Origin of the sequence: Streptomyces sp. NPDC101110 (genome assembly GCF_044759525.1) — a bacterium.
In the GTDB taxonomy this organism is placed as follows: Bacteria; Actinomycetota; Actinomycetes; order Streptomycetales; family Streptomycetaceae; genus Streptomyces.
The window spans coordinates 115,344-173,014 of sequence record NZ_JBIVZM010000006.1 but is presented as its reverse complement, the minus strand read 5'-3'; the positions used below and the strand labels follow the sequence as shown (position 1 = coordinate 173,014).

General features: G+C 71.6%; 43 protein-coding genes, 1 tRNA gene and 1 pseudogene (2 of these 45 cut by a window edge). 31 read left to right on the top strand and 14 right to left on the bottom strand.

The features are described from left to right. The 3 genes from ACIQU3_RS16010 to ACIQU3_RS16000 form a co-directional block, all read right to left on the bottom strand. Positions 1 to 550, bottom strand: the start of a protein-coding gene (locus tag ACIQU3_RS16010) for a DUF4185 domain-containing protein (protein WP_403733830.1). Its footprint begins 686 nt before the window's first position; the window shows 550 of its 1,236 coding nt (coding positions 1-550); it begins with the start codon at positions 548 to 550; its stop codon lies off the left edge, out of view. Positions 551 to 561: 11 nt separating this feature from the next. Continuing rightward, the gene (locus ACIQU3_RS16005) at positions 562 to 2,433 is read right to left on the bottom strand and encodes an exo-alpha-sialidase (RefSeq protein WP_403733833.1); all 1,872 of its coding nucleotides are present in this window, start codon (positions 2,431 to 2,433) and stop codon (positions 562 to 564) included. Positions 2,434 to 2,602: 169 nt separating this feature from the next. Continuing rightward, positions 2,603 to 3,520, bottom strand: a complete 918-nt coding sequence (locus ACIQU3_RS16000) for a zinc-binding alcohol dehydrogenase family protein (protein WP_403733837.1) — start codon at positions 3,518 to 3,520, stop codon at positions 2,603 to 2,605. Between ACIQU3_RS16000 and ACIQU3_RS15995 the strand changes: the two are divergent. Continuing rightward, a pseudogene (locus tag ACIQU3_RS15995) lies at positions 3,433 to 3,834 on the top strand (MarR family winged helix-turn-helix transcriptional regulator); the annotation flags it as partial. The gene ACIQU3_RS16000 and the pseudogene ACIQU3_RS15995 overlap by 88 nt on opposite strands. Before the next feature lie 220 nt (positions 3,835 to 4,054). On the opposite strand, the gene fdhD reads toward ACIQU3_RS15995, so the two are convergent. Genes fdhD through ACIQU3_RS15970 form a run of 5 tightly spaced genes read right to left on the bottom strand, consistent with a single transcriptional unit; the run spans position 4,055 to position 10,499 of the window. Next, positions 4,055 to 4,903: a formate dehydrogenase accessory sulfurtransferase FdhD gene (gene fdhD, locus ACIQU3_RS15990; protein ID WP_403733840.1), complete on the bottom strand. Its 849-nt coding sequence runs from the start codon at positions 4,901 to 4,903 to the stop codon at positions 4,055 to 4,057. A 7-nt stretch (positions 4,904 to 4,910) separates the two neighbouring features. Continuing rightward, positions 4,911 to 5,771, bottom strand: a complete 861-nt coding sequence (locus ACIQU3_RS15985) for a 2Fe-2S iron-sulfur cluster-binding protein (RefSeq protein WP_403925533.1) — start codon at positions 5,769 to 5,771, stop codon at positions 4,911 to 4,913. Then, positions 5,768 to 7,600 carry an NAD(P)H-dependent oxidoreductase subunit E gene (locus tag ACIQU3_RS15980; RefSeq protein WP_403925530.1) on the bottom strand — a complete coding sequence of 611 codons (1,833 nt, stop codon included), beginning with the start codon at positions 7,598 to 7,600 and terminating at the stop codon, positions 5,768 to 5,770. Before ACIQU3_RS15980 ends, ACIQU3_RS15985 begins: the two co-directional genes overlap by 4 nt. A gap of 5 nt (positions 7,601 to 7,605) precedes the next feature. Further along, positions 7,606 to 9,531, bottom strand: coding sequence for a molybdopterin oxidoreductase family protein (locus ACIQU3_RS15975; RefSeq protein WP_403925527.1), 1,926 nt, complete (start codon positions 9,529 to 9,531; stop codon positions 7,606 to 7,608). Further along, the gene (locus tag ACIQU3_RS15970) at positions 9,528 to 10,499 is read right to left on the bottom strand and encodes a 2-dehydropantoate 2-reductase (protein ID WP_403925524.1); all 972 of its coding nucleotides are present in this window, start codon (positions 10,497 to 10,499) and stop codon (positions 9,528 to 9,530) included. Before ACIQU3_RS15970 ends, ACIQU3_RS15975 begins: the two co-directional genes overlap by 4 nt. Before the next feature lie 218 nt (positions 10,500 to 10,717). On the opposite strand from ACIQU3_RS15970, the gene ACIQU3_RS15965 reads away from it, so the two are divergent. The 19 genes from ACIQU3_RS15965 (at position 10,718) to ACIQU3_RS15875 (ending at position 34,225) form a co-directional block, all read left to right on the top strand. Beyond that, complete coding sequence (locus ACIQU3_RS15965; RefSeq protein ID WP_403925521.1) at positions 10,718 to 12,052, top strand: OFA family MFS transporter; 1,335 nt, start codon at positions 10,718 to 10,720, stop codon at positions 12,050 to 12,052. Continuing rightward, positions 12,021 to 12,161 (top strand): hypothetical protein, encoded by a 141-nt coding sequence (locus ACIQU3_RS15960; protein WP_403733864.1) that lies wholly within the window; start codon positions 12,021 to 12,023, stop codon positions 12,159 to 12,161. Before ACIQU3_RS15965 ends, ACIQU3_RS15960 begins: the two co-directional genes overlap by 32 nt. Positions 12,162 to 12,363: 202 nt before the next feature. Continuing rightward, positions 12,364 to 13,302: a beta-ketoacyl-ACP synthase III gene (locus ACIQU3_RS15955; protein WP_403925519.1), complete on the top strand. Its 939-nt coding sequence runs from the start codon at positions 12,364 to 12,366 to the stop codon at positions 13,300 to 13,302. Between the two features lie 170 nt (positions 13,303 to 13,472). Beyond that, positions 13,473 to 14,150 (top strand): GntR family transcriptional regulator, encoded by a 678-nt coding sequence (locus ACIQU3_RS15950; protein ID WP_403733869.1) that lies wholly within the window; start codon positions 13,473 to 13,475, stop codon positions 14,148 to 14,150. 338 nt (positions 14,151 to 14,488) lie between these two features. After that, positions 14,489 to 15,670: an ROK family protein gene (locus ACIQU3_RS15945; protein ID WP_403733871.1), complete on the top strand. Its 1,182-nt coding sequence runs from the start codon at positions 14,489 to 14,491 to the stop codon at positions 15,668 to 15,670. Between the two features lie 88 nt (positions 15,671 to 15,758). After that, positions 15,759 to 17,276: a sugar ABC transporter ATP-binding protein gene (locus ACIQU3_RS15940; protein ID WP_403925516.1), complete on the top strand. Its 1,518-nt coding sequence runs from the start codon at positions 15,759 to 15,761 to the stop codon at positions 17,274 to 17,276. Beyond that, on the top strand, positions 17,273 to 18,289 hold the full coding sequence (locus tag ACIQU3_RS15935) for an ABC transporter permease (RefSeq protein WP_403733878.1): 1,017 nt from the start codon (positions 17,273 to 17,275) through the stop codon (positions 18,287 to 18,289). Before ACIQU3_RS15940 ends, ACIQU3_RS15935 begins: the two co-directional genes overlap by 4 nt. Before the next feature lie 17 nt (positions 18,290 to 18,306). Beyond that, complete coding sequence (locus ACIQU3_RS15930; protein ID WP_403733882.1) at positions 18,307 to 19,353, top strand: substrate-binding domain-containing protein; 1,047 nt, start codon at positions 18,307 to 18,309, stop codon at positions 19,351 to 19,353. Between the two features lie 55 nt (positions 19,354 to 19,408). Continuing rightward, entirely contained in the window at positions 19,409 to 20,620 is a 1,212-nt protein-coding gene (locus tag ACIQU3_RS15925) for a Gfo/Idh/MocA family protein (RefSeq protein ID WP_403733886.1), read from the top strand. 15 nt (positions 20,621 to 20,635) lie between these two features. Further along, the gene (locus ACIQU3_RS15920) at positions 20,636 to 21,634 is read left to right on the top strand and encodes a sugar phosphate isomerase/epimerase family protein (protein WP_403925513.1); all 999 of its coding nucleotides are present in this window, start codon (positions 20,636 to 20,638) and stop codon (positions 21,632 to 21,634) included. 140 nt (positions 21,635 to 21,774) lie between these two features. After that, entirely contained in the window at positions 21,775 to 25,497 is a 3,723-nt protein-coding gene (locus ACIQU3_RS15915; RefSeq protein ID WP_403925511.1) for a ThuA domain-containing protein, read from the top strand. A gap of 86 nt (positions 25,498 to 25,583) precedes the next feature. Continuing rightward, on the top strand, positions 25,584 to 26,768 hold the full coding sequence (locus ACIQU3_RS15910; protein ID WP_403925508.1) for an inositol-3-phosphate synthase: 1,185 nt from the start codon (positions 25,584 to 25,586) through the stop codon (positions 26,766 to 26,768). Then, positions 26,765 to 27,808: an SCO3242 family prenyltransferase gene (locus tag ACIQU3_RS15905; protein WP_403925505.1), complete on the top strand. Its 1,044-nt coding sequence runs from the start codon at positions 26,765 to 26,767 to the stop codon at positions 27,806 to 27,808. Before ACIQU3_RS15910 ends, ACIQU3_RS15905 begins: the two co-directional genes overlap by 4 nt. Further along, positions 27,805 to 28,785, top strand: coding sequence for a sugar phosphate isomerase/epimerase family protein (locus tag ACIQU3_RS15900; RefSeq protein ID WP_403925502.1), 981 nt, complete (start codon positions 27,805 to 27,807; stop codon positions 28,783 to 28,785). The genes ACIQU3_RS15905 and ACIQU3_RS15900 overlap by 4 nt, the downstream gene beginning before the upstream one ends. Continuing rightward, on the top strand, positions 28,782 to 29,528 hold the full coding sequence (locus tag ACIQU3_RS15895) for an EboA domain-containing protein (protein WP_403925499.1): 747 nt from the start codon (positions 28,782 to 28,784) through the stop codon (positions 29,526 to 29,528). The genes ACIQU3_RS15900 and ACIQU3_RS15895 overlap by 4 nt, the downstream gene beginning before the upstream one ends. Further along, positions 29,528 to 30,439: a TatD family hydrolase gene (locus tag ACIQU3_RS15890; RefSeq protein ID WP_403925497.1), complete on the top strand. Its 912-nt coding sequence runs from the start codon at positions 29,528 to 29,530 to the stop codon at positions 30,437 to 30,439. Before ACIQU3_RS15895 ends, ACIQU3_RS15890 begins: the two co-directional genes overlap by 1 nt. A 3-nt stretch (positions 30,440 to 30,442) precedes the next feature. Then, positions 30,443 to 31,612, top strand: a complete 1,170-nt coding sequence (gene eboE / locus ACIQU3_RS15885; RefSeq protein WP_403925494.1) for a metabolite traffic protein EboE — start codon at positions 30,443 to 30,445, stop codon at positions 31,610 to 31,612. Further along, a complete protein-coding gene (locus tag ACIQU3_RS15880) occupies positions 31,609 to 33,087 on the top strand; it encodes a nucleotide pyrophosphatase/phosphodiesterase family protein (protein ID WP_403925492.1) in 1,479 nt (492 codons plus the stop codon). Before eboE ends, ACIQU3_RS15880 begins: the two co-directional genes overlap by 4 nt. 82 nt (positions 33,088 to 33,169) lie before the next feature. After that, the gene (locus tag ACIQU3_RS15875; protein ID WP_403733918.1) at positions 33,170 to 34,225 is read left to right on the top strand and encodes a sugar phosphate isomerase/epimerase family protein; all 1,056 of its coding nucleotides are present in this window, start codon (positions 33,170 to 33,172) and stop codon (positions 34,223 to 34,225) included. Between the two features lie 214 nt (positions 34,226 to 34,439). On the opposite strand, the gene ACIQU3_RS15870 is transcribed toward ACIQU3_RS15875, so the two are convergent. The 4 genes from ACIQU3_RS15870 to ACIQU3_RS15855 form a co-directional block, all read right to left on the bottom strand. Continuing rightward, on the bottom strand, positions 34,440 to 35,828 hold the full coding sequence (locus ACIQU3_RS15870; protein WP_403925489.1) for an OFA family MFS transporter: 1,389 nt from the start codon (positions 35,826 to 35,828) through the stop codon (positions 34,440 to 34,442). Positions 35,829 to 35,950: 122 nt separating this feature from the next. Then, a complete protein-coding gene (locus ACIQU3_RS15865; RefSeq protein ID WP_403925486.1) occupies positions 35,951 to 38,095 on the bottom strand; it encodes an acetate--CoA ligase family protein in 2,145 nt (714 codons plus the stop codon). Between the two features lie 4 nt (positions 38,096 to 38,099). Then, entirely contained in the window at positions 38,100 to 39,341 is a 1,242-nt protein-coding gene (gene frc / locus ACIQU3_RS15860) for a formyl-CoA transferase (RefSeq protein WP_403733928.1), read from the bottom strand. 10 nt (positions 39,342 to 39,351) lie between these two features. Then, complete coding sequence (locus ACIQU3_RS15855; RefSeq protein ID WP_403925483.1) at positions 39,352 to 41,034, bottom strand: thiamine pyrophosphate-binding protein; 1,683 nt, start codon at positions 41,032 to 41,034, stop codon at positions 39,352 to 39,354. 177 nt (positions 41,035 to 41,211) lie between these two features. On the opposite strand from ACIQU3_RS15855, the gene sucC reads away from it, so the two are divergent. The 3 genes from sucC to ACIQU3_RS15840 all read left to right on the top strand — a co-directional run bounded on the left by sucC (position 41,212) and on the right by ACIQU3_RS15840 (position 44,992). Beyond that, positions 41,212 to 42,342, top strand: coding sequence for an ADP-forming succinate--CoA ligase subunit beta (sucC, locus tag ACIQU3_RS15850; protein ID WP_403925481.1), 1,131 nt, complete (start codon positions 41,212 to 41,214; stop codon positions 42,340 to 42,342). A 14-nt stretch (positions 42,343 to 42,356) separates the two neighbouring features. Next, positions 42,357 to 43,238, top strand: a complete 882-nt coding sequence (gene sucD / locus ACIQU3_RS15845) for a succinate--CoA ligase subunit alpha (protein ID WP_403925478.1) — start codon at positions 42,357 to 42,359, stop codon at positions 43,236 to 43,238. A gap of 212 nt (positions 43,239 to 43,450) precedes the next feature. Continuing rightward, entirely contained in the window at positions 43,451 to 44,992 is a 1,542-nt protein-coding gene (locus ACIQU3_RS15840; protein WP_403925475.1) for an aldehyde dehydrogenase family protein, read from the top strand. Between the two features lie 49 nt (positions 44,993 to 45,041). Here the strand turns inward: ACIQU3_RS15840 and ACIQU3_RS15835 are convergent, their stop codons facing one another. Beyond that, on the bottom strand, positions 45,042 to 46,373 hold the full coding sequence (locus ACIQU3_RS15835; protein ID WP_403925472.1) for a DUF2254 domain-containing protein: 1,332 nt from the start codon (positions 46,371 to 46,373) through the stop codon (positions 45,042 to 45,044). Positions 46,374 to 46,515: 142 nt separating this feature from the next. Here ACIQU3_RS15835 and ACIQU3_RS15830 point away from each other — a divergent pair. Continuing rightward, positions 46,516 to 46,600, top strand: a tRNA-Leu gene (locus ACIQU3_RS15830). Positions 46,601 to 46,709: 109 nt separating this feature from the next. Here the strand turns inward: ACIQU3_RS15830 and ACIQU3_RS15825 are convergent. Next, positions 46,710 to 48,437: a sigma-54-dependent Fis family transcriptional regulator gene (locus tag ACIQU3_RS15825; protein ID WP_403925469.1), complete on the bottom strand. Its 1,728-nt coding sequence runs from the start codon at positions 48,435 to 48,437 to the stop codon at positions 46,710 to 46,712. 287 nt (positions 48,438 to 48,724) lie between these two features. Between ACIQU3_RS15825 and ACIQU3_RS15820 the strand changes: the two genes are divergently transcribed. The 7 genes from ACIQU3_RS15820 to fusA all read left to right on the top strand — a co-directional run. Beyond that, the gene (locus ACIQU3_RS15820; RefSeq protein ID WP_403925466.1) at positions 48,725 to 50,473 is read left to right on the top strand and encodes an FAD-dependent oxidoreductase; all 1,749 of its coding nucleotides are present in this window, start codon (positions 48,725 to 48,727) and stop codon (positions 50,471 to 50,473) included. A gap of 56 nt (positions 50,474 to 50,529) precedes the next feature. After that, entirely contained in the window at positions 50,530 to 51,399 is an 870-nt protein-coding gene (locus ACIQU3_RS15815; protein ID WP_403733953.1) for an intradiol ring-cleavage dioxygenase, read from the top strand. Next, positions 51,396 to 52,514 (top strand): maleylacetate reductase, encoded by a 1,119-nt coding sequence (locus tag ACIQU3_RS15810; RefSeq protein ID WP_403733956.1) that lies wholly within the window; start codon positions 51,396 to 51,398, stop codon positions 52,512 to 52,514. The genes ACIQU3_RS15815 and ACIQU3_RS15810 overlap by 4 nt, the downstream gene beginning before the upstream one ends. A 9-nt stretch (positions 52,515 to 52,523) precedes the next feature. Continuing rightward, a complete protein-coding gene (locus tag ACIQU3_RS15805; protein WP_403733960.1) occupies positions 52,524 to 53,366 on the top strand; it encodes an NAD(P)H-binding protein in 843 nt (280 codons plus the stop codon). A 138-nt stretch (positions 53,367 to 53,504) separates the two neighbouring features. Further along, entirely contained in the window at positions 53,505 to 54,419 is a 915-nt protein-coding gene (locus ACIQU3_RS15800; RefSeq protein WP_403733965.1) for a YceI family protein, read from the top strand. Between the two features lie 117 nt (positions 54,420 to 54,536). After that, positions 54,537 to 55,340, top strand: a complete 804-nt coding sequence (locus ACIQU3_RS15795; RefSeq protein WP_403733968.1) for a hypothetical protein — start codon at positions 54,537 to 54,539, stop codon at positions 55,338 to 55,340. Between the two features lie 369 nt (positions 55,341 to 55,709). Further along, on the top strand, positions 55,710 to 57,671 hold the 5' portion of the coding sequence (fusA, locus tag ACIQU3_RS15790; RefSeq protein ID WP_403925463.1) for an elongation factor G. The gene runs 81 nt beyond the window's last position; the window shows 1,962 of its 2,043 coding nt (coding positions 1-1,962); the start codon lies at positions 55,710 to 55,712; the stop codon falls past the right edge of the window.

The window sequence follows — 57,671 nt, the reverse complement described above, 5'->3', positions numbered from 1 at the left end:
CTGCCGTGCGCACCCACAGCAGCACCCGCACGACCTGCTCCGGGGAGCCGGGGGAACGGGGTTCGACACGGGCGGCGACCGGCCAGCGCCAACGGCCGGGCGCGGGGTCGGCGAACAGCGGCGCCGGCAGGGTGGTTTCGAGGCGGCCGTCGCGCATCAGCACGGCGGAGTTGCGCACCAGCGGCGTGCCTGCGTCCCGCCAGGTATAGGACTCGCCGTGCGGGTTGGGCGGCCCGTACACCCGGCCCAGATAGGTGTCCGAGAACAGCCACAGCACCCGGCCGTCCGGCAGCCGCACCGAGTGGGTGCCGTCGCCGCCGGTCCAGTCGTCCGTGCGGCTCGCGTCGTCGCCGTAGCGGGCGAACTCGGCGTCGAGGCCGTCGTCCGCCTTCCACGAGCCGACCGTGAGCGCCCCGCAGGCGTCGTCCGGACCGCCGTCGTCGTCCGGCAGGGCGATGAGCAGCGCCGCACCGAGAACCAGGACCAGCAGCAGGCCGATCCCGGTTCCCGTGCGCTGTCGGGCTCGTAAGGCTCCTGAGGCGTCGGGCACGTGCCGTGACGTTAGTTGCTGCCGCTCACCCGGTCCATGGGCAGCCACAGCACGGTGCCCCTGGAGGCCGCGCCCGAGGCGCCGGAGGCCAGCTCCTCGTCGCTCAGGGCCCGGTTCCACACCCGGACGTCGTCGATCGCACCGGTGAGGAACGCCCGGCTGTCCATGCGCTGCCCGATGTGCACGCCGAACGGGGAGTTGCGGCTGACCGACCCCGGCACGTCCGTGGTGCCGAGCGCCTCGCCGTCGAGGAAGAGCGTCAACCGCCCGCCGCCGCGGCGCAGCGCGAGATGGTGCCAGCGGCCGTCGTTGTGGGCGCCGTCGGTGGACACCGAGGCGGACCTGACGGTCGTCGCGCCGGACCGGGTGGTGATCAGTCCCCGGACCCGGTCGCTCGCCGGTTCCCCGCGCAGCCAGATCTGCGGCTGGGTGGTGCCGATGCCGCCCATCCACAGGAAGGGCTGCTCGCCGGCCGTGGCCGTGTAGCGGAAGTGCAGCGACGCCGTGAAGTCCCCGTCCCCGAGCGGCAGCCGGGACCGGTAGGGGAGCTGGACCGCGTCGTCGGCGCCGTCGAAGGACAGCGCGCCGCCGCGGACACCGGCCGTGCGCGCCGCACCGCCGAGCACGGCCGCGGGCCTGGCGCCCGCCGCCGCGTCCGGCGTGGTCGGGTCGGCGCCCCGGCGCGGCTTCAGCCAGTCCTCGGTGAAGCGGGCGAAGCGGATCTCGTCGCGCGCGTCGACGGCGCCGGCCTCGTACAGCAGCCCGACCGTGGTGCCGTCGACGGGCGCCATGTCGGAGTAGCCGGACCAGTCCGTGGTGACGACCGTCCCCCGGTCCACGCTCTCCCAGGTGCGTCCGCCGTCGTAGGAGGAGCGGACCATCATCGTGCGGCGGCGGTCGGGGTCGGCGGGAGCGGACAGCAGCATCCGGTGGCCGAGGCGCAGGGTCGCGCCCTGGACCTGCGGGGTGTACAGGTCCGGCAGGTCGCGGAAGGGCGTGGCGAAGCTGTCGCCACCGTCCACGCTGAGGGTCTGGGAGCGGTGACCGAGGTCGGTGCCGTCCTGCTCACGGCCGCTGACGAGCAGGGCGCCGTCGGCGCGTTCGGTGAGTGTCACCTCCGACGGCTTCTGCCGGAACGTGCCGTCCTGCGCTATGGGCCAGGTGTCCGTGGCGCCGATCTCCCAGGAGTCGCCGCCGTCGTCGCTGATCACGAGCGCGGCGTGGTTGGCGGAGACCCGACTGCCGTTCCAGGTCTCGGTGTTGACACCGAGCACCAGCCGCCCGGCGTGCCTGCCGCGGGTGAGCTGGATGCCGTGCACGGGACCCGTCGCGTACCAGGAGTTCCAGTCCTCGGGCAGGATCTCGTCGCTCAGATCGCGCGGCTGCGACCAGGTCCGGCCGTCGTCGTCGCTGTACTGAAGGTGCGGGGTGCGGTCGCAGGGCACGGTGCAGTTGCCGGCGTCCGCACGGCCGGTGTTGTACGTCTCGGCCAGCAGGATCCGGCCGGTCCCGCGGTCCACGACGGGGGCCGGGTTGCCGTGCGTGTCGCCCGCGCCCTCGGTGACGACCTGGAGCGGCCCCCAGGTGCGGCCCCCGTCGGTGGAGCGCTTGACGACGATGTCTATGTCGGCCGCGTCACCGCAGTTGAGGACCCGGCCCTCGGCGAAGGCGAGCAGGGTGCCCCGGGTGGTGCGCACCATCGCCGGGATCCGGAAGCAGGCGTAGCCGGGATCCTGGGACGCCTTGAAGAGCACCTGCTGCTCGAACTCCGGTAACGGCGTGGCGGGTCGGCTGTGGGCCGGGACGGTGGGCGCGAGCAGCGCCCCGGCGGTGACGGCGGCTGTCAGGGTGGATCTCAGACGTGCGCGAAGACTTGACGGCATGGTGCGACCTGCCCTTCATGCGTCTGTCGGCTGGACCACCTGGTCGTGGGAGAGGACGCTCCGGACCAAGACATCCGGACATCCGGACATGCGGACATCCTGACATCCCATGTCCTGTCCGTGGGTCACAGACGGTACTTGGCTCGCAGACCCCCCACAAGGACCCGCGTCAGGGGATCAGGACGACCTTGCCCAGGTTGGACCGGCCCTCGATCTCCGCGTGCGCCTTCGCCGCGTCCTCCAGGGCGAACCGTCCGTGGACGGCGGGCCTGAGCTCTCCGGCGTCGAACAGCCGCCACAGCTCCTCGCGCCACCGCTCGTACAACTCCGGCTTCCCGCGGGCGATGCGGGCCATCTGGAAGCCGCTCACCGACTTGGCGTCCACGAGCAGGTCGTAGGCCTGGATGGCGCCACCACCCGAGCTGTACGCCACCAGCCGCCCCTCGGGGACCAGCGCGTGCAGGGCGCGGGTGAGCAACTCGCCGCCGACCGCGTCCAGCACGTAGTCGACCGGGGTGCCCCAACTCCGGTCGCCGTAGGCGATGACGTGGTCGGCGCCCAGACCGCGCACGAAGTCGGCCTTGCCCGGATCGGAGACGGCGCCCACGACACGCCCGGCGGCGCGTGTCCTGGCCAGCTGCACGGCCAGGTGGCCGACGCCGCTCGCGGCCGCGGTGACCAGAGCCGCCTCGCCCGGCTCGGGGCGGGCCGCCTCCAGGGCGCCGAGGGCGACCAGGCCGCTGCGGACCAGGGCGACCGCGTCGACGGCGCTCGCGTCCCGAGGGACCGGGGACGCCATGGCCTCGTGCAGCACGGCGAAGTCGGCGTAGCCGTGGCCGAAGCAGAGCCCGGTCACCCGGTCGCCGGCGCCGAAGCGGGTGACGCCCTCTCCGACGGCCGTGACCCGCCCGGCGATCTCGCCGCCGAGCGGGACCGGTTCGGCCGCCTCGGTGACCTTGCGTACGACCGGGAGGGTGACGCCGATCGCCTCCGTGCGCACGAGCAGCTCGCCGGGGCCGGGCTCGGGGGGCCTTGCCTCCTCCAGGAAGAGGGGGCCGCCTCGGGTTTCGTAGCGGACGCGGCGCATCGCACCTCCGGGTTCGTCGGCAGTCCCGACGAGGTCGTTGGGAGGCCGACCTCGGCCGCGGGGTCCGGCTGGACCCCAAGGACCTGGTCGGGATCCTGAACGACCTCCAGGCGGCCGGCCTGGTCGTGCGCGAGCCGGACCCCGTGGACCGCCGCAAGAACGCGGTGTCCCTCACCCCGCGCGGAGCCCGGCTGCTCGAGCGCTGCGAGAAGGCGGCCCGCGCGGCCAACGACGAACTGCTCGCACCGCTGTCGGCGGACGAGCGGGAGCAGTTCACCTCGCTGCTGCTGCGGATATCCGGCACGGCCGACTGAGAACCCCGGCCGCTCCCGGCATCCCGCACGGCCGACTGAGAACCCCGGCCGCCCCGGCATCCCGCACGGCCGACTGAGGCCCTGGCGGCTCCCGGCATCCCGTACGGCAGGCGGCGACCCCGCCGGGCTTCGTGAGGGCAGGCCGAGACGGGGCCCCTGCGGCGCAGGGGGCGCTCCCCGCCGGTCGGGGCCCCGCCGCCGTGTCGCGGGAGGGACCTGCTCAGCCCTGGGCGGCCGCGGCCCGCACAGCGATCCGGTCCTCACCCGCGTACACGTTCATGGAACTGCCCCGCAGGAAGCCCACCAGCGTCAGGCCCGTCTCGGCGGCCAGGTCCACCGCCAGTGACGACGGCGCCGACACGGCCGCCAGGACCGGAATGCCGGCCATCACGGCCTTCTGCGCCAGCTCGAAGGAGGCCCGGCCCGACACGAGCAGGATCGTCCGCGACAGCGGCAGCTCCCCGTTCTGCAGGGCCCGACCGACCAGCTTGTCGACCGCGTTGTGCCGGCCCACGTCCTCCCGGACGTCCAGCAGCTCGCCGCGTTCCGAGAACAGCGCCGCCGCGTGCAGGCCCCCGGTCCGGTCGAAGACCCGCTGGGCCGCGCGCAGCCGGTCGGGAAGGCTCGCGAGCAGCTCGGGGGAGATCCGGACCGGGGGAGTGTCGGCGATCGGCCACCGGGCCGTGGTGCGCACCGCGTCCAGCGACGCCTTGCCGCACAGCCCGCACGAGGACGTGGTGTAGACGTTGCGCTCCAGCGTGATGTCCGGGACCACCACGTCCTGGGAGGTCTTCACGTCGACCACGTTGTACGTGTTCGAGCCCTCGGCCGTGGCCCCGGCGCAGTACACGATGTTCTGCAGGTCCTGCCGCCCGGCCAGCACCCCCTCGCTCACCAGGAACCCGGCAGCCAGCGCGAAGTCGTCGCCAGGCGTGCGCATGGTGATCGCCAGAGGCTTGCCGTTGAGCCGTATCTCCATCGGTTCCTCGGCGACGAGCGTGTCCGGACGGCTGGAGACCGCCCCGTCGCGGATGCGGAGCACCTTGCGTCGTTCCGTGACTCGTCCCATGTCCTGATCAGTCCCGGTTCTGTACGTGCTGGTAGCCGAAGCGGCCCTTGATGCAGAGATTGCCGTGGGTCACCGGGTTGTCGTGCGGCGAGGTGACCTTGACGATCTCATTGTCCTGCACGTGCAGTGTCAGGTTGCAGCCCACTCCGCAGTACGCGCACACCGTGGTCGTCTCCGTCTGCCGTGCCTCGTCCCAGGTACCCGCCGCGCGCATGTCGAACTCGGACTTGAAGGACAGCGCGCCCGTGGGACACACCTCGATGCAGTTCCCGCAGTACACGCACGCCGAGTCGGTCAGCGGCGCGTCGTGTTCCACGGCGATCCGGGCGTCGAAACCGCGCCCGGCGACCGAGATCGCGAAGGTGTTCTGCCACTGATCGCCGCAGGCGTCGACGCACTTGTAGCAGAGGATGCACTTGTCGTAGTCGCGGACGTACAGGTCGTTGTCGACCCTCGGCTCCTCGTTCAGCCGCGCCGCGCCGGGGCCGAAGCGGTCCGGCTTCGCCTCGTACTCCTTGAGCCACCCGGCGACCTTCGGGGTCGTCGACAGGTCGACCGACGACGCGAGCAGTTCCAGGACGACCTTGCGGCTGTGCCGGGCGCGCTCGGTGTCCGTACGGACCTCCATGCCCGGCTCGGCCTTGCGCGAGCAGGCCGGGACGAGCGTCCTCGCTCCCTCGACTTCCACGACGCAGATCCGGCAGGCGTTCTTCGGGCGCAGCGTGTCGCCCTCGCACAGGGTCGGGACGTCCTTCCCGGCGGCCCGGCACGCGTCCAGGATCGTCGAGCCCTCGGGGACCCGGGCCTCCTCCCCGTCGAGGGTGAACTCCAGCATGCGGCGCGGGATCCCCAGCGGTGTGACGGTCATTCGTACGCCCCCAGACGGTCGATGGCGGATTCCACGGCGTTCCACGCGGTCTGGCCCAGACCGCAGATCGAGGCGTCCCGCATGGCGCGTCCGACTTCCCGCAGCAGCGCGACGTCCCCGGCGGCCTCGGCGCCCGTGCGATCCACGATCCGGTGCAGCGCCTCCTCCTGCCGCACCGTGCCGACCCGGCAGGGCACGCACTGACCGCACGACTCGTCGCGGAAGAACGCCGCGATGCGCAGCAGCAGCCTGGGCAGCGGCACACTGCCGTCGAAGGCCATGACGACGCCCGAGACGAGCGTCGTGCCCGCCTCCCCGGTGCCTTCGAAGGTGAGTGGAATGTCCGTCTCGTCGGCCCGTACGAAGCCGCCCGCCGCGCCGCCGAGCAGCACCGCCCGCAGCCCGTCCCGCACCCCGGCGAGCGCGAGCAGCTCGCCCAGCGTCGCACCGAACGGCACCTCGTAGACGCCGGGCCGCTCCACAGTTCCGGACACGCAGAACAGCTTCGGGCCGGTGGACCGCCCCGTGCCGATCGCCGCGTACGCCGGGGCGCCCATCGTCAGGATCGGCAGCACGTTGACCAGTGTCTCGACGTTGTTCTCGACCGTCGGCTTGCCGAACAGGCCCTTCTCCACCGGGAACGGCGGCTTGGAGCGCGGCTCGCCCCGGTAGCCCTCGATGGAGTTGAACAGGGCCGTCTCCTCACCGCAGATGTAGGCGCCGGCACCGCGCCGGATCTCGATGTCGAAGGCGTAGCCCTGGCCGAGGACGTCGTCGCCGAGCAGTCCGCGCGCACGGGCCTGGCCGATCGCGTGCTCCAGCAGGTGCAGGGCGCGCGGGTACTCGCCGCGCAAATACAGGTAGCCCCGGTGCGCGCCGGTCGCGTACCCGGCGATCGTCATCGCCTCGACGATCGCGTACGGGTCGCCCTCCATCAGTGCCCGGTCCTTGAAGGTGCCCGGCTCCGACTCGTCGGCGTTGCAGACGAGGTAGTGCGGACGGTCCGGCTGGGACGCCGTGGCCTGCCACTTGCGGCCGGTGGGGAACGCGGCGCCGCCGCGCCCGACCAGGCCCGAGTCCGTGACCTCGCGGATGACCCCGGCGGGGCCGAGTTCGAAGGCCCGGCGCAGGGCGGTGTAGCCGCCGTGGGCGCGGTAGTCGTCGAGGGACGACGGGTCGACCACGCCGACGCGGTGCAGCAGCATCAGGCCGTCCTGCCCGGCCTGGGGCACCGCCCGCGCGGCCGGTGGCTCCTCCGGTGCGGAGTCGGGCGCGCTCGCGGCGAGCACGGCCCCCTCGACGGTCGCCGGCGCCGAGACCGCCGTACGGACGGGATCCCCGGCCTTGATCGCGAGTGCGGCCGGGGCCCGTTCGCACAGGCCCAGGCAGGGGCTGCGCTCGACGCTCACCCCGCTGCCGGGGCCCAGCCGCGCCTCGATCCCGGCACACAGCTCCGGCGCACCCGCCGCCGCGCACGCCAGGTCCGTGCACACGTGGAGCACGGTCGCCGGACGCGGCTTGACCGAGAACATGGCGTAGAAGGTAGCGACCCCGTAGGCCTGTGCCGGCGGCACCGTCAGCCGCCGGCACAGGTAGCCGAGGGCGCCCTCGCTGATCCAGCCGATCCGGTCGTTGATCGCGTGCAGCCCCGGCAGCAGCAGGTCGCGACGGTCCCGGGCCTCGCGCCCGCCCCGTGCCCACCGCAGGTCGGCGGCTCGCATCTCATCGCGGGCGGCGCCTTCCCAGGAGGACTCCGGAGGCCCGAGCAGGGCGTCCACGGCCGCCCGCTCCTCGTCCGTCGGTTTGCTGTCACCGAAGTGCAGATCCACTTACGTCACCCCACGATGGTCGCGATGGGCAGCTTCTCGATCCGGATCGCCGACGCCTTGAACTCCGCCGTCCCCGCGATCGGGCAGTTCGCCTCGATCGTCAGGGCGTTGGTGTCCACCTCGTCGGGGAAGTGCATGGTCATGAAGGCCAGCCCCGGCCGCAGCGCGGTGTCCACCCACACCGGCGCGGTCACCGACCCGCGCCGCGAGGTCACCTGGACGTGCTCGCCGACCACGACCCCGTAGCGCTCGGCGTCCTCCGGGGACAGTTCGACGAACTCGCCGCGCCTGAGCGGGGAGGCGTAACCGCCGCTCTGCACACCGGTGTTGTACGAGTCGAGCCGCCGCCCTGTGGTGAGCCGGATCGGGTACCTCTCGTCGGTGAGGTCCACCGGCGGGTCGTGCTGCACGATCCCGAAGGGCGCGAGCGGGCCCCGCCGGGCGGGGTCGGTCTCCCACAACCGGCCGTGCAGGTAGGTGGGTTCGACGGCGTCCGTGCTGGGGCAGGGCCACTGGATGCCTTGGTGCTCCTCCAGCCGCTCGTACGTCATGCCGTAGTGGTCGGGCGAGACGGACCCCAGTTCGTTCCACACGGCCTCGGCGTCGGCGTACTTCCAGTCGTGGCCGAGACGCGTCGCCAGGTCGCAGATGATGTCGATGTCCTCGCGGGCCTCACCGGGCGGGCTGACGGCCTTGCGCACGCGCTGGACCCGCCGTTCGCTGTTGGTGGTCGTGCCGTCGGTCTCCGCCCAGCCGGCGGTGGCCGGCAGGACGACGTCCGCGAGCCCGGCCGTCTTCGTGAGGAAGATGTCCTGCACGACCAGGAAGTCCAGCGCCTTCAGCCGCCGTACGGCCTGCTCGCTGTCCGCCTCGGACTGCGCCGGGTTCTCGCCGATGCAGTAGACGGCCTTGAGCGTGCCGTCCTCCATGGCCTCGAACATCTCCGTGAGGTTCAGGCCGTAGTGCGGCTGGATGACGGTGTCCCAGGCCGACTCGAACTTCAGCCGGCTGTCCGGGTCGAGGATGTCCTGGAAGCCGGGCAGCCGGTTGGGGATCGCGCCCATGTCGCCGCCGCCTTGCACGTTGTTCTGCCCACGCAGGGGCTGCAGGCCCGAGCCGTAGCGGCCGACGTGCCCGGTGAGCAGCGACAGGTTGATCAGGGCGCGGACGTTGTCGGTGCCGTTGTGGTGCTCGGTGATGCCGAGGGTCCAGCACAACTGGGCCCGCTCGGCACGGGCATAGGCGTGCGCCAGCTCGCGGATCGCCGCGGCCGGCACACCCGTCACCTTCTCGGCGAGCGACAGCGTCCACGGCTCGACCAGGGCCTTGTACTCCTCGAAGCCGCTCGTCGCCCGCTCGATGAACGCCTCGTTCGCCAGCCCCGCATGGATGATCTCGCGGCCGATCGCGTGCGCCATCGGGATGTCCGTGCCGACGTTGAGCCCCATCCAGCTCTCAGCCCACTCGGCGGTCGAGGTCCGGCGCGGATCCACCGCGTACATCCGGGCGCCGTTCCTGATCCCCTTCAGTACGTGCTGGAAGAAGATCGGATGCGCGAACCGGGCGTTGGAGCCCCACATCACGATGACGTCGGTGCGCTCGATCTCCTCGTACGACGACGTCCCGCCGCCCGAGCCGAACGCCGCCGACAGGCCCGCCACGCTCGGGGCGTGGCAGGTGCGGTTGCAGGAGTCGACGTTGTTGGTGCCCATGACGACCCGGGCGAACTTCTGCGCCACGTAGTTCATCTCGTTGGTGGCGCGGGCACAGCTGAACATGCCGAAGGCGCCGCGGTTGCGCCCGAGGTCCCGGGCGGCCCGGTCCAGGGCCTCCTCCCAGGTGGCCCGCCGGAACGGTTCGTTGCGGGAGTCCCGGACGAGCGGGTGGGTGAGCCGGGTGTAGGTCGTGGGGGTCCGGTCGCGATTCCTCATGCGGCGCTCCTCAGCGCGAGCAGGTCCGAGATGGCGTGCACGGTGCGCAGGGTGGGCACCTCCACGCCGGTGATCTCCGCCAGTTCGACGACCGCCGCGAGCAGCACGTCGAGTTCGAGCGGCTTGCCGCGCTCCAGGTCCTGGAGCGTGGAGGTGCGGTGGTCGCCGACCCGCTCGGCACCGGCGAGCCGGCGCTCGATGGAGACGCCGACCTCGCAGCCGAGGGCCGTGGCGACCGCGAGCGTCTCGGTCATCATGATCTCGATGACCTTGCGGGTGCCGCCGTGCAGGCACATCTGCCGCATGGTCGCGCGGGCCAGCGCGCTGATCGGGTTGAAGGAGATGTTGCCGAGCAGCTTGACCCAGATGTCGCCGCGCAGGTCCGGCTCGACCGGGCACTTCAGACCGCCCGCCTGCATGGCCTCGCTGAAGTCGAGACAGCGCGCGGAGCGGCTGCGGTCCGGTTCGCCGATGGAGAACCGCGTGCCCTCCAAGTGACGTACGACGCCCGGTCCTTCGAGCTCGGTCGCCGCGTAGACGACACAGCCGACGGCCCGTTCCGGCGCCAGCACCGCACTGACCGCGCCGTCCGGGTCGACACTCTCGACACGATGGCCGTCGTACGGGCCGCCGTGCCGGTGGAAGTACCACCAGGGGATGCCGTTCTGGGCCGCGACGATCGAGGTCGTCCCGTGCAGCAAGGGCGCGATCAGCGGCCCGCACGCCGCGTACGCGTTGGCCTTCAGGCCCAGGAAGACATGGTCGACCGGGCCTACCTCGGCCGGGTCGTCGGTGGCGTGGGGGTGCGCGGTGAAGTCGCCGCGTGGGCTGCGCACCCGGACTCCGTGCCGCCTCATGGCCGCCAGATGCGGTCCACGGGCGATGAGATGCACCTCGGCACCAGCGCGGTGGAGCGCGGCGCCGACGTAGGCGCCGATGGCACCGGCGCCGAGAACTGCGACTTTCACGGGAACGCTCCGTTCGGTTTGAGGGATACCGCGGAGGTGGGGGGAGAGCGAGACCGGCTCGGACCGGAAGATGTCGACGAAATATTGTCTACAGTATGGAGGTTGGGTGGGCAAGGGCGCGCGCGCCGACCGTTCGGCGCATGCCGGATACCGCTCACCGCATACGGTCGACGGCTCGTCTTCCCAACTCCCTTGGGGATCCCTACCGTCCGGGATTCATGAGTCCCCCCGTCGCGCCCCCGGGCTGGAGCCGCTGGCTCGTTCCGCCCGCTGCTCTCTCCGTACATCTCTCCATCGGCCAGGCCTACGCCTGGAGCGTGTTCAAGCCGCCCCTGGAGTCCGCGCTCGGCCTCAGCGGCACGCAGAGCGCGCTGCCCTTCCAGCTGGGCATCGTCATGCTGGGCCTGTCCGCCGCGTTCGGCGGCACCCTCGTGGAGCGCAACGGCCCGCGCTGGGCGATGACCGTCGCCCTGCTCTGCTTCTCCTCCGGCTTCCTGCTCTCCGCGCTGGGCGCGCACCTGGAGCAGTACTGGCTGATCGTCCTCGGCTACGGCTTCGTCGGCGGCATCGGTCTGGGCATCGGCTACATCTCACCCGTCTCCACGCTGATCAAGTGGTTCCCGGACCGGCCCGGCATGGCCACCGGCATCGCCATCATGGGCTTCGGCGGCGGCGCGCTCATCGCCTCGCCGTGGTCGGCCCAGATGCTGGAGTCGTTCGGCGGCGACAGCTCCGGCATCGCCCTCGCCTTCCTCGTGCACGGGCTGTCATACACCGTCTTCATGCTGCTGGGGGTGCTTCTGGTCCGGGTTCCGAGGGATGCCCCAGGGGCGCGGGGAACTGCGGGACACGAACCCACCGGCCCGCAGGTCTCCGCGAAACAGGCGCTGCGCACCCCGCAGTTCTGGCTCCTGTGGATCGTGCTCTGCATGAACGTCACCGCGGGTATCGGCATCCTGGAGAAGGCCGCACCAATGATCACGGACTTCTTCGCCGACACCTCCACCCCGGTGTCCGTGACAGCCGCCGCCGGATTCGTCGCGCTGCTGTCGGCGGCGAACATGGCGGGCCGCATTGGCTGGTCCTCGACGTCCGACCTCATCGGCCGCAAGAACATCTACCGCGTCTACCTGGGCGTCGGCGCCCTGATGTACGCCCTCATCGCCCTGTTCGGCGACTCCTCCAAGCCGCTGTTCATCCTGTGCGCCCTGGTCGTCCTCTCCTTCTACGGCGGCGGATTCGCCACGGTTCCCGCCTATCTGAAGGATTTGTTCGGTACGTACCAGGTCGGTGCCATCCATGGGCGGCTGCTCACCGCATGGTCCACGGCCGGGGTGCTCGGCCCGCTGATCGTGAACTGGATCGCCGACCGGCAGGAGGAGGCGGGCCGGCACGGCGCGTCCCTGTACGGCCTGTCCTTCGCCATCATGATCGGGCTGCTCGTCGTCGGCTTCGTAGCCAACGAACTGGTCCGGCCCGTCGACCCACGCCACCACGCCCCCGCCCCGAAGGAGGCCGCCCATGCCGAGCGACAGCAGTCAGAATCCGCCTAGCCCGGACCGGCGGTGGCTGATCGCCCTCTCCTGGGCGTGGGTGGGCGTACCGCTCGCCTACGGACTGTACGAGCTCGTCCGCAAGGCGACGCAGCTGTTCACCGGATAGCGCCGGGACGCGGGTGGAAGCCGGGGCGCGGGCAGGGGCCGGGCCGCCGGGTGGGCGCTCGACAGGTGTCCGGGCGTCCGAGCACCTGACCGAAGCGAACAACCCCGGCGCCCGTTTCCTGTCGCCTTGGCTGCCGTCGTACCCGTGAGTCACTGATCAGACTGGTGGATCCGCTACCCAAGGCACGAGGGGGATCCACCCAATGAACGGCTCGCGCATCGCCGCCGTCGGCCACTACCAGCCCGCCAAAATCCTCACCAACGAGGACCTGGCGGGCCTGGTCGACACCAGTGACGAGTGGATCCGGAGCCGGGTGGGCATCCGCACGCGGCACATCGCGGGCCCCGACGAGCCGGTCGACGAGCTGGCCGCCCATGCCGCCGCCAAGGCCCTCGCCGCGGCGGGACTGACCCCCGCGGACATCGACCTGGTGCTGGTCGCCACCTCCACCGCCGTCGACCGCTCGCCCAACATGGCCGCCCGGGTGGCGGCCCGGGTGGGCATCCCGCAGGCCGCCACCATGGACCTCAACGTCGTGTGCGCCGGCTTCACCCACGCCCTGGCCACCGCCGACCACGCCGTCCGCGCGGGGGGCGCGAGCCGGGTGCTGGTCATCGGGGCCGACAAGATGTCCGAGGTGACCGACTGGAGCGACCGCACCACCTGCGTGCTCGTCGGGGACGGGGCCGGGGCCGCGGTGGTGGAGGCCGCCGACGAGCCGGCGATCGGGCCGGTCCTGTGGGGCTCGGTGCCCGAGATGGGTAACGCGGTGCGCATCGAGGGCACCCCGCCGCGCTTCGCGCAGGAGGGCCAGAGCGTCTACCGTTGGGCCACCACTCAGCTCCCGCCCATCGCCCGCCGGGCCTGCGAGCGGGCCGGGCTGGAGCCGGCCGACCTCGCCGGAGTGGTGCTGCACCAGGCGAACCTGCGCATCATCGAACCTCTGGCGCAGAAGATCGGCGCCGTCAACGCGGTCGTCGCGCGCGATGTCACCGAGTCCGGCAACACCTCGGCCGCGAGCATCCCGCTGGCCTTCTCGAAGCTGGTCGAGCAGGGCTCGCTCACCACGGGCGACCCGGTGCTGCTGTTCGGCTTCGGCGGCAACCTGTCCTACGCCGGGCAGGTCGTGCGCTGCCCGTGAGCGGCTGGGCGTCGTGACCCGGCCCTGCCCCGGGGTGTGACGCGGTCAACTCCCCGAAAACCTGCCCCTTGTGCGCCGTAGACTGTAGACGAAAGACAATCAATACTGACTCTGCGGCGATACCGGTTCGCGCCGCGCTGTGCACGGCCCTGCCGAGGAGGGGGACCGCGATGCTGTCGACAGGCCTGCCCCAGGGGGCGGTACCCAAGCTGGAACGCCCGGGTCCGCTGCGCGACCGTGTCTACGAGGCACTGCTCGAACTCATCACCACCCGTGCGCTCCAGCCCGGCCAGCACCTCGTCGAGAGCGAACTCGCCGGGCACCTCGGCGTCTCCCGGCAGCCGGTGCGCGAGGCGCTGCAGCGGCTCAACACCGAGGGGTGGGTCGATCTGCGGCCCGCCCAGGGCGCGTTCGTGCACGAGCCGACGGAGGAGGAGGCCGACCAGCTCCTCACGGTCCGTACGCTCCTGGAGGCCGAGGCTGCCCGGCTCGCGGCGGCCAACGCCGACAGCGCGGGCATCGCCGCGCTCGAAGCGCTGTGCGCGGAGGGCGAGAAGGCCGTCGACGCCGACGACGTGGACGCGGCCGTCGCCATGAACGCCCGCTTCCACGCCAAGATCATGGAGCTCGCCGGCAACGCGGTCCTGGCCGAACTCGCCGCCCAGGTCGACCGGCGCGTGCGCTGGTACTACACGCCGGTGGCCCGCCGGCGCGGCCACCAGTCCTGGATCGAGCACCGCGAACTGATCGCCGCGGTCGCCGACCGGGACGAACAGCGCGCCACCCGGCTGATGCGCGAACACACCGAGCACACGCGGCGGTCGTATCACGCGCGTTCCCGCTCGTAGCTTCGTGGCCTCGTGGCTTCGTGGCTGTGTAGCTGTGTAGCTCCTCCACGGGCCCGTAGGCCCGTAGGCCCGTAGGCCGTAGGTCCGTAGGTCTGCAGGTCCGAAGCCCCGGGGTTCCGTAGCTCCGGGGCTTCGTGGTGCCACCTCGCCCCGCTGCGAGGCAGGGCACCCTTCGCCACGGCTTTGTCCTGCGAGTGGAGAAAGTAGGGGGCAATCTCTGCGCGACTTCTTCCCACTCCCGGCAGCCGCTGCTACGTTCCCTCCGAAAGCAAGCCACCGAGGTGGCGGAAAACCGGCGCGCGCAGGCCGATCGAGGCGGGGAGGGGCTCGTGAGACGTATGACCGCACGACCCGGAAACGCCCACCAGGCCCGACTGCTCAAGCTGTTGCGTGACGGCGGCCCCAACTCCCGTGCCCAGTTGGGCGACCAGGTCGACCTCTCGCGGTCCAAGCTCGCCGTGGAGGTGGACCGGCTGCTGGAGACGGGGCTGGTCGTGGCCGACGGACTCGCCGCTTCGCGCGGGGGCCGCCGTTCCCACAACATCCGGCTCAACCCCGAACTCCGCTTCCTCGGCGTCGACATCGGCGCGACCTCGGTCGACGTCGCCGTCACCAACGCCGAGCTGGAGACACTCGGGCACCTCACCCAGCCCATGGACGTGCGCGAAGGGCCCGTCGCGGTCTTCGAGCAGGTCCTGGCCATGGCCGCGAAGCTGAGGGTGTCCGGGCTCGCGGAGGGGTTCGACGGCGCCGGCATCGGTGTCCCGGGCCCCGTCCGCTTCCCCGAGGGCATCCCGGTCGCACCGCCGATCATGCCCGGCTGGGACGGCTTCCCCGTGCGGGAGGCACTCAGCCAGGAACTCGGCTGCCCGGTCATGGTCGACAACGACGTCAACCTCATGGCGATGGGGGAGCAGCACGCGGGCGTCGCCCGTACCGTCGCCGACTTCCTCTGCGTCAAGATCGGCACCGGCATCGGCTGCGGCATCGTCGTCGGCGGTGAGGTCTACCGCGGCACGACGGGCAGCGCCGGCGACATCGGGCACATCCAGGCCGTCCCCGACGGCCGCCCCTGTGCCTGCGGCAACCGGGGCTGCCTGGAGGCCCACTTCAGCGGAGCGGCCCTGGCCCGAGACGCGACGGAAGCCGCCCAGCAGGGGCTCTCCGCCGAACTGGCCTCGCGGCTGGACACCGACGGCGCACTCACCGCCGTGGACGTCGCCGCCGCGGCCGCAGCCGGTGACGCCACCGCCCTCGATCTGATCCGCGAGGGCGGCAACCGCACCGGCCAGGTCATCGCCGGCCTGGTCAGCTTCTTCAACCCGGGCCTGGTGGTGATCGGCGGCGGGGTGACCGGCCTCGGCCACACCCTGCTCGCCGCGATCCGCACCCAGGTCTACCGCCAGTCGTTGCCGCTGGCGACCGGCAACCTCCCCATCGTCCTCGGGGAGTTGGGTCCCACCGCCGGAGTGATCGGCGCGGCCCGGCTCATCAGCGACCACCTGTTCTCACCCGCGTAGTCCTTCACGACAGCACGGCTCCCTCTGCACAGCGCCCTGCTCTGCCCTGCCCTGAAACCGGCCCGCACGCCCGCCAAGGGGAATTCGCATGGCACCAGAACCACCGCTGCTCAGCATGTCCGGCATCACCAAGTCGTTCCCCGGAGTCCGGGCCCTGGACGGAGTCGACCTGGACGTCCAGGCCGGTGAGGTGCACTGTCTCCTCGGCCAGAACGGCGCTGGCAAGTCCACCCTCATCAAGGTGCTGGCCGGCGCCCACCAGCCCGACACCGGAAGCATCCGCTGGCGCGGCGAGGAGGTCACCCTCCGCTCGCCGATCAACGCGATGCGTCTCGGCATCGCCACCATCTACCAGGAACTCGACCTGGTGGAGCACCTGTCGGTCGCCGAGAACGTTCATCTCGGGCACGAGCCGACCACCGCGGGCTTCGTCGTCCGCGGCAGGACGGCCAAGGCGTCGACGGCCGCACTGCTGAAGCGACTCGGTCATGCCGAGATCGATCCCGCCCGGCTCGTGGGACAACTGTCGGCCGCGCAGCAGCAGATCGTGTCCATGGCGCGGGCGCTCTCCCACGACGTGCGGCTCATCGTGATGGACGAGCCGTCCGCCGCTCTCGACCCGGACGAGGTCGACAACCTGTTCCGCATCGTCGGTGATCTGACCGCCGCCGGAGTCGCCGTCGTCTACATCTCGCACCGACTGGAGGAGATCCGCCGGATCGGCGACCGGGTGACCGTCCTGAAGGACGGACGGGCCGTGGCGAACGGGCTCCCGGCGAGATCGACGCCGACCCGCGAGGTCGTCGCCCTGATGACGGGCCGCAACGTCGAGTACGTCTTCCCCGGCCGCCCCCTCTCCCCGCCGCCCGGCGAACCCGTGCTGACCGTCCAAGGGCTGTCCAGGCAGGGCGAATTCGAGCCGCTCGACCTGGAGGTCCGGCCGGGCGAGATCGTCGGCCTCGCCGGACTCGTCGGCTCGGGCCGCTCCGAGATCCTGGAGACCGTCTACGGCGCCCGCAAACCGGCCACCGGTCAGGTGCGGGTCGGCGGCCGGACCCTCAAGCCGGGGAGCGTAAGGGCCGCCGTCCGGGCCGGACTCGGGCTCGCCCCCGAGGAACGCAAGGCGCAGGCCCTGCTGATGCTGGAGTCCGTCACCCGCAACGTGTCGGTCTCCTCCATGTCCCGCTTCGCACGCGGCGGCTGGATCGACCGGGGCGCCGAACTCGGCGCCGCCCGGGCCGCCACCCGCGAGCTGTCGCTGCGGCCCGACAACCCGGCCGTGCCGGTGCGCACCCTGTCCGGCGGCAACCAGCAGAAGGCAGTCCTGGCCCGCTGGCTCCTGCGCGGCTGCAAGGTGCTGCTGCTCGACGAACCCACCCGCGGTGTCGACGTGGGCGCTCGCGCCGAGCTCTACGCGGTCATCCGCCGGCTCGCCGACGAAGGCCTCGCCGTCCTGCTGGTCTCCAGCGAGGTGCCCGAGGTGCTCGGCCTCGCCGACCGCGTGCTGGTGCTGCGCGAGGGCCGGGTCGTCCACACGGCACCCGCGCGCGAACTCGACGAACACCGCGTACTCGACCTGGTCATGGAAGGAAGCCCGGCGTCATGACGCAGCCCGTCTCCCCGCCACGGGACAGCACCGCGAAGGTGCCCGAGGTCCGGCCCCCGGCCTGGCGCGGCCTGCTGGCCCGCGCCGACGTCCGCACCCTCTCCTTGCTCGGCGTGCTCGCCGCGCTGATCGTCGTCGGCGGCATCACCAAGCCCGACGAGTTCCTCGACACCCGTAACCTGCAATTGGTCCTCACCCAGGCCTCCGTGGTCGGCGTCGTCACCGTCGGCATGACCTTCGTCATCGTCTCCGGCGGCATCGACCTGTCGGTCGGCGCGATCGTCGCCCTCGCCTCGGTGTGGGCGACCACGGTCGCCACCCAGGAGTACGGCTTCGCGGGCATCCTCTTCACGGCGATCGTCGTCGGCGTCGGCTGCGGCCTGGTCAACGGGGTGCTCATCGCCTACGGCTCGATGGTGCCGTTCATCGCCACCCTCGCCATGCTGGCCTCCGCCCGTGGCCTCGCCCTGCAGATCACCGACGGCAAGACGCAGATCGTCACCGTGCCGTCCGTCCTCGACCTGGGGGAGCGTGACGCCTACGTCCTCGGCATCCCGCCCCTGGTCCTGGTGTTCGCCGTCGTGACGGTCATCGGCTGGCTGGTGCTCAACCGCACCACCTTCGGCCGCCGCACGGTCGCCGTCGGGGGCAACCCGGAGGCGGCCCGGCTCGCCGGCATCGACGTCCGCCGCCAGCGGCTCTACCTCTATCTGCTGTCCGGGCTGTGCTGCGGCATCGCGGCCTTCCTCCTCATCGTCCTGTCCGGCTCAGGCCAGAACACCAACGGCAACCTGTACGAACTCGACGCCATCGCCGCCGCGATCATCGGCGGCACCCTGCTCACCGGTGGCCGGGGCACCATCACCGGCTCCGTGCTCGGCGTCCTGATCTTCTTCACGATCACCAACATCTTCGCCCTGAACAACCTGCAGAGCGACGTCCAGCAGATCGCCAAGGGCGCGATCATCGTCGCCGCCGTGCTGGTCCAGCGCCGTACCGCGAGCACGACCTGAGGAAAGGGTTGACCGCCATGCCAGAGATCACGAGCCGCAGAGGGCTGCTCTTCGGGGCCGCCGCCGTCTCCGCCGGTGCCCTTCTCACGGGGTGCACGAGCAACGAGCCGTCCGAAGCCGAGGACGAGCCGGCCGGCAACGACCAGCCCGCCGCCGACGACAAGCCCGGCAAGCAGGTCACCATCGGCTTCGCCGGACCGCAGGCCGACCACGGCTGGCTCAACGCCATCAACGACAACGCCAAGAGCCGCGCCGAGAAGTACTCCGACGTCACCCTGGAGATCACCGAGGGTTCCAACGACACCGCCCAGCAGATCGGCCAGATCGAGACCCTCATCAACAAGAAGGTCGACGTCCTGGTCGTGCTGCCCGCCGACGGCAAGGCCCTCACCCAGGTCGGCCTGAAGGCCATGCGGGCCGGCATCCCGGTCGTCAACCTCGACCGGATCTTCAACTCCCCGCAGGCGTACCGCTGCTGGATCGGCGGCGACAACTACGGCATGGGCCTCAACGCCGGGCACTACATCGGCGAGAAACTCAAGGGAAAGTCCGGCGCCCGTGTCATCGAACTGGCGGGCCTGGACAACCTGGAGCTCACCAAGCAGCGCACCCAGGGCTTCGACGACGCCCTGAAGAACTACCCCAACGTCAAGAAGGTCGCCCGGCAGGCCGCCGAGTTCACCGTCGAGTCCGGGCAGGCCAAGATGGCGCAGCTGCTCCAGGCCCAGTCGAAGTTCGACGCGCTGTGGAACCACGACGACGACCAGGGCGTCGGCGCGCTCCGCGCCATCGAGCAGGCCGGGCGCGACGACTTCCTGATGGTCGGCGGCGCCGGCGCGCTCTCCGCGTTCCAGGCCATCAAGCAGGACGACGGTGTCCTCAAGGCGACCGTGCTGTACCCGCCGACCATGGCCGCCTCCGCCATCGACCTGGCCCGCGCCCTCGGCCAGAGCAAGGGCATCGGGGGCCTCGCCGAGTTCGAGATCCCGTCGTCCCTGACCCTCTACTCGGCCGTCGTCGACAAGACCAACGTCGACCAGTACATGTCCACCGGCTTCAAGTGAGCCACCCCGCACCCCCCACGTGCGCCACCCCGACCAGGACGAGGAGGACACCCGTATGGGACAGCCGCAGCAGCAGTCGGAAGGGACCGAGAAAGGCAAGCCACCCCTGCGCGTGGGGATGGTGGGCTACGCCTTCATGGGCGCAGCCCACTCCCAGGGCTGGCGCACCGCGGGCCGCGTCTTCGACCTGCCGCTGAACCCCGTGCAGGCCGTGATCTGCGGCCGGGACGCCGCCGCCGTCCGGGCCGCGGCCGACCGGCACGGCTGGGAGTCCACCGAGACCGACTGGCGGGCCCTCGTCGAACGGGACGACGTCGACCTCGTCGACATCTGCACCCCCGGCGACAGCCACGCCGAGATCGCCCTGGCCGCGCTGGCCGCGGGCAAGCACGTCCTGTGCGAGAAGCCCCTGGCCAACACCGTCGAGGAGGCCACCTCGATGGCGCGGGCCGCCGAGGAGGCCCACGCGCGCGGCCAGGTGGCGATGGTCGGCTTCAACTACCGCCGGGTGCCCGCCACCGCGCAGGCCCGCCGCATGATCGCCGAGGGCCGTCTGGGCAGGCTCAGGCACGTGCGCGTGACGTACCTCCAGGACTGGCTGGTCGACCCGCGGTTCCCGCTGACCTGGCGGCTGCGCAGGGAGCAGGCCGGGTCGGGCTCGCTGGGCGACCTCGGCGCGCACATCGTCGACCTCGCGCAGTACCTGGTGGGGGAGCCGCTGGCAGGCGTCTCCGCGCTCACGGAGACCTTCGTACGGGAGAGGCCCCTGCCCACCGGCGCCACGAGCGGGCTGTCCGCCGTCACCTCCGCCGGCACCGGGCTGGTCACCGTCGACGACGCCGCCCTCTTCACGGCCCGCTTCCCCTCCGGCGCCCTCGCCTCCTTCGAGGCCACCCGCTACGCCACCGGCCGCAAGAACGCCCTGCGCATCGAAGTCAACGGGGAGCGCGGCTCGCTCGCCTTCGACCTGGAGCGGCTCAACGAGCTGTCCTTCCACGACGCCACCACGCCCGGCGCGGAGGCGGGCTTCCGCCGGATCCTCGTCACCGAACCCGACCACCCCTACCTGGACGCCTGGTGGCCGCCCGGCCACGGCCTCGGCTACGAGCACACCTTCGTCCACCAGGCCCGCGACCTCGTCCACACCATCGCCGAGGGACGCCGACCGGAGCCGTCCTTCACCGACGGGCTCCAGGTGCAGCGCGTGCTCGCCGCTGTCGAGGAGAGCGCCGAGAAGAACTCCGTCTACACGCCGATCGCGGTCTGAGGAGGGCCTGTTCCGATGCCCCGCACCTTCACGCTCTTCACCGGCCAGTGGGCGGACCTGCCCCTGGAGGAGGTCTGCCGCCTGGCCCGCGACTTCGGCTACGACGGCCTCGAACTCGCCTGCTGGGGCGACCACTTCGAAGTCGACAAGGCACTCGCCGACCCGTCGTACCTGGACGGCCGCCGGGCCCTGCTCGACAAGTACGGCCTGAAGTGCTGGGCCATCTCCAACCACCTGGTGGGCCAGGCGGTCTGCGACGCCATCATCGACGAACGCCACCAGGCCATCGTGCCGGGAGAGGTGTGGGGCGACGGAGACCCGGAGGGTGTCCGGCAGCGCGCCGCCGAGCGCATGAAGGACACCGCCCGGGCTGCGGCCGCCTTCGGCGTGAACACCGTCATCGGGTTCACCGGCTCCGCCATCTGGCACCTGGTCGCCATGTTCCCGCCCGCGCCCGAGACGATGATCGAACGCGGCTACCAGGACTTCGCCGACCGCTGGAACCCGATCCTCGACGTCTTCGACGCCGAGGGCGTGCGGTTCGCACACGAGGTCCACCCCAGCGAGATCGCCTACGACTACTGGACCACGCAGCGCGCCCTGGAAGCCGTCGGCCGGCGCCCCGCCTTCGGCCTCAACTTCGACCCTTCGCACTTCGTGTGGCAGGACCTCGATCCGGTCGGCTTCCTCTGGGACTTCCGCGACCGGATCTACCACGTCGACTGCAAAGAGGCCCGCAAGCGCCTCGACGGACGCAACGGCCGGCTCGGCTCCCACCTGCCCTGGGGCGACCCGCGGCGCGGCTGGGACTTCGTATCCGCCGGGCACGGCGACGTCCCCTGGGAGGACGTCTTCCGCATGCTGCGCTCCATCGACTACACGGGCCCGGTCTCCGTCGAGTGGGAGGACGCCGGCATGGACCGGCTCCAAGGGGCGCCCGAAGCGCTGACCCGGCTCAAGGCCTTCGACTTCGAACCACCCACCGCGTCCTTCGACGCCGCGTTCAACAGCTGAACCACCAGCTCACCTTCCGACCTGCCGTGACCCGCTCAAGGCACGGCACCCACACCTCCGGGGTGACGGCGCACCCCGGCGCCCGCACCGCACGCTTCGCACCCACCCCGTACGGCCCACCCCGTTCCCGGAGGGACTTCGTGCACAGAACCAGACCCGGAAGCACCCGCATCCCCAGGCGTACCGGACTTCGCACCACCGTCGCCCTGTTCACCGGCCTGCTTCTCGCCGTCGGAACCCCCGCCACCGTCGCCGGCGCCCACCCCGGGCACCCGGAACACGACGAACCGGCGGCCGCCGAGGGCCAGTTCCAGCAGGTACCACTCGCCAAAGGCGAACCCGAGACCGGCGAACCCATGTCGCTCGCCGTCCTCCCGGACCGCAGCGTCCTGCACACCTCACGCGACGGCACGCTGCGCCTCACCGACCAGGGCGGCGTCACCAAGATCGCCGGCAAACTCGACGTGTACAGCCACGACGAGGAAGGTCTCCAGGGCGTCGGCATCGACCCGGACTTCAAGAACAACCGGGCGATCTATCTGTACTACGCCCCGCCCCTCGACACCCCGGCGGGCGACGCCCCGGAGACCGGCACCGCCGACGACTTCAAGAAGTTCGACGGCGTCAACCGCCTCTCCCGCTTCGTCCTCAACGCCAACGGCACGCTGAACCTGGCCAGCGAGAAGAAGGTCCTGGACGTCTCCGCCTCCCGGGGCACCTGCTGCCACGTCGGCGGCGACATCGACTTCGACAAGGACGGCAACCTCTACCTGTCGACCGGCGACGACACCAACCCCTTCGCCTCCGACGGCTACACCCCGATCGACGACCGGCCGAACCGCAACCCGGCCTTCGACGCCCGCCGCAGCGCCGGCAACACCAACGACCTGCGCGGCAAGATCCTGCGCATCAAGGTCGCCGAGGACGGGTCCTACACCGTCCCGGAGGGCAACCTCTTCGCCCCCGGCACCGACCGGACCCGTCCCGAGATCTACGCGATGGGCTTCCGCAACCCCTTCCGCATGAGCGTCGACGACAAGACCGGCACCGTCTACGTCGGCGACTACGGCCCCGACGCCGGCGCCGCCGACCCCAAGCGCGGCCCGGGCGGACAGGTCGAGTTCGCCAAGGTCACCAAGGCCGCCAACTTCGGCTGGCCCTTCTGCACCGGCGACAACGACCCTTACGTCGACTACGACTTCGCCACCAAGGAGTCCGGCGAGACGTTCGACTGCGACGCCCCGAAGAACACCTCCCCGCACAACACGGGCCTCACCGACCTGCCGCCCGCGCAGGCCGCCTGGATCCCGTACGACGGCGGCTCCGTGCCCGAGTTCGGCAGCGGCTCCGAGTCCCCGATGGGCGGCCCGGTCTACCGCTACGACCCCGAGCTGAACTCCGGTGTGAAGTTCCCCGAGGCCTACGACGGCGACTTCTTCGCCGGTGAGTTCGGGCGTCGCTGGATCAAGCGCATCGAGCAGAACGCGGACGGGTCCGTCGCGAAGATCAACGACTTCCCGTGGACCGGCACCCAGATCATGGACATGGAGTTCGGCCCGGACGGCGCCCTCTACGTCCTCGACTACGGCCTCTCCTGGTTCCAGGGCGACAAGGACTCCGCGCTGTACCGGATCGAGAACGCCGAGGACGGCTTCTCGCCGATCGCGGAGGTGAGCGCCGACAAGACGTCCGGCGCGGCCGGACTGAAGGTCACGTTCACCGCCTCCGCCAAGGACGCAGACTCCACGGGTCTCACCTACAGCTGGGACTTCGGCGACGGCACCAAGGGCGAGGGCCTCAACCCCACCCACAAGTACAAGAAGGTCGGCACCTACAGCGCCACCTTCACCGCCAAGGACCCCGAGGGCAACACCGGCAACGCCAGCGTCCGCATCGTCGTCGGCAACACCGAGCCGAAGGTGACGATCGAAACCCCGGGCAACGGCAGCATGGCCGCCTTCGGCAGGCCCGTCCCGTTCAGGGTGAAGGTCACCGACCCCGAGGAGACCGTCGACTGCTCCAAGGTCAAGGTCACCTACAGCCTCGGCCACGACTCCCACGCCCACGAACTGACCAGCGAGATGGGCTGCGAGGGCACTCTGACCCCGCCCCCCGGTGACGGCGGCCACGACCCCAACGCCAACATCTACGGCGTCGTCGGCGCGAGCTACACCGACGGCGGGGCAAGCGGCCAGGAGGCCCTGCCCGGCACCGCCCGCACCGTGCTCCAGCCGCTGCACCGCCAGGGCGAGCACTTCACCGCCCAGTCGGGCGTCTCGGTCATCACCAAGACCGGCGCCAACGGCGGCAAGACCGTCGGCGACATCCACGACGGCGACTGGATCTCCTTCAGCCCCTACCGGTTCGACGGAGAGAAGAAGATGACCGTACGGGCCTCCTCCGGCGGCGCGGGCGGCTTCGTCGAACTGCGCACCGGCTCGCCCGACGGACCCCTGCACGGCTCGGCCCACATCCCGCCGACCGGCGGCTGGGAGACCTTCCAGAACATCGACGTGCCGCTGCGCTCGCTGCCGAAGAAGACCACCGACATTTACCTGGTCTTCAAGGGCGGCGAAGGCGCGCTGTACGACGTGGACGACTTCGAGTTCTCCAAGGAGCCGTTCAAGGGTGGCAAGAAGGTCCTGGTCTTCTCCAAGACGGCCGGCTTCCGGCACGATTCCATCCCGGCGGGCATCACCGCCCTGAAGGAGCTCGGCGGCCCGGCCGGCATCACCGTCGACGCCACCGAGGAAGCACGCCAGTTCACCACGACCAACCTCGCCAAGTACGACGCGGTGGCCTTCCTTTCCACCACCGGCGACGTCCTCAACGCCGAGCAGCAGAAGGCCTTCGAGGACTATGTGGCAGGCGGTGGTGGCTACATGGGCATCCACGCGGCCGCCGACACCGAGTACGACTGGGAGTTCTACGGCGGCCTCGTCGGCGCCTACTTCCAGTCCCACCCTGCCATCCAGAAGGCCACCGTCCGCGTCGAGGACCACGACCACCCGTCGACCGCGCACCTGGACGACGCCTGGGAACGCACCGACGAGTGGTACAACTACCGCACCAACCCGCGGGAGAAGGCCAAGGTCCTCGCCACCCTGGACGAGACCACCTACCAGGGCGGCACCATGAAGGGCGACCACCCGATCGCCTGGTGCCAGAGCTACGGAGGCGGCCGGTCCTTCTACACCGGCGGCGGCCACACCAAGGAGTCCTACGCCGACACCGCCTTCCGCGCCCACCTGCTCGGCGGCCTGCAGTACGCCACCGGCCAGGTGAAGGCGGACTGCAAGCCGGGCAAGGACTACCGGAAGATCTTCAACGGCCGGACCCTGGACGGCTGGAAGCAGGCCGGCCCCGGCACGTTCAACGTCAAGGACGGCACCCTGGAGACCGAGGGCGGCATGGGCCTGCTCTGGTACCAGGCCAAGGAGCTGAAGTCGTACTCCCTCAAGCTCGACTGGAGGATGCAGGGCGACGACAACTCCGGGATCTTCGTGGGCTTCCCCGCCTCCGACGACCCCTGGTCCGCGGTGAACAAGGGCTACGAGATCCAGATCGACGCCACGGACGCGCCCGAGCGCACCACGGGCTCCGTCTACTCGTTCAAGTCGGCGAACATCAAGGCCCGCGACCAGGTCCTGCGGCCGCCCGGCCAGTGGAACTCCTACGAGATCAAGGTCCAGGGCGAACGCCTCCAGGTGTTCCTCAACGGAGTCAGGATCAACGACTTCACCAACAAGAACCCCGAGCGGAGCCTGACCGACGGCTACATCGGCCTGCAGAACCACGGCGCCGACGACCAGGTCTCCTTCCGCAACATCCAGCTGAAGGAACTGCCCGTCCAGGGTCAGTGAACGGCGGCGGGCGGGGGACGCCGGACCCCCGCCCGCCGTCCCCGTCCCGCTCCCCCCGTGGCTCGCGCACGATCAGGAGGCTGCCCATGTCCGCGTCCCTCTCCCGACCGCGTGTGGGGGTGTGGCTGATCGGAGCCCGCGGCTCCGTCGCCACCACCGTCGTCACGGGGTGCGCCGCCGTCGCCGCCGGACTGCACCCGCCCACCGGCATGGTCACCGAGGCACCCGCGTTCACCGACAGCGGCCTGCCCGCACTGACCGACCTCGTCTTCGGCGGGCACGACACCCTCGACTGCCCGCTGCCCAAACGCGCCGAGACCCTCACCGCCGGCGGCGTCCTCCCACCCGGCGTGGCCACCGCCGTCACCGCCGAACTTGCCGCCGCCGACCGGGAGATCAGGCCCGGCGGGCCCACCGCCGGGGACACCAGGACCGAGGCCGAACTGGTCACGGCCTTCACCGACGACCTGCGCGACTTCCTGCACCGCCACGAGCTGGAGCGGGCCGTGGTCGTGAACGTCGCCTCCACCGAACCCGCCTCCCAGGGGTCCGGCGCCCCGCTGCCGGCCAGCACCCTCTACGCCCTGGCCGCCCTGCGCGCGGGCTGCCCCTACGTCAACTTCACCCCCTCCGAGGGCATGCACCACCCGGTCGCCGCCCGCGAGGCCGAGGACAGTGGCCTGCCCCACGCCGGGCGGGACGGCAAGACCGGACAGACGCTCCTGCGGGCCGTGCTCGGCCCGATGTTCGCCCAGCGGGCCCTGAGGGTCCGGGCCTGGTCCGGCACGAACCTGCTCGGCGGCGGCGACGGCGCCGCCCTCGCCGACCCGGCCGCCGCGGCGGCGAAGAACGCCGGCAAGGAACGCGTCCTCGCCGACACCCTCGGTACTGTCCCCGAGGGTCAGGTCCACATCGACGACGTGCCCGCCCTCGGCGACTGGAAGACCGCCTGGGACCACATCGCCTTCGACGGCTTCCTCGGCACCCGCATGATCCTCCAGACCACCTGGCAGGGCTGCGACTCGGCTCTGGCCGCGCCCCTGGTGCTGGACCTGGCCCGCCTGACCGCCCGCGCCCACCAGGCAGGGCTGTCCGGCCCCCTCGGAGCGCTCGGCTTCTACTTCAAGGACCCGGTGGGGAACGGGCCGTCGGGCCTGTCCGAGCAGTACGAGGAACTGATCCGGTTCGGGCGTGGCCTCGGGCCGGGCGACCCGGAGGGCCGCGGCACACGGCCGGTGAGGGACACCGAGGAGTCAGGCGGAGCCCTGTGACGCCGCGCGAGCGCCCTGGCGGCCGCCCCGACGGATTTCCCGCAGCCACCCCGGGAGACACCGCCGCCGGCCCAGCTCCCCACACACGCACCGGCAGCCCCGGCCGGCACCGCGTCCGCGCCTGGGCCGAACTCCTGCGGCTGCCCGCCCTGTTCACCGTCCCCGGGGACGCCCTGGCCGGAACGGCGGCATCCGGCGCACGTCCCACATCCCGCACCCTGCTCGCCATCGCCTCCTCCCTCTGCCTGTACGAGGCCGGCATGGCCCTCAACGACTGGGCCGACCGCGACGTCGACGCCGTCGAACGCCCGCACCGCCCCCTGCCCTCAGGCCGCATCCGCCCCACCGCCGCCCTCACCGCGGCCGGAGCCCTCACCGGGGCCGGGCTGGCCCTGGCCGCCCGCGCCGGCCGGCCCGCCCTCGCTGTCGCCGCACCCCTGGCCGCGACAGTCTGGGCCTACGACCTGGGCCTGAAACGCACGCCCGCCGGCCCCCTGGCCATGGGCACCGCCCGGAGCCTGGACCTGCTCCTGGGAGCCGCGGCCACCACCGGCCGGACCCGGGAGGCCCTGCCCTCCGCCGCCCTCCTCGGCACCCACACGCTGGCCGTCACCACCGTCTCCCGCCAGGAAGCACAGGGCGGCCCGCACCTGCCTCCGCTGGCGGCCCTCGCCACGACCACGCTGCTCACCCGACTGGTCACCCGCCGCCCCGGCACCCCGGCCGACGGCCGCAGGCATGCGACCCCGCGCGCCCGGACAGGCCTCCGGCCGGCCCGGTGGCCAGACCCCGAGCCGGGGGTGCTGCTCACCACCGCCCTCGGCGCCGTCTACGCCGCGACGACCGCCCGCCCCTATTTCCACGCCACCCTGAACCCCTCACCCCCTCTCACCCAGCGCGCCGTCGGGGCCGGCATCCGCGCCACCATTCCCCTGCAGGCCACCCTCGCCGCCCGCTCCAGGGGCACCGCCACCGCCCTCCTCATCACGGCCCTCGCGCCCCTCGGAGCCCGCTTCGCGAAGAAGGTGAGCGTCACATGAGCTCCGAAGCCGACGCCCCCGAGAACCGGATCGGCGCCGCCCCCGACCTCCGCTTCGGCTACGGCACCAACGGCCTCGCCGACCTCCGGCTCGACGACGCCCTCGCCCTCCTCGCAGACCTCGGCTACGACGGCGTCGGCCTGACCCTCGACCACATGCACCTCGACCCGCTCGCACCCGACCTCGCCGCCCGCACCCGCCGGGTCGCGCACCGGCTGGGCACACTCGGGCTGGGCGTCACCGTCGAGACCGGTGCCCGCTATGTGCTCGACCCGCGCCGCAAGCACGGCCCGTCCCTGCTGGACCCGGACCCCGAAGACCGGGCCCGCCGCGCCGACCTCCTCCTGCGGGCCGTCAGGGTCGCCGCCGACCTCGGCGCGCACGCGGTCCACTGCTTCAGCGGAACCGTCCCGCAGGGCACCGCCACGGACATCGCGTGGAAACGCCTCACCGAGGCCCTGACCCCCGTTTTGGACGCAGCCGCCCGCGCAGGTGTCCCGCTCGCCGTCGAACCCGAACCGGGCCACCTCCTGGCCACCCTGGCCGACTTCCACCACTTGCGCGGAGCCCTCGGCGACCCCGAAGCCCTCGGCCTCACCCTGGACATCGGACACTGCCAGTGCCTCGAACCCCTCGCACCGGCCGACTGCGTGCGGACCGTCGCCCCCTGGCTGCGACACGTCCAGATCGAGGACATGCGGCGCGGCGTCCACGAGCACCTCCCCTTCGGAGACGGAGAGATCGACTTCCCGCCCGTCCTGGCGGCCCTCGCCGCCACCGGCTACCAGGGACTGACCGTCGTCGAACTGCCCCGCCACTCCCATGCCGGCCCGCACTTCGCCGCCCACTCCCTCCCCTTCCTCCGCCACGCCGAGCGGACCGCGGCCACCGCTGCCCCTGCTTCCGCTCCGCCCCGCCGGCAGGCCGCGCCACCCCACGGCGCTCCCTCCACCACCCCCGAAGGGAGCAGCAGATGACCCACCCCCGCGCCATCCCCGCGGCGAGCACCGGAAGAACCCATGATGCCCCGGGCACCAGCCCCCACACCGGCCGAACCACCCCTGGCAGCATCCTCACCCCCTCCCTTCGCGACCTGCGCCGACACCTCACCAGCCGCCTCGACCCTGACGCCCGCACCTGGCTCGACCACGCCCTCGACGAGGCCGCCGCCCACCCCGGCCTCCACGGACCCATCTCCGTCTGGGAACTACGCCTCGCCGAAGCGGCCCGGCGCTGCGGCCCCGCCCACGCCGACGCCGCACGCGTCCTCATCCTGGACGCGGCCCGTGCCGGCACCGACGCCCTCACCCGGGTGTACTTCCAGGGCACCGCCGACGAACGCCGAGCCGTACTGCACGCCCTGCCCCACCTCGTCTCCGGCCCGGACGCCCTCCCACTGGTCGAGGACGCCCTGCGCACCAACGACACCCGGCTCCTCGCAGCCGCTGTCGGGCCCTACGCCGCCCGGCACCTGACCGCCCACGCCTGGCGCCACGCCGTGCTGAAGTGCCTGTTCACCGGCGTGCCCGTCGACCACGTGGCGGACCTTCCGCGGCGCGCCGCCGGCGACCGCGAACTCGCCCGCATGCTGGGCGACTACGCCGCTGAACGCACCGCAGCCGGCCGCACCGCCCCCGAGGACCTGTACCGCGTCCTGGACCTGACCGAGTCCGTGCACCACACACCCGGCACGGACCACCCCCACGGCAAGGAGTCCTGATGCGCATCTTCGACCCCCACATCCACATGTCGTCCCGCACCACCGACGACTACGAGGCCATGCACGCCGCCGGTGTGCGCGCCGTCGTGGAGCCGTCCTTCTGGCTCGGCCAGCCGCGTACCTCGCCCGCCTCCTTCCGTGACTACTTCGACTCCCTCCTCGGCTGGGAGCCCTTCCGCGCCGCCCAGTACGGCATCGCCCACCACTGCACGATCGCCCTCAATCCCAAGGAGGCCAACGACCCGCGCTGCCTGCCCGTCCTCGACGAACTGCCCCGGTATCTCGTCAAGGACAACGTCGTGGCGGTCGGAGAGATCGGCTACGACTCCATGACCCCGGCGGAGGACACCGCCCTCGCCGCGCAGCTCCAGCTCGCCGCCGATCACGGCCTGCCCGCCCTCGTGCACACCCCGCACCGCGACAAACTCGCCGGGCTGCGCCGCACCCTCGACGTCGTCCGGGAGTCCGCACTGGCGCCGGACCGGGTCCTCGTCGACCACCTCAACGAGACCACCGTCAAGGAGGCCAGGGACAGCGGCTGCTGGCTCGGCTTCTCCGTCTATCCGGACACCAAGATGGACGAGGAGCGCATGGTCGCCGTCCTGCGCGCCCACGGCACCGGGCAGATCCTGGTGAACTCCGCCGCCGACTGGGGGAAGAGCGACCCCCTCAAGACCCGCAAGGTCGGCGACCTCATGCTGGCCGAGGGCTTCGACGAGGACGACGTCGACCAGGTGCTGTGGCGCAACCCCGTCGCCTTCTACGGGCTCAGCGGCCGGCTGAACCTCGACGTCACCGGCACGGACGCCACCCACGAGGGCAACTCCATCCTCCGCGGCGCCCCGAAGGATCCGCACGAGCCGGTCACCGGCCCCGGCACACCGGACCGCGTCCCCGCCGCGGAGGCGTGAGCCATGCGCTTCCGCCACCCCGACGGCTCCACCGTCCACCTCGCCTACTGCACCAACGTCCACCCCGCTGAAACCCTCGACGGCGTCCTTGCCCAGCTCCGCGACCACTGCGAGCCCGTCCGCCGACGCCTGGGCCGCGACCGGCTGGGCATCGGGCTGTGGCTCGCCAAGGACGCCGCCCACGCACTCGTCACCGACCCCTCCGCACTGCGCAAGCTGCGCACCGAACTCGACCGGCGCGGCCTCGAGGTCGTCACCCTCAACGGCTTCCCCTATGAGGGCTTCGGCGCCGAGGAGGTCAAGTACCGCGTCTACAAACCGGATTGGGCCGACCCGGAACGCCTCGACCACACCACCGCCCTGGCCCGAGTGCTCGCCGGCCTCCTCCCGGACGACGTCACCGACGGGACCATCTCCACACTGCCCCTCGCCTGGCGCACCGCGTACGACGACGCGCGCGCCGAGACCGCCCGCACGGCGCTGCGCACCCTCGCCGAACGCCTCGACGCCCTCGAGGAACTCACCGGTCGCTCCCTCCGCGTGGGGCTGGAACCGGAACCCGGCTGCGTCGTCGAGACCACCCGCGACGCCATCGCCCCGCTCACCGCGATCGGCCACGATCGCATCGGCCTGTGCCTCGACACCTGCCATCTCGCCACCTCCTTCGAAGACCCGCACACCGCCCTGGACGCGCTCGCCGCAGCCCGCGTCCCCGTTGTCAAATCCCAGCTCTCCGCGGCCCTGCACGCCGAGCACCCCCATCTCCCGGAGGTACGCGAAGCGCTCGCCGCCTTCGCCGAACCCCGCTTCCTGCACCAGACCCGCACGGCGACCGCCGCCGGGCTGCGCGCCACCGACGACCTCGACGAGGCCCTCGCCGGACACGCCCTGCCGGACGCCTCGCCCTGGCGCGCCCACTTCCACGTCCCCCTGCACGCGGCACCCGCCGCACCTCTCACCTCCACCCTCACGGTCCTTTCCTCCGCCCTGACCCGGCTCGTCGGCGGCCCGGCCCCGCTCACCCGCCACCTGGAGGTCGAGACCTACACCTGGCAGGCTCTCCCACCCGAGCTGCGCCCCAGGGGCCGCTCCCAGCTCGCCGACGGCATCGCCGCCGAACTCGCCCTCGCCCGCGACCTGCTGACGGACCTCGGCCTGAAGGAGCTGCCATGAGCACCGGCCCCGACGAGCACCCGGAACCGGCCATCGCCGATCCGGCAGCCTCACTTCCGTCCGCAACCGACCCGGCCGCCCCGCTCCCGGCCGCCACAGACCGCCCCACCCCGCTCCTCGTACTGGACGTCGTCGGCCTCACCCCCCGTCTCCTCGACCACATGCCCCACCTCAAGTCGCTCGGCCAGTCCGGCTCCCGCGCCCCGCTGGGCACCGTCCTGCCGGCGGTGACCTGTGCCGCCCAGTCCACCTTCCTCACCGGCGCCATGCCCTCGGAGCACGGCATCGTCGGCAACGGCTGGTACTTCCGCGAACTCGGTGACGTCCTGCTGTGGCGCCAGCACAACGGGCTCGTGTCCGGCGACAAGCTCTGGGACGCCGCCCGCCGCGCCCACCCCGGCTACACCGTGGCGAACATCTGCTGGTGGTACGCCATGGGCGCCGACACCGACTTCACGGTCACCCCCCGCCCCGTCTACTACGCCGACGGCCGCAAGGAACCCGACTGCTACACGCGGCCGGCCGCGCTCCACGACGAACTCACCGAAAAACTGGGCACCTTTCCCCTCTTCCACTTCTGGGGCCCCGGAGCCGACCTCGTCTCCAGCCGGTGGATCATCGACGCGACCCGCCACATCATGACCACCCGGCACCCCGACCTGACGCTCTGCTACCTCCCTCACCTCGACTACGACCTGCAGCGGTTCGGCCCCGACGATCCGCGCTCCCTGAAGGCGGCCGCCGACCTGGACACCGCCATGGCCCCTCTGCTGGACGACGCCCGCGCGCAGGGCCGTACCGTCGTCGCCCTGTCCGAGTACGGCATCACCCGCGTGAACCGGCACGTCGACATCAACCGGGCCCTGCGCCGCGCCGGCCTGCTGGAGGTGCACACGCAGGACGGCATGGAGTACCTCGACCCGATGGCGTCACGCGCCTTCGCGGTGGCCGACCACCAGATCGCCCACGTCTACGTGCGCCGCGCCGAGGACCTCGACGCCACCCGGGCCGCACTCGACGGCCTGCCCGGCATCGACCGACTCCTCGACGACGAAGGCAAGAAGGACCACCACCTCGACCATCCGCGCGCCGGCGAACTGGTCGCCGTGGCGGAACCCGACGCCTGGTTCACGTACTACTACTGGCTCGACGACGCCCGCGCGCCCGACTTCGCGCAGCTCGTCGAGATCCACCGCAAACCCGGCTACGACCCGGTCGAACTCTTCATGGATCCCCTCGACCCGTACGTCAAGGTCAAGGCGGCCACCGCACTGGCGCGCAAGAAACTCGGCATGCGCTACCGCATGGCGGTCGTGCCCCTGGACCCCTCACCTATTCGCGGCAGCCACGGCCGCCTCCCGGTGAGCGACGACGACGGTCCGCTCCTCATCTGCTCCACCCCCCGTGCTGTCGGCGACCGCGTCGCGGCCACCGATGTGAAGTCACTGCTGCTCCGACTCGCCGGTCTCACCTGAGGTTCTCACCCTCAGTGTCCAACTGGTCACAAGTGAAGCACTCACCACTGACAACGCCCCGCGATCACGAGGAGTTCCCCGCATGAGCCGCTTCTCCCAGCCCGACCCCGAGCTCGGACACCGCCTCAGCAGACGAGGCATGCTCGGCGTCGCCGCCGGGGCCACCGCCGCCGCCCTGCTCGGCGCCGCGGCCCCCGCGACCGCCACCCCCGCGACGACGGCGACCACAGCCAGCGTCTCCGGTGCGAAGGGTCGCGGCCGCCCCGTCCTGCCGCCCGGACGCCTCGGTATCCAGCTGTACAGCCTGCGCGACAAGGTCTCCACCCTCGGCTTCGGCCCCGTCTTCGCCGAGCTGGAGCGGTACGGCTACGACGAGGTCGAGTTCGCCGGTTACACCCAGGGATCCGCCGGCCCCATCACGCTCGCCCAGCTCAAGCGGCTGGCCCGCGACCACGGCCTGAACCCGATCGGCAGCCACGTCGGCTACTACTCCGACGACCCGAACGCCTACACCTTCGCCCAGAACCTCACCAAGGTCCTCGACGACGCCCAGGCCCTCGGCCTCAAGCACATCGGCACGGCCTCGGGTCCGTTCCGCTACGGCTCGACCGTCGACGCCTGGAAGCGTGCCGCCGAGGACTTCAACACCTACGGCGCGGCGGCCAGGGCACGCGGCATGAAGTTCTACCAGCACAACCACTCCGAGGAGTTCTCCTTCGCCACCGACGATCCCAAGGTCCGCCTCTATGACGTGCTGCTCGGTCGGACCGACCCGGACCTGGTCTTCCTGGAGATGGACATCTACTGGGCGTACGTCGGCCAGTTCCGGTTCTCCAAGCGGCCCGACGGCACCCCCGCTCCGTTCGAGCCGCTGAACTACGTCCTCCGGCGGCCCGACCGCTACCCGCTCTTCCACGTGAAGGACGGCGAGAGCGACCCTTCGAACCCGTACGGCTACCGCATGACCGACGTCGGCGACGGCGACATCGACTACCAGCGCTTCATCTCGGCCGTGACCCGGCTGCGCGGTCATCGCATGGCCCACCACTGGCAGGCCGAGCACGACAACCCGGCCGAGTCGTTCACCTTCGCGCGCCGCTCCAGCGCGCACCTGCACTCCCTGAGGGAGAAGTGCTGACCGGCGTACGAGCATGAGGAGGCCCCTCCCCGCCCGGGGAGGGGCCTCCTCATGGGTGGGCCGCCTTCAGCCCACGGTCTGCGGCTGAGGAGGTCCCGGTCGTCTCGCTGAGGCGGTGGACTCGGCCGTGGGGGTCGGTCACCTCGCGGTAGGGACGGTGTGCGGCGTCGGAGGGCAAGGGGAAGTGCTGGCTTCGTACGGATCCGCCGTCATGTCAGGCTGTGTCCTCGCCGAGCGGTTGCGGGTTGGGGGAGATGCGGCGCCTTTCCTTGTCGCGGCCCGGCGGGGTGAGGAACAGCGCCACGCAACCGGCGAAGAGGGAGATGGAGCCGGCCAGGATGAAGGCACCGGGGTGCCCCCAGGCGCCGACGACCACGGCACCCATGCCGGCGCCCAGGCCGGAGACGAGCTTGGCGCTGTAGACCATGCCGTAGTTGGAGGCGTTGTTGTTCTCACCGAAGTAGTCGGCGGTCAGCGCCGCGAACATCGGGAAGATGGCACCGCCGCCGAAGCCGGAGATCGCGGAGAAGATCAGGAACAGGGTCAGGTTCTTGCTCTCGGCCGACCAGAGGATGCCGTACTGGGCGAGGCCCAGGATGAGACACACCACGAGCAGGCACCGCTTGCGTCCGTAGAGGTCCGAGAGCCAGCCGATGACACCGCGGCCCGTTCCGTTGACGACCGCTTTCAGGGACATGGCCGTGGCCACGATCCCGCCGGCGAATCCGGCCTCCTCGCCGATGTCCACCTGGAAGGCGATGCCGAAGATGTTCACGCCGGACGTGCACGCAAGGCAGAACCACATCAGGGCCACCCGGCCGGTCTTCCACGCCTCCTTGGGGGAGTACTGGCGCACCGCCGGCGGGTTCATCCGCAGCGAGCGGGCCGCGCGCGGGTCGTCCGGCGGGTTCAGGGGGTCGATCGTGGAGGGCCACCAGTTCTTCGGCGGGTCCTTGAAGAAGTAGCCGGAGCACGCGACCATGCCGGCCAGGAACACACCCACCGAGACCAGCACCCAGCGGAAGTTCGTCAGGTCCATGTAGCCGTTGAAGAGGAACACGAAGGGCACCGAGCCGTAGGCGAAACCGCCGTTGACGAAGCCGGTCTTGCCGCCCTTGCGTTCCGGATACCACTTGCCGACCATGTTGACGCAGGTGGCGTACACCATGCCGGCGCCCATGCCGCTGAACATGCTGAAGCCGATGTAGGCGAAGACCACGTGCGGTGCGAAGGCGAGGGACAGGTAGCCCATCAGGGTGCCCGTCGCGCCGAGCATCATGGCCCAGCGGGCCGGCAGTTTCCCGCTCTCCCGCAGTTTGCCCGCGGGGAAGGCCACCGCGGCCTGGAAGAAGACCCAGACGGTCATCATCCAGAAGATGTGCATGCTGTTCCAGCTGTGCGCCGTGTGCAGGGTGTCCTCGGCGGACGCGAACGCGTACTCGGCGGAGGAGATGCCCATCATGCCGATCCAGGGCAGGATCACCATCCACTTGCGCTTGCGGCCCATGATGTCGATGTCGGTCTCACCAAGGCGGTAGACGCGACCGTTCGCGTCGGTGACCTCCCGGTAGGGAACCGTGGTGGGCAGATCGGTCGTTGTCATGTCGTGTCGCACCCCTTGCGTCGAAAGATCTGGCCAGCGCCCCCTGTCCCATGCCTTTCGTGCGCGTGCGGGTCCCGGGGCCTGCCGGCGCGCACCGTCGGCAGGCCCCCCGCTCACTCACCTCATGTACCGCCCCCCAGCCGTCCCGCCTCCCGCGCCCAGCGGTACTTCGCGCCGAGCACGGCCACCGGCTTCTCGGTCGTGTACGGGTAGGCCACGACCCCGCGCTCGAAGAGGTACTGGCAGGCCTCCTCGACCTCCACGTCGCCCGCGAGCGACGCCACCACGGGCTTCTCGATCCCGCGCTCCCGGAACTCGGCCACCATGCGCGCGGTGAGCTCCGCGAAGACCATCGGAGGAGTGACGATGGTGTGCCAGTAGCCGAGGACCAGCGCGTGGATGCGCGGATCCTCCAGACCCAGCCGGATCGTCGCCTCGTACGTCGACGGCGGCTCGCCCCCGGTGATGTCCACCGGGTTGCCCGCCGCCCCGAATGGCGGGATGAACGTCCGGAACGCCTCGTCCAGGTCCGCCGGGATCTCCATCAGGGACAGGCCGTTGTCGGTCACCGCGTCGGAGAGCAGCACACCACTGCCGCCGGCACCCGTGATGATCACGACGTTGTCGCCCTTGGGTGCGGGAAGCACCGGCAACGCGCGCGCGTACTCCAGCATGTCGTTCAGCCCCGGCGCGCGGATGACCCCGGCCTGCCGAAGGATGTCGTCGTACACGGCGTCGTCGCCCGCGAGGGCCCCGGTGTGCGAACCGGCCGCCTTGGCACCGGCCGCCGTCCGCCCGGCCTTCAGCACGACCACCGGCTTCTTCGGCACGGTCGCCCGCGCGGCCTCCACGAAGGCCCGGCCGTCCTTCAGGTCCTCCAGGTGCATCGCGATGCAGTCGGTGTGCGGGTCCTCGCCGAACCAGGTCAGCAGGTCGTCCTCGTCCAGGTCCGACTTGTTGCCGAGCCCGACGATCGCCGACACGCCCGTCTTGGTGGTGCGCGCGAAGCCCAGGATGGCCATCCCGATGCCGCCCGACTGCGAGGTCAGCGCCACGCCGCCCTTGACGTCGTACGGCGTGCAGAACGTGGCGCACAGGTCCTGCCAGGTCGAGTAGTAGCCGTAGATGTTCGGCCCCAGCAGCCGTACGCCGTGCCGCTCGGCGATCTCCACGATCTCGGCCTGGAGTTCGTGCTCGCCGGTCTCCGCGAACCCGGAGGGGATGAGTACGGCGTTGGGGATCTTCTTGCGTCCCACTTCCTCCAGGGCCGAGGCCACGAACTTGGCGGGGATCGCGAAGACCGCCACATCCACCTCACCGGGAACGTCCGTGACACTCTTGTACGCCTTGCGGCCCAGAATGTCATCGGCCTTCGGGTTCACCGGGTGGATCTCGCCCGCGAAGCCCCCGTCCACGAGGTTGCGCATCACCGAATTGCCGATTTTCCTCTGCTCGTTGGAGGCGCCGATCACGGCGACCGAGCGCGGCTGCATCAACCGGCGCATCGACGCGAGGATCTCGTCGCGCGAGTACCTCCGGCGCGGTGCGGGCTGCGACTCGGCGAGGATCACCCGGATGTCGGCCGCCACGGCCCCCTCCGGCGTCGCGATCACCGGGTTGAGGTCCACCTCGGCGATCTCGGGGAAGTCCGCGACGAGTTGCGACACCCTGCGGATCTGCTCGGCGACGGCCCACCGGTCCACGCCCGCCTGGCCGCGCACCCCGCGCAGGATCTCCGCCGACCGGATCGAGTCCAGCATGGACAGCGCCTCGTCGGCGTTCACCGGCGCGAGCCGGAACGTGACGTCCTTGAGGACCTCGACGAGCACCCCGCCGAGCCCGAAGGCGACCACCTTCCCGAACGTGGGGTCCGTGACCGCGCCGACGATGACCTCCTGCCCCTTCGGCAGCAACTCCTGAACCTGCACGCCCGAGATGCGGGCATCGGCGTCGTAGGCGCGCGCGTTGTCGATGATGGTGTGGAACGCGGCCCGGACGCCGGCCGCGCCCTCGACCCCGACGATCACTCCGCCGGCGTCGGTCTTGTGCAGGATGTCCGGCGAGACGATCTTCATCACCACGGGCCCGCCGAAGCGCGCGGCGAACGCCACGGCCTCGTCGACGTCCGTCGCCAGCTCTTCGCCCGGTACGGCGATCCCGTACGCGTCGGCGATCACCTTGCCCTCGGGGGCGGTCAGTGCGGTCCGTCCCTCGGCCCGCACGGCCTCCAGGAGGGACCGCACGCGCAGGACGCGGTCTTCCGCCATCACGTCAGATCACTCCGTTCGACTTGAGCAGGCGCACTTCCTCGTCGCCGAGGCCGAGCTCGCCGACGTAGACCTCTTCGTTGTGCTCGCCGAGCAGGGGCGAACTGGTCACGTCGACAGGGGAGTCGGACAGCTTGAGCGGACTGCCGACGGTCACGAAGTCACCGCGTTCGGGGTGCGGGACGGTGACGACCATCTCGTTGGCGACGAGCGAACGGTCCTCGATGATCTCCCGGGTGGACAGGATCGGCCCGCACGGGATGTTGTGCGCGTTGAGCCGCTCCAGCACCTCCCACTTGGGCAGCGTGGAGGACCACTCCTCGATCAGCTGGAACATCTTGCCGAGCTTGGGAAGCCGCGCCTCCGGTGTGGCCCACTCCGGGTCGGCGGCCAGCTCGGGCCGGCCGATGAGCTCGCTGATCGGCTGCCAGCCGACAGGCTGCACGATGACGTACACGTAGTCGTTCGGGCCGCCCGGCGCGCACTTGACCGCCCAGCCGGGCTGGCCGCCACCGGACGCGTTCCCGGACCGGGGAACCTCGTCGCCGAAGTCCTCGTTGGGATATTCAGCGAGCGGCCCGTGTGCCAGCCGCTGCTGGTCCCGCAGCTTCACCCGGCACAGATTCAGTACAGCGTGCTGCATGGCCACGTTGACCCGCTGCCCGCGCCCGGTGCGCTCCCGTTGGAAGAGCGCGGCGAGGATGCCCGCCACGGCGTGCACACCCGTCCCCGAGTCCCCGATCTGGGCCCCCGTCGCCAGCGGTGGTCCGTCCTCGAAACCGGTGGTCGACATCGACCCGCCCATGGCCTGCGCGACGACCTCGTACGCCTTGAAGTTGGTGTACGGGCCCTCGCCGAACCCCTTGATGGAGGCGTAGACGATCCGTGGATTGATCTCCTGGATGCGGTCCCAGGTGAAGCCCATCCGGTCCACCGCGCCCGGGCCGAAGTTCTCGACCATGACGTCGGAGCGCCGGATCAGCTCGGTGAGGATCTCCTTGCCGCGCTCGGTCTTGGTGTTGAGGGTGATGCTCCGCTTGTTGCAGTTGAGCATCGTGAAGTAGAGGGAGTCGACGTCCGGGAGGTCACGCAGCTGCTTGCGCGTGATGTCGCCGGTCGGAGCCTCCAGCTTGACGACGTCCGCGCCGAGCCAGGCGAGCAGCTGGGTCGCCGACGGCCCGGACTGGACGTGCGTCATGTCCAGGACGCGGATGCCTTCGAGGGCCTTGGTGGACGGAGAAGTCATCGGGGGCACCTCACTTGTACATGGTCTGGTTCATGGTTCCGGGGGCGTACGCGTCGGGGTCGACCCAGACGTTGATCAGCGACGGCTTGCCGGACTCACGAGCGCGCAGCAGGGCCGGACCGATGTCGGCGGGCTCGCGGACCTCTTCGCCATGACCGCCCAGCATCCGGGCGAACTCGTCGTAGCGGACGTCGCCGAGGGTGTTGCCGATCCGCTCGCGGTCCTTGCCGTACTTGGCGGCCTGGCCGTACCGGATCTGGTTCATGGAGGAGTTGTTGCCGACGATGCCGACGAAGGGGAGGTCGTAGCGGACGAGGGTCTCAAAGTCCCAGCCGGTCAGGGAGAACGCGCCGTCGCCGAAGAGCGCGACGACCTCCTTGTCGGGCCGTGCCTGCTTGGCCGCGAGCACGAAGGGGACGCCGACGCCGAGTGTGCCGAGTGGGCCCGGGTCCATCCAGTGGCCGGGCGACTTGGGCTGCACGACCTGCCCGGAGAAGGTGACGATGTCGCCGCCGTCGCCGATGTAGATCGAGTCCTCGGTGAGGAAGTCGTTGATCTCGCTGACCAGTCGGTAGGGGTGGATGGGCGAGGCGTCGGACTTAAGATTCGGCAGCCGCTTCTCCAGAGCGGTCTGCTCGGCGGCCCGCAGCTCGTCCAGCCACTCCTTGCGCCGGGACGCACCGCCGTTGACGCGCCCGGAGGCCGCCTCGGTCACCGACTTCAGCACCAGCCCCGCGTCGCCCACGATGCCGAGGTCGATGTCGCGGTTCTTGCCGACGGTGCGGTAGTCGAGGTCGATCTGCACGACGGTCGCGTCCGGGGAGAGCCGCTTGCCGTAGCCCATGCGGAAGTCGAAGGGTGTGCCGACGATGACGATGACGTCGGCACCTGAGAAGGCGTACCGGCGCGAGAGCTGGAAGTGGTGCGGGTCGCCGGGCGGGAGGGTGCCGCGTCCTGCGCCGTTCATGTAGGCGGGGATGTTGAGGGTGCGGACCAGCTCGATGGCCGACTCGGTGCCCCGGGTCGTCCACACCTGGCTGCCGAGCAGGATGGCCGGCTTCTCGGCGTGCACCAGCAGGTCGGCGAGCTGCTCGATCGCCTCGGGGTCGCCGGCCGAGCGGGTCGAGGCGCGGTAGGCGCCTTCCCGCGGCACGCGCGCCTTGGCGGCCGGGACCTTCGCGTCGAGCACGTCGCGCGGAATCTCCAGGAAGGAGGGACCGGGCGCGCCGTGGAAGCACTCGCGGAACGCCATGGACACCATGTCCGCGGCGCGGGCCGTGTCCGGCACGGTCGCCGAGAACTTGGTGATGGGGTTCATCATCTCGACGTGCGGCAGGTCCTGCAGTGACCCCATCTTGTGCTGGGTGAGCGCGCCCTGACCGCCGATCAGCAGCATCGGGGACTCCGCGCGGAAGGCGTTGGCGACGCCGGTGACGGCATCCGTCGTCCCCGGACCGGCGGTGACCACCGCGCAGCCGGGCTTGCCGGTGATGCGCGCGTAACCGTCGGCGGCGTGGGCGGCGACCTGCTCGTGGCGTACGTCGACGACCTCGATGCCCTCGTCGACGCAGCCGTCGTAGATGTCGATGATGTGGCCGCCGCACAGCGTGTAGATGCGGTCGACTCCCTCGGCCTTCAGTGCCTTGGCTACGAGATGACCACCGGAGATCACGTCCTGGGTGTCGTCGGGCATGGCGAAGTCCTGTCCCTTCGTAGGGGGTTGGAGCGGCTCGCAGTACATTGCATACAGTCGACGAATACTGTATGAAGCTTGTTATCCCGCATCCGGTGGGTGGTGTCCAGGGGGTGCGCGGCATTTTCGGGGGACTGGGAGTCGCTCCCCAGAAGACACAGCAGTCAGGAGCCGGAGATGGACCTGTACGAACACCAGGCAAGGGAACTCTTCGAAGAACACGGCATCTTGGTGCCGCGGGCCGAGGTGACCGGCTCGCCCGGGGAAGCGCGCGAGATCGCCCGTCGGCTCGGTGGTCGGGTCGTGGTGAAAGCCCAGGTGAAGACCGGTGGGCGAGGCAAGGCCGGCGGCGTGAGACTGGCCGCCGATCCGGCTGCGGCGGAGCTGACCGCACGCCAGATCCTCGGCATGGACATCAAGGGTCACACGGTCGGCAAGGTCATGCTGGCCCAACCCGTCGACATCGAGGCCGAGTTCTATGTGTCCTACGTACTCGACCGCGCGGCCGGCCGATTCCTCGCGATCGCCTCGGCGGAGGGCGGCATGGAGATCGAGGAGGTCGCCGCCACGAGGCCGGAGGCAGTGGCGCGCATCCCCGTCGACCCGGCCGAGGGCGTGACCTCGGCCAGGGCCACCGAGATCGCCGACGCGGCCGGGCTGCCGGCGCAGGCCGTCGACGTCCTCGTACGCCTGTGGGACGTCCTGGTCCGCGAGGACGCCCTCCTCGTCGAGGTCAACCCGCTCGTCCGCACCAAGGAGGGCCGCATCCTGGCCCTCGACGGCAAGGTCACCCTTGACGACAACGCCCGCTTCCGGCAAGCGCGGTGGGGCGCGGACGACACGGAACACGACGACCCGCTGGAGGCGGCCGCCGCCGCGAAGGGCCTCAACTACGTCAAGCTGGACGGCGAGGTGGGCATCATCGGCAACGGCGCCGGTCTCGTCATGTCGACGCTCGACGTGGTCGCGGGATCCGGCGCGCGACCGGCCAACTTCCTGGACATCGGCGGCGGAGCGAGCGCCCGGGTCATGGCGGACGGACTGTCCGTCATCCTCTCCGACCCGGACGTGAAGTCCGTCTTCGTCAACGTCTTCGGCGGCATCACCGCCTGCGACGCTGTCGCCGACGGCATCGTGCAGGCCCTGGGAGCCGTCCGGTTGACCAAGCCGCTCGTCGTGCGCCTCGACGGCAACAGCGCGGCCCGGGGCCGAGCCGTCCTCGACGCGCACGCGCATCCGCTGGTCGAGCAGGTCACCACCATGGACGGCGCCGCCGCTCGTGCCGCCGAACTCGCCACCACGGTCTGAGGAGAGGGAACACCATGGCCATCTACCTCACCAAGGAGAGCAAGGTCCTCGTCCAGGGCATGACCGGAGGCGAGGGCATGAAGCACACGCGGCGGATGCTCGCGGCCGGCACGAACGTCGTCGGCGGCGTCAACCCGCGCAAAGCCGGGCGCACCGTCGACTTCGACGGCCGTGCCGTGCCCGTCTTCGGCTCGGTCGCCGAGGGGATGCGCACCACCGGGGCGGACGTCACCGTCGTCTTCGTGCCGCCCGCCTTCGCCCGGGCGGCCGTGATCGAAGCCGCCGACGCAGGCATCGGCCTCGCCGTCGTCATCACGGAGGGCATCCCCGTCCACGACACCGTCGCCTTCACCGCCCACGCGGAGGACAAGGGCACCCGCATCGTCGGACCCAACTGCCCGGGCCTCATCACCCCCGGCCAGTCCAACGCCGGCATCATCCCGGCCGACATCACCAAGCCGGGCCGGATCGGCCTGGTCTCCAAGTCCGGCACACTCACGTACCAGCTCATGTACGAGCTGCGCGACATCGGCTTCTCCACCTGCGTCGGCATCGGCGGCGACCCCGTCGTCGGCACCACGCACATCGACTGCCTCGCCGCCTTCGGGGACGACCCCGACACCGAACTGATCGTCCTGATCGGCGAGATCGGCGGCGACGCGGAGGAACGCGCGGCGGCGTACATCCGCGAGCACGTCACCAAGCCGGTCGTCGGCTACATCGCCGGCTTCACCGCGCCCGAGGGCAGGACCATGGGCCACGCGGGCGCGATCGTGTCCGGCTCCTCCGGCACGGCCGCCGCGAAGAAGGAGGCTCTGGAGGCCGTCGGAGTGAGCGTGGGCCGCACCCCGACCGAGACGGCGAGGCTCGTGCTCGAGCGACTCGAAGGCCGATAGCCTCACCACGCGGGCCGATCACCGGTCCGGCCGCCGGGGCGCCCACGCCGATTCCCCGCGGACCGCCGGGGCACTCACGCCGATGGTGCGGCCGATCGCCGGGCTCTCGGTCCGTTGCCGGGCCGGCACGCCGATTCACCGCCCGATCGCCGGGCCACGCCACGACGCACCCCTCCCCGCCCCCGACTGTGCACCGAGAGCGGAGCAACCCCATGGCACCCACCCTCACCCTCAAAGCCGGCACGTCCTGGACCGGCGCCTGGCGGCGCTGCCTCGCCGTAGCGCCCGAGGCCTTCCTCGACGACCGGGTCCGCAACCTCTGGAACGGCGTCTGGCAGGAGGACGGACGGGTCCTGCCCGCCGTCAGTCCGGTCGACGGCCGTCCGATCGCCGGACCGCCCCGCCTGGACGGAACCACCGCCCACAGGGCCGTGTGCGCCGCACTCGACCAGCACCGCGCCTGGCGGCACCTCCCCCTGGCGGAACGCCGGGCACGGGTCGCGGCCACCCTCGACGCCCTCGCCGAACACCGCACGCTGCTCGCGCTCCTGCTCGTCTGGGAGATCGGCAAGCCCTGGCGGCTCGCCCAGGCGGACGTCGACCGGGCCATCGACGGGGTCCGCTGGTACGTCGACGGCGTTGAACCGATGCTCGCCGGCCGTTCCCCACTGGACGGGCCGGTATCCAACATCGCCAGCTGGAACTACCCGATGAGCGTGCTCGTTCACGCATTGCTGGTCCAGGCACTGGCGGGCAACGCGGTCATCGCCAAGACCCCGACCGACGGCGGTGTCGCCTGTCTGACCCTGGCCTGCGCACTCGCCGCCCGCGAGGGAATTCCCGTGACCCTCGTCAGCGGCAGCGGACACGAGCTGTCCCAGGCCCTGGTACGGGCGCCCGAGATCGGCTGCGTCTCCTTCGTCGGTGGCCGCGACACCGGCGCCGCCGTCGCCACGGCCATCGCCGACCTGGGCAAACGACACGTGCTCGAGCAGGAAGGACTCAACACCTGGGGCATCTGGAACTACTCGGACTGGGACGCCTTCACCGCGGTGATCCCCAAGCTCTTCGACTACGGCAAACAGCGCTGTACGGCGTACCCGCGCTTCGTCGTCCAACGGCGGCTGTTCGACGCGTTCCTGGCCGCGTACCTCCCCGCGGTGCGCACGCTCAGGGTCGGGCACCCGCTCGCCGTGGAGCACGGCGACGACCCGTACCCGGAGCTGGACTTCGGGCCGGTGATCAACGCGGCCAAGGCGAAGGAGCTGCAGGACCAGGTCGCCGAGGCGATCGCACGCGGCGCGGTACCGCTGCACCGTGCCATGCCCGACGACGCCCGCTTCCTGCCCGGCCAGGACACCTCCGCATACGTCCAGCCGGTCACGCTCCTCAACCCGCCCTCGTCCTCTCCGCTGCACCACGCGGAGCCCTTCGGCCCGGTCGACACGATCGTCCTGGTCGACACCGAGGCGGAACTGCTGACCGCGATGAACGCCTCCAACGGCGCGCTGGTCGCCACCCTGTCCACGGACGACCGGGCGGCGTACGACCGGCTCGTCCCGCACATCCGCGCGTTCAAGGTCGGCCACGGCACGCCCCGCTCCCGGGGGGACCGCGACGAGTTGTTCGGTGGACTCGGGGCGTCCTGGCGCGGCGCGTTCGTCGGCGGTGACCTGCTCGTGCGTGCGGTGACACGGGGACCGGCGGGGGAGCGGCTGCCGGGGAACTTCCCGGAGTACCAGCTGCTGCCCTGACGAAAGGGGGTGTGTCCGGCGCCGGCTCGCCGCATACCGGGACCTTCGCTCAGCCGATGCCCTGCCGGTCCGGACGCAGGGCGAAGTCACGGTCCGGCGCGTTCGCCGCGGCGAGTCCGACCGCCTGCCGGAGCAGTTCGCGATGGCGCAGCAGCGGCTCGCGGCGCTCCGGCGGAGCGAGCAGGAGCAGGTCGTCGAGGCCGGCCAGCATGCGCCGGGAGACCTGCGGGTTGCCCACGGCGCATCCCCGGGTCTCGGTGAGCCCGAGATCCACCAACTCCGTCCAGCCGGGCACGGGCTGCACCAGCCGCACCGCACCGTCCCGGTCCCGGTGCAGGGCGGCGTCCAGCGGCCGCCGGCTCAGCGCGGCCAGGAACTGAACGACCCGGTCCAGCGCCTGGACGGCGGTCGTCGGATCGTTGACCGCGGGGGACAGCCCGCGCAGCGCGATGTCGGACAACTGCCGCAGCCCGAAACCGAGGTCCTGGTGGTAGGTCCGCTCCACGCCCACCGAGATCGCGTAACGCAGCACCCTGCGTGGCGGGACCGGGCCGCCGTGCACCGCGAGCACGGGCATCCCTGGCACCACGAAGTCCCCGATCCGCGGGATCAGCCGCAGCACCACCCCGTGCTTGCGCGCCACCCGCACCAACCGCGCGATGTGCACGTCCCGCAGTACCCCCGCCCGGCCCTCGTGCGGCACCCATGCGGTCTCGGTGCCGAGGTCGGGAGCGCCCTGTCCGGCCACCGGCACGGGCATCGAGGCGACCACCCGGAACGACTCCGAGGCGATCCGCGCGATCACATGGCTGATCCGCATCAGCCGCAGGGTGGCGTTCACGTACAGCACGAAGAGCAGCAGGCTCAGGGCGACCATGCAGAGGGTGAGGACGGACTGCACCAGAGGCACCGACGTGACGGCCCGGGCGTCGTCCACACTCTCGAAGCTCGTCAGGACCAGCAGCGTCAGCACGAAGGTCGCCAGGAAGACGGCGAAGGTGGCCTTGGTGATCCGGCTCCGGACGAAGAGCCGCACCACGCGTGGGGTGAACTGCCCGGTGGCCATCTGCACGGCCACCAGGGAGATGCTGAAGACCACACCGATGAAGGTCATCATCGCCGAGCCGACCGCGGTCACCACGGCCTTCGCGTCCTCCGCGAACCGCAGCAGCTCGTCGAGCGTCTCGTAGTCCCGGTCCTCGCGGAGCGCGTCGACGAGGGCCGTGTCGAGGGCCTCCGCCCCCAGCCAGACCACGAAGACACCCACCATCGCCGCGGTGGGGGCGAACCAGAACGTGTCCCGCAGATGTTCCCTGAGCGGTGACAGCGCGCGTGGCCGACGCCTCACCGACGAGCTCTGCGTAACCATCCAGTCACTCATGGTGTGACCCTAGAGGTATCGGGGCGTGAGGTCCCGGACCCCCGCCCGACATAGGGAAACGCAGGTGAAGGGCACTCCGAAAGCTTGGTATTGTTATCCGTGTCGCCGCGGGGAACACCCCTGGCAAGGCGGCAGACACCTGGTCCGGGTGGCGGAATGGCAGACGCGCTAGCTTGAGGTGCTAGTGCCCTTTATCGGGCGTGGGGGTTCAAGTCCCCCCTCGGACACAGATCAGTTCGGGCGGGTCGAGATCATCTCGGCCCGCCCGAACTGTTTGTGCAGCACCCTCATCAGGGACCCAGCGCCACGGATCAGCACCAGGATTCGGCGCCGGTATCAGCGCCGGTACTCCCGCAGCTTGCGGTACAGCGTCGCCCGGCCGATCCCCAGCGCCGTCGCCGCGCGTGCCTTGTTGCCGCCGTGGCGGCGCAGCGCCTCCAGGATGGCGGTCCGCTCGGCGTGCTCCATCGGGCTGAGCGGGCGCGCGGCCGGCCGCCCCTCCCGGACGGCGTCCGGCAGCTCCGCCCGGCGGACCGGCCCGGACCTCCGCCGCTGCTCCGCGAGGGCCCGTACGACATGGGCCAGCTCGGTGACGTTGCCGGGCCACGGGTACGCCTCCAGCGCGCGCAGGGCGTCCAGGGTCCACGTCAGCGGCGGCTGCCCGGGCGCCGGGCGGGGGGTGAGGGCCGGAAGGAGTTCCCGTATGTCCTCGGCGCGCTCCCGCAGCGGTGGCAGGGTCACCGAGCGGGCGGACAGTTTGTCCAGCAGACGCTGCAGGCAGGGACCTGCCGGGGCACCGGGCGTGTAAGTGATCAGCAGCGGAATGCCCGGGTGCTGGTCGAGCAGGGAGTTGAGCGCGGCCACGCCCGGTTGCGCGAGGCGCTCGGCGTGCCGGAGCAGGAGCGGGCGACCGGGCCGCCAGGCGGACAGGACCTGGTCGAGGCCGGGGTCCCGGGCCGCGTCGACGACCCGGGGGGAGTCCGTCGCGCAGAGTTCCCGCGCCAGCGCGGACTTGCCCGTGCCGCGCTCTCCGGTGAGCAGCAGCGGCTCCTGGGAGCGGGCGAGTCGCACGGCCTGTCCGACGGTGTGCCGCCAGGGGACCGAGGAGCCGGTCAGGGTGACGGGCGGGGGTGCGGACCTCGCCGGGGGAGCCGGGTCGTCGAGCGGCTCCAGCGCGGCCACGATCCCGATGGTCCTGCCGTCCAGACGCACCGGAGTGACCCGGGCCGTGCACCCGGCTCCCTCCGGCAGCTCCGCGCGATCCCCGGTGTCCGGGAGGTCCGCGTCCGGGGCGCCGGCCGCCTCGTGCTCGAGCGCCCCGAGCAGCTCGGGCGTCAGCAACCGCTGCGCCGCCTCACTGACCAGCCGGTTGCGGCCGTCGAGCGCGGCCACGGCCCGGTCCGGCCCGCTCGTCGCCCGTACGAAGGCGTCCAGCAGCACCCGCTCGGCCCGTCCGGCCCGTGCCCGCAGCTCCGTCTCGACCGCCGCGACCGTCGCCTCGGTGAAGGCCGCCTGCGGATGCGGGGGACCGGCGGCGCACAACCGCGTCACGGCCGTCAGAGTGCCCAGCACCTGCCCGCCCTCCGGCCCGAACACCGGGACACCGACGGCACAGACGTCCTGCCACCGGTCGAGGAAGTGCTCGGCCCCGTGCACCTCGGCCCGGGCACGGGTGCGCACGGCGAGGGCCGCGCTGTTGTTGCCCACCACCTGCTCCGACAGGACGGTGCAGGTGCCGAGCCCCGGTACGTCGCCCGCGGTCCACAGAACGCGCAGCCGCTCGTCGGTCAGGACGAGCCGCACCCCGCCCCCGGCCAGCGCGGGAACGATCCGGTCGAGCACCGGCCGGGCGGCGTCGAGCAGCGTCGACTCCCCGAGGTGCGTGACGGGTGCCGGAGGCTGCGCCAAGTCGTGCGGCACGCCGAAGAAGCGCGCCCGCCGCCACGCCGCGACGACCTCCTCCGGCACCCCCGGCGGCAGCGGACGCCCCGACAGGAACCGCTCGCGGGCGAGGCGCAGCGAGGTCCGGGCGGTGGTTGTGGGGGAGGGGTCTGTGGTGGTCACGGCACGTCCCACCGTAGCGGGTTCAGTTGAACGAGAAACAACCGCGGGTCCGGTCGCCGAACAGCTGCGGTCCCGTCGCTCAACATCTGCGCGTCCCGTCGCCGGACAACGGCGGGTCCGGCCGCCCACCAGCGGCGGGTACGGTCGCCTACCAACGGCCCGTCTCTTCCCCTCCCTTCGCGGACCACCGGGTGTCTCGTATTGAGACACCCGCGCCCGTCCCGGGCACCGCATGATCATGCACGTTCCGCATCCCGCCGCCCGAACCCCCATCGCAGGAGCGCCCCGTGGCCACCGTCGTCGAGACCGACGTCCTGATCGTGGGCAGCGGCCCGGCCGGTGCCTCGGCCGCGCTGGCCCTGAGCACCTACGGCGTCCCCAACATCGTGGTGCCCCGCCATGCGCGCCTCGCCGACACACCCCGCGCGCACATCACCAACCAGCGCACCATGGAGGTGCTGCGCGACCTCGGCGTGGAGCAGGAGGTCGTCGCGCAGGCGACCCCGCAGCACCTCATGGGCAACACGACGTTCTGCACCAGCCTGGCGGGCGAGGAGCTGGGCCGGGTGCGCTCCTGGGGCAACGACCCGCTCGTGCAGGCCGCACACGAACTCGCCGGCCCCACCCGGATGTGCGACATGCCGCAGCACCTCATGGAGCCGGTCCTCGTCAACGCCGCCGTGGCCCGCGGCACCCGGCTCCGCTTCGAGAACGAATACCTCTCCCACACCCAGGACGCCGACGGCGTCACCGCCACCGTCCGCGACCGGCTGCGCGGGGACATCTACGAGATCCGCGCCAAGTACCTGATCGGCGCCGACGGCGGACGGTCGAAGGTCGCCGCGGACGCCGGGCTGCCGATGAGAGGCCGGATGGGCGTGGCCGGCAGCGTCAACATCGTCTTCGAGGCGGACCTGAGCGCATACACCGCCCACCGCCCCTCCACCCTCTACTGGGTCCTCGCCCCGGGCGCGACGGTCGGCGGCATCGGCGCGGGCCTGGTGCGCTGTGTGCGCCCCTGGAACGAGTGGCTCATCGTCTGGGGCTACGACGTGAACGCCGGTGCCCCCGACCTGACCACCGAGTACGCCGAGTCGGTCGTCCGCAGGCTCGTCGGTGACGACGACGTCCCCGTGACCGTGAAGTCGTCCTCGGCGTGGACCGTCAACGAGATGCACGCGCAGAGCTATGCGAACGGCCGGGTCTTCTGCGCCGGCGACGCCGTCCACCGGCATCCGCCGTCCAACGGCCTCGGCTCCAACACCTCGATCCAGGACGCCTACAACCTCGCCTGGAAGCTCAAACTGGTCCTCGACGGCACCGCCCACCCGCGGCTGCTCGACACCTACACCGCCGAGCGCGCCCCGGTCGGGCGGCAGATCGTCACCCGGGCCAACCGGTCCATCCGCGAGACCGCGCCCGTCTTCGAGGCCCTCGACGGCCTCTCCCCGCAGACCCCCGAGCAACTGTGGGCCAACATCGCCGCCCGCAAGGACGCCACCGAGACCGCCGAGGAACAGCGGACCAGGCTGCGCGAGGCGATCGCCTTCAAGGTCTACGAGTTCAACGCGCACGGCGTCGACCTCAACCAGCGCTACCCCGCGGAGAGCTCTGCCGCGATCGTCCCGGACGGCACGCCCGACCCCGGCTTCACCCGAGACCCCGAACTGCACCACCAGCCGTCCAGCCGGCCCGGTGCCCGGATCCCGCACGCCTGGATCACCCGCGGCACCCGCACGCTCTCCACCCTCGACACCGTCGGCCGGGGCCGCTTCACCCTGCTGACCGGCATCGGGGGAGAGAACTGGGTGCGGGCGGCCTCGGCGCAGGACATCCCGGTCGCCACCGTGGTCATCGGCCCCGGCCAGGAGTACGAGGACCCCTACGGCGACTGGGCACGCCTGCGCGAGATCCCCGACGCCGGCGCCCTCCTCGTACGCCCGGACGGCTTCGTCGCCTTCCGCCACGCGTGCGCCGCCCCGGACGCCGGGGAACTGCTCGCGGACGCGCTGCGGCGGATCCTCGGACACGCCTGATCCGGGCCGGCGCGCGCCATGATGGAACGAGCGGACGTCAACGACGAGGAGCCGGCATGACCACTGATGCGACCAGGGCCGGCGTCACCGAGCAAGCCCTCGCCAGCCTGCGCGGGACCGCGGACCCGCGGCTGCGCGAACTGCTGACCGGCCTCGTCCGCCACCTGCACGACTTCGCGCGCGAGACCCGTCTCACCCAGGATGAGTGGGAACACGCCATCGCCTTCCTGACGGCGACCGGCCGGTCCTGCACCGACACCCGGCAGGAGTTCATCCTGCTGTCGGACGTGCTGGGCCTGTCCATGCTGGTGGAGACCTTGCACGGCGAGCGCCCGGCAGGGGCCACCGAGTCGACCGTGCTGGGCCCGTTCCACATGACCGAATCACCGGCCCGCGCACTCGGGGACGACATCGATCTGGTGGGCGGCGGTGAGAGGTGCGTGGTCAGCGGCCGGGTCCGGTCCGCGGACGGCACCCCGCTGCCCGGCGCCGTCGTCGACGTGTGGCAGGCCGACGACAAGGGCTACTACGACGTCCAGCAGCCCGGCGTCCAGCCCCCGGGCAACGGACGCGGGCTGTTCACCACCGACGCCGAGGGCCGCTTCTGGTTCCGCACCTGCGTCCCGGCCGCGTACCCGATCCCCACCGACGGCCCCGTGGGCGCACTGCTGCGCGCGACCGGACGCCACCCCTACCGCCCCGCGCACATCCACTTCATCGCCGCGGCCGAGGGCCATCGACCCGTCACCACCCACATCTTCGTGGCCGGCGGGGACTACCTCGACTCCGACGCGGTGTTCGCCGTGAAGCAGAGCCTCGTCGAGGACTTCACACAGACCGACGACCCGGCGCTGGCACGGGAGTTCGGTGTGGAGAACCCCTTCAGGCACGCCCGCTTCGACCTCGTGCTGGAGCCGGCCGCATGACGTTCCAGGAGCAGTTCACGTACGAGACCCGGCCCGTACGGGTCGTCTTCCGGCCGGGCGCGGCCGCCACCGCGACGCCGGGTGAGGCGGCGCGCCTGGGCCTGCGGCGGCTGCTCGTGGTGTCCGGCAGCCGGGGCGAGCCCGTGGCGCGGGCGGTCGCGGACGCGCTCGGCGACAACTGCGCCGGGCTGCACGCCGAGGCGCGGATGCACGTGCCCGTGGAGGACGCCGACCGGGCCGTCGCGGCCGCCCGGGCGGCGGGGGCGGACGGCTGCGTCGCGGTCGGCGGCGGCTCCGCGATCGGGCTCGGCAAGGCGATCGCGCTGCGCACCGGACTGCCGCTGATCGCCGTACCGTCCACCTACTCGGGCTCCGAGATGACACCGGTATGGGGCCTCACCGAGCACGGCACGAAACGCACCGGCCGCGACCCGCTCGTCCAGCCCCGCGCCGTCGTCTACGACCCGCGGCTCACCCTCTCCCTGCCTGTGCCGCTGACCGTCACCAGCGGCATCAACGCACTCGCGCACGCCGCCGAGGCGCTGTACGCCCCGGACGTCTCACCGCTGGTCTCGGTCATGGCCGAGGAGGGCGTCAGGGCGATGGCCGAGGCGCTGCCCCGGCTGGCCGCCGACCCGTCCAACCTCGACGCGCGCGGCCGGGCCCTGTACGCGGCGTGGCTGTGCGGCGCGTGCCTCGGCTCGACCACGATGGGGCTGCACCACAAGCTGTGCCACGTCCTCGGCGGCACCTACGGGCTGCCCCACGCCGAGGCCCACACCGTCGTCCTGCCCCACGCACTCGCCCACAACGCCCCTGCCGCGCCGCAGGCGCTGGCCGTCCTGAGCCGCGCTCTCGGCGCCGAGGACGCGCCCCGCGCGCTGTGGGACCTGGCAGGCCGCCTCGGCGCACCACGCTCCCTCGCCGAACTCGGCCTCGCCCGGGCCGACGTCATCCCGGCGGCGACCCGGGCCGCGGGTGAGCCGTACGCCAACCCGCGGGAGGTGACGTCCGAGGGGATCCGGGGCGTACTGCTCGCGGCGTACGAGGGCGGTCCGCCCTCGATGCCAGGCGCCGTCGGGCTGCGGACAGAAGGTGACCGCGAGCCTTCCTAGGGTCGTGGCATGACTCAGACGCAGAGGATCCTTGTCACCGGCGCCACCGGAACCGTCGGCCGGGAGGTCGTCGCCGAACTGCTCGACCGGGGCCACGAGGTGCGTGCCCTGACACGTGACGCCGCGAAGGCCTCCTTCCCGCCCGGTGTCGAGGTCGTCGAGGGTGACCTGACCGAACCCGAGGGCCTGGCCCCCGCCCTGGAAGGCGTCACCGGTCTCCACCTGATCACATTCGGGGACGCCGCGTCCGGCCCGCTGGAGACCGGCCCGCGGATCCTGGAGATCGCCCGCGGCGCCGGTGTCCGCCGCGTCACCGTGCTGCACGGCGGGGGCCCCACCCCGCTGGAGGACGCGGTGCGCGCCGCCGACGGTGTGGCCTGGACGGTGCTCATGCCGGTCGAGTTCATGGCCAACGCCCGGCAATGGGCGGACGGGATCGTGGCCACGGGTGAGGTGCGGGAGCCGTTCGTCGACCGGCTGAGCGCCATGGTCCACGAGGGCGACATCGGCGCCGTCGCCGCGGTCGCGCTCACGGAGGAAGGACACGGCGGCCAGGAGTACGTGATCACCGGGCCCGAGGTGCTCACCGTCGGCGACAAGGTGAGGACGATCGCCGCGGCCGCCGGCCGGGAGATCACCCTGGTCGAGCTGAGCGAGGAGGAGGCCGTCGCACAGTGGCGGGCGGCGGGCCTGCCGGAGGACGTCATCGGCTTCCTGCTCGTGGTGTACGGGAACACGCCGGAGGAGGGCCGTACGGTCTCGGGCACCGTGGAGAAGATCACGGGCCGCCCGGCGCGGACCTTCGCCGGCTGGGCCGCCGAGCACGCGGGCCTCTTCACGGCACGGTCCTGACTGTCTCGTATTGAGACACCCGCGCCCGAGCCCGGTGCGTCAAGATCGACAAGGGGGTGTGACCGCAGCAAGGTGCGGCCGTCGGCGTGCGCTGAATCGCCGCTCGTACGGCCGCACACCCGAAGAAAGGTGACCACCATGGCCCTCGCACTGCTCCGGCGCCGGTGGCTCAAGAGCCCCTCCGCCGATGCGGCGGGTCTCGCCCTCCCCCTCCCCGCCGGCGCGGGTGCCGTGGCCCGCGAGGTCGTCGACCCGATGGGCTCGCCGCTGGCGGCCGCGGACGTCACGGTCACCGCCCTGGACACCCACCGCGTCGCCGTCCGCGGCACGACCGACCCGTACGGCTACTTCCTCGCGGCGCTGCCGCCCGGGCGGTACAGCCTGCTCATCTCGGCGGAGGGGCTGCGGCCGCACCGCGAGACGATCGAGACGGGCCCGGGCACCTCCACGGCCACCGAGCGCGTCTGGCTGCAGCCCGCCGAGGCGCTGCAGCTGCCGACGCCCGGAACCTGGCTCTTCGACCCGCCGCACACGGCGATCCGGTTCATCGCCAAGCACGTCGGCATGGCCCATGTCCACGGCCGCTTCGAACGCTTCGAGGGCGGCATCCACGTGGCCCCGCACATGGCCGACTCCCGCGTGCACGTCCGTATCGACGCCTCCAGCATCACCACCGGCAACACCACCCGCGACAACCACCTGCGGTCCGCGGACTTCCTCGACGTCGAGCGCTTCCCGCACATCGACTTCACGAGCGCCCGGTTCGCCTACCGGGGCGGCGCCAAATGGACGCTGCAGGGCACCCTCACGATGCACGGCGTCAGCCGTTCGGTGTCCCTGGACACGACGTACCTCGGCACCGTGAACGGCGGTTACGGCCAGGAGTTGCGCTGTGCGGCCCTGGCGACGGCGGAACTGCACCGCGAGGACTACACCCTCAACTGGCGTTCCATGCTGGCCCGGGGCATCGCCGTGGTCGGCCCGACGGTTCAACTGGAGCTCGATGTGCAGGCGATGTACCGCACCCACGACACTCCGACCCCGCCGGAGTAGGACGAGACCGCCCGCCTGTCCGTCGGCTGACGGACAGGCGCAGGCGCGGACTTGACGGGAGACGCGCAGTTGCCGGATGACGGGGCGGCGTGAGCCGCGATGGGCCATCATCCGTGTATGAGCCCCGCGACGCAGCAGACGGAAGTCCGTCTCGTCTTCCACGGGTGCCGTCTCGGACGCAGTGAACTGGACCGACTGTTCAGCCTGGCGCCGGAAGGCATCCCCTCTGCCTACACGGCGGTGTCGACCCAGCGGGACAACACCCGCTACACGGCGGACGACATGTCCGCCCTGATCGACGCCCTCAACGAGGCGAACGCCCCAGGAGATCTCCACACCTGGGACAACCTGATGCAGGTGGCGGGTGACGCGGAGGGTGACCGCAAGGTCTCCCTGGACATCGCACAGGGGCGCGTCGTCGTGCAGATCTCGGGCCGTGACGCGACCTGGGCCTACGGCCAGGGCGCCCGCATCCAGCTCCTCCTGGAAGCGGCCGGCGGCAAGGAGCCGGGCCCCGGCCTGGTCAAGATGATCGACGACATGAAGTGGTCGACCCTGTGGCTGCTGGCCTCACTGGGCGTCTGCCTCGTGTCGGGTTCCTATGTCGCCGACCCCGACTCGCTGTTCAGGACGGAGCAGTGGCGCGCCTCGGCGGGGGTGCTGGCCGGCCTCGTCGTCTGGGGCGTGTTCGCCTTGATCGCGGCGTCGATCGTGAGCCGGGCGAACCGCCCCCTCCTGCTGCCCACCACGGAAGTCCCCCGCGGCTCATGGTGGAATCGCGCGAGCAGCACGGACCGCATAGCCCTGGGCGGTCTGGTCGTCGCGGCCCTGAGCCTCATCGTGGCCGCGGTGGCGCTGGGGAACGAGCTGGTGGGCGACGACGAGAAGCCGACGAGCGGGGGAACGACGGCAACCCGCTGAGGACCATGGGGAGGCCGTGGCGATGGGGCACCGGCGGCCCTCCGCGATAATCCCTGGCACCGGCCCCACCGGCCTCCCTACACTCACGTCCACGCCCGCGCCCCTGATCCGGGCGGTGCACCGAGGCGACGAACGAAGGGAGATGGCCATGCGTGACCACACCGCTGTTGCTGTCTCCCTGCCGCGCTACCAGGTGATCCTGGTGTCCTGCGTCGCTCCGGTGCCCGCTGCGCGGCGGCACCGGATACCCGGGACGAACGCCTGACCCACCGGTAGTCCCTGACGTCTCGTCAGGTGCGGAAGCCGTCCGCCGTCTCGCCCGGGAATCGCGCTGCCCCCTTTCCTGAACGCACCGAAAGGCCCAGGGCCGTGCGCACCCACCTGAACCCGCTCGCCGTCGTCCGCAACCTCGGCATCCTCGCCCATGTCGACGCCGGCAAGACCACCGTCACCGAACGGATCCTGTTCGCCACCGGCACCACCCACAAGCGCGGCGAGGTCCACGACGGCACCACCGTCACCGACTTCGACCCGCAGGAACGCGAACGCGGCATCACCATCTTCGCCGCGGCGGTCAGCTGCGACTGGGACGGTCACCGCATCAACCTCATCGACACCCCCGGGCACGTCGACTTCGCCGACGAGGTGGAGCGTGCCCTGCGGGTGCTCGACGGTGCGGTGGCCGTGTTCGACGCGGTGGCCGGGGTGGAACCGCAGAGCGAGTCCGTGTGGCGGCAGGCAGACCGGTACGGCGTGCCGAGGATCGCGTTCGTCAACAAGATGGACCGCGCCGGAGCCGACCTCGACACGGCTGTGGCGTCGATCCGCGAGCGACTGCACCCGGCGCCCCTGGTCGTGCAGTTGCCGATCGGAGCGGAGGACACCTTCCACGGCGTCGTCGACCTGGTGCGCATGCGCGCCCTGCTGTGGAGCGCCGACGGCACCGCCGAGGACGTGCCGGTGCCCGAGGAGCTGCGGGGCGAGGCCCTGAGGCGCCGCCGGGCACTGGAGGAGGCCGTGGCGGAACTCCACCCGGGCGCGCTGGAGGAGTTCTGCGACACGGGCACGCTCCGCGGGCCGGCCCTCTCCTCGGCGCTGCGCGAGGTGACCCGGGACGGAGACGGCGTGGTCGTGCTGTGCGGCTCCGCGTACCGCAACCGCGGGGTCGAACCGCTGCTGGACGCCGTCGTGGCCTATCTGCCGTCGCCGCTCGACGTGCCCCCGGTCACCGGCACGCACGAGGGAGAGGAGCAGGAACGGTCCGCCGACCCGATGGCACCGGTGGCCGCCCTCGCGTTCAAGGTGCACGCCACCTCGACGGGACGGCTGACCTATCTGCGCCTCTACTCGGGCACGATAGAGAAGGGAGACACCCTGTGGGACGCGCGTGCGCGGCGCACCGAGCGGGTCGGACGGATCCTGCGGGTCCAGGCCGACCGGCACGCCCCGCTGGACCGGGCGGTCGCCGGGGACATCGTCGCGGTGGTCGGGCTGAAAAACGCCCGCGCCGGCTCGACCCTGTGCGCGCAGCACGCGCCGCTCGTCCTCGAACCGCCCGGTGTGGCCGAGCCGGTGGTGTCGGCCGCGGTCGAGTCCCGCCGGGCCGGTGACACCGGCCGGCTGGCGTCGGGGCTCGCGCGGCTGACCGAGGAGGACCCCTCGCTGGTCGTGCGGACCGACCCGGAGACCGGGCAGACGGTGTTGTCCGGCATGGGCGAACTGCACCTGGAGGTGGCGGTGGAGAAGCTCCGGAGTGAGCTGGGGCTGGAGGTCAACGTCGGCCGCCCGCAGGTCAGTCACCGTGAGACGGTCGGCCGGGGCGTGTCCGGTCTGGTGTTCCGGCACGTCAAACAGGACGGCGGCGCCGGGCAGTTCGCCCACGTCGTCCTGGACGTGGAGCCGTACGAGGAGGGAGGGTTCGACTTCCGCTCGACCGTGACCGGCGGGCGGGTTCCGCAGGAGTACGTCCGGGCGGTCGAGGCCGGCTGCCGGGACGCCCTCGCCGAGGGGCCGCTGGGCGGGCACCCGGTGACGGGGCTGCGCGTCACGCTGACCGACGGGGTGACCCATGTGAAGGACTCCTCGGACACGGCGTTCCGCACGGCCGGCCGGCTCGGACTCCGTGAGGCCCTGCGCGCCTGCGCCATGCTCCTGCTGGAGCCGGTCGCCGAGGTCACGGTCACCGTGCCCGAGGAGGCGGTCGGCGGTGTGCTCGGTGACCTCGCCGCTCGGCGCGGGCGGGTGACCGGCTCGGCCGCCCGGGCCGGTGCGGCCGTCGTCACCGCGACCGTGCCGCTGGCCGAACTGTTCGGCTACGCGACCCGGTTGCGC

What these genes read in the sequence shown, in the direction of transcription:
- ACIQU3_RS16005 (WP_403733833.1), bottom strand. Translation starts at nt 2,433, where the DNA reads ATGCCGTCAAGTCTTCGCGCACGTCTGAGATCCACCCTGACAGCCGCC.
- ACIQU3_RS16000 (WP_403733837.1), bottom strand. Translation starts at nt 3,520, where the DNA reads ATGCGCCGCGTCCGCTACGAAACCCGAGGCGGCCCCCTCTTCCTGGAG.
- fdhD (WP_403733840.1), bottom strand. Translation starts at nt 4,903, where the DNA reads ATGGGACGAGTCACGGAACGACGCAAGGTGCTCCGCATCCGCGACGGG.
- ACIQU3_RS15985 (WP_403925533.1), bottom strand. Translation starts at nt 5,771, where the DNA reads ATGACCGTCACACCGCTGGGGATCCCGCGCCGCATGCTGGAGTTCACC.
- ACIQU3_RS15975 (WP_403925527.1), bottom strand. Translation starts at nt 9,531, where the DNA reads ATGAGGAATCGCGACCGGACCCCCACGACCTACACCCGGCTCACCCAC.
- ACIQU3_RS15965 (WP_403925521.1), top strand. Translation starts at nt 10,718, where the DNA reads ATGAGTCCCCCCGTCGCGCCCCCGGGCTGGAGCCGCTGGCTCGTTCCG.
- ACIQU3_RS15960 (WP_403733864.1), top strand. Translation starts at nt 12,021, where the DNA reads ATGCCGAGCGACAGCAGTCAGAATCCGCCTAGCCCGGACCGGCGGTGG.
- ACIQU3_RS15955 (WP_403925519.1), top strand. Translation starts at nt 12,364, where the DNA reads ATGAACGGCTCGCGCATCGCCGCCGTCGGCCACTACCAGCCCGCCAAA.
- ACIQU3_RS15950 (WP_403733869.1), top strand. Translation starts at nt 13,473, where the DNA reads ATGCTGTCGACAGGCCTGCCCCAGGGGGCGGTACCCAAGCTGGAACGC.
- ACIQU3_RS15945 (WP_403733871.1), top strand. Translation starts at nt 14,489, where the DNA reads ATGACCGCACGACCCGGAAACGCCCACCAGGCCCGACTGCTCAAGCTG.
- ACIQU3_RS15940 (WP_403925516.1), top strand. Translation starts at nt 15,759, where the DNA reads ATGGCACCAGAACCACCGCTGCTCAGCATGTCCGGCATCACCAAGTCG.
- ACIQU3_RS15935 (WP_403733878.1), top strand. Translation starts at nt 17,273, where the DNA reads ATGACGCAGCCCGTCTCCCCGCCACGGGACAGCACCGCGAAGGTGCCC.
- ACIQU3_RS15930 (WP_403733882.1), top strand. Translation starts at nt 18,307, where the DNA reads ATGCCAGAGATCACGAGCCGCAGAGGGCTGCTCTTCGGGGCCGCCGCC.
- ACIQU3_RS15925 (WP_403733886.1), top strand. Translation starts at nt 19,409, where the DNA reads ATGGGACAGCCGCAGCAGCAGTCGGAAGGGACCGAGAAAGGCAAGCCA.
- ACIQU3_RS15920 (WP_403925513.1), top strand. Translation starts at nt 20,636, where the DNA reads ATGCCCCGCACCTTCACGCTCTTCACCGGCCAGTGGGCGGACCTGCCC.
- ACIQU3_RS15910 (WP_403925508.1), top strand. Translation starts at nt 25,584, where the DNA reads ATGTCCGCGTCCCTCTCCCGACCGCGTGTGGGGGTGTGGCTGATCGGA.
- ACIQU3_RS15900 (WP_403925502.1), top strand. Translation starts at nt 27,805, where the DNA reads ATGAGCTCCGAAGCCGACGCCCCCGAGAACCGGATCGGCGCCGCCCCC.
- ACIQU3_RS15895 (WP_403925499.1), top strand. Translation starts at nt 28,782, where the DNA reads ATGACCCACCCCCGCGCCATCCCCGCGGCGAGCACCGGAAGAACCCAT.
- ACIQU3_RS15890 (WP_403925497.1), top strand. Translation starts at nt 29,528, where the DNA reads ATGCGCATCTTCGACCCCCACATCCACATGTCGTCCCGCACCACCGAC.
- eboE (WP_403925494.1), top strand. Translation starts at nt 30,443, where the DNA reads ATGCGCTTCCGCCACCCCGACGGCTCCACCGTCCACCTCGCCTACTGC.
- ACIQU3_RS15880 (WP_403925492.1), top strand. Translation starts at nt 31,609, where the DNA reads ATGAGCACCGGCCCCGACGAGCACCCGGAACCGGCCATCGCCGATCCG.
- ACIQU3_RS15875 (WP_403733918.1), top strand. Translation starts at nt 33,170, where the DNA reads ATGAGCCGCTTCTCCCAGCCCGACCCCGAGCTCGGACACCGCCTCAGC.
- ACIQU3_RS15870 (WP_403925489.1), bottom strand. Translation starts at nt 35,828, where the DNA reads ATGACAACGACCGATCTGCCCACCACGGTTCCCTACCGGGAGGTCACC.
- ACIQU3_RS15865 (WP_403925486.1), bottom strand. Translation starts at nt 38,095, where the DNA reads ATGGCGGAAGACCGCGTCCTGCGCGTGCGGTCCCTCCTGGAGGCCGTG.
- frc (WP_403733928.1), bottom strand. Translation starts at nt 39,341, where the DNA reads ATGACTTCTCCGTCCACCAAGGCCCTCGAAGGCATCCGCGTCCTGGAC.
- ACIQU3_RS15855 (WP_403925483.1), bottom strand. Translation starts at nt 41,034, where the DNA reads ATGCCCGACGACACCCAGGACGTGATCTCCGGTGGTCATCTCGTAGCC.
- sucC (WP_403925481.1), top strand. Translation starts at nt 41,212, where the DNA reads ATGGACCTGTACGAACACCAGGCAAGGGAACTCTTCGAAGAACACGGC.
- sucD (WP_403925478.1), top strand. Translation starts at nt 42,357, where the DNA reads ATGGCCATCTACCTCACCAAGGAGAGCAAGGTCCTCGTCCAGGGCATG.
- ACIQU3_RS15840 (WP_403925475.1), top strand. Translation starts at nt 43,451, where the DNA reads ATGGCACCCACCCTCACCCTCAAAGCCGGCACGTCCTGGACCGGCGCC.
- ACIQU3_RS15835 (WP_403925472.1), bottom strand. Translation starts at nt 46,373, where the DNA reads ATGAGTGACTGGATGGTTACGCAGAGCTCGTCGGTGAGGCGTCGGCCA.
- ACIQU3_RS15815 (WP_403733953.1), top strand. Translation starts at nt 50,530, where the DNA reads ATGACCACTGATGCGACCAGGGCCGGCGTCACCGAGCAAGCCCTCGCC.
- ACIQU3_RS15810 (WP_403733956.1), top strand. Translation starts at nt 51,396, where the DNA reads ATGACGTTCCAGGAGCAGTTCACGTACGAGACCCGGCCCGTACGGGTC.
- ACIQU3_RS15805 (WP_403733960.1), top strand. Translation starts at nt 52,524, where the DNA reads ATGACTCAGACGCAGAGGATCCTTGTCACCGGCGCCACCGGAACCGTC.
- ACIQU3_RS15800 (WP_403733965.1), top strand. Translation starts at nt 53,505, where the DNA reads ATGGCCCTCGCACTGCTCCGGCGCCGGTGGCTCAAGAGCCCCTCCGCC.
- ACIQU3_RS15795 (WP_403733968.1), top strand. Translation starts at nt 54,537, where the DNA reads ATGAGCCCCGCGACGCAGCAGACGGAAGTCCGTCTCGTCTTCCACGGG.